The following is a 57523-nucleotide window of genomic DNA, read 5'->3' as shown; positions in this document are numbered from 1 at the left end:
CTTGAACGATAAACCAATCGGACTTTTAAGATATAATCTGTTCTGGGACAATACGCCGTTTTGTACGCTTCTTTTTATCGAAGAAGAGTATCAGAGAAAAGGATATGGAAAACAGCTGATGGAGTACTGGGAGCAGGACATGAAACGGCAGGGATATGGTATGCTGTTAACATCCACGCAGGTGGACGAAACGGCACAGCACTTTTACCGGAAACTTGGATACAAAGACTGTGGAGGGTTTGTGATTGATATTCCTGCCTATGCACAGCCGATGGAACTGTTTCTGATCAAGGAAATTTAGACAGGATAGGCCCCTAAAAAGGAGAGCAAAAGTGTATGGACAAAATACTGGATGTAAATGAAAAAACATATGAAGTGATCAAACTTCTGGGAAAAGGTAAAGGCGGATATTCCTACCTGGCATCAGACGGGAAACATGAAGTAGTGGTAAAACAGATTCATCATGAGCCGTGTTCCTATTATAGGTTTGGCGATAAACTGGAAGTGGAGATTAGGGACTATAAGCGGTTGAAGGAAATTGGAATAATGATTCCTGAAATGCTGGATGTTGACAGAGAGAAAGAGAGAATTGTAAAAGAATATATTGCCGGAGATACAGTATTTGAAATGGTGAGAAAGGGCTGTCTTCCTGACACTTGTCTGGAACAGGTGAATAAGATGTGCAGGCTTCTCTACAGGGAAGAAATCAATATTGATTATTTCCCGACTAATTTTATCCTGCAGGACGGGATTTTGTACTATGTAGATTACGAATGTAATGCCTATATGGAAGAGTGGAACTTTGAAAACTGGGGAATCAGGTACTGGTCAAAAACACCGGAATTTATCAGGTATGTAGAAGAACAGGAAAAAGTGACCGCTAAGCAGGCAAACTGAAAGGAGAAAGACCATGCTATTTAAGAGAAAAAGATTTGGGATTGTTTTTTTGATCCTGTTGCTTTTGCAGGGATGCAGTAACGGAGGGGATGTAAGTAAAGTACAGATTGATTATGGACAATCTTCGATATATTCGCGGGAAGATATGGATTCTGCAATTCAAAAAATAAAAGAAGAATTCAAAACCTGGAAAGGAGCAAAGCTTCTTTCGGTGTCATATACGGATGATAAACGGGCAGAAGAAGAACTTTCTTATTGTAATGAATTAAAAGATGGTGCGGATTTTAGTGAGTGTATTGTTTTTGAATCTGTTTTTCATTCCCCAAAGAAAGATAGTGGTGCATGGAATCCGGATCAGGATTATACAGGATGGCAATGGTATCTGGCAAGAAGTGGAAAGGAAGACTGGGAATTACTCACATGGGGATACTGATCAATTATATGGCACATGTGAATGGCGGAAAAAGTAAGTCAGATGAAATGAGCATAGATGGAGGCATTTTATGTGTTCAATTTGTGGTTTGGACTGTTGCAAGGAATGCAGCAGAAGAGAAGAATGTGGCGGATGCCAAAAAGTAGACGGACATCCTTTTGGCGGAACATGCATTGCTGCTGAATGTATTAAACGTGGTGGACAGGAAGAGTTTTTGAAGTTAAAAGATACACTGATCTCGGAATTCCATGCATTAGGAATAGAGGGGCTTGAAGTAAAAGAGCTTCATTTATTGAATGGCTTTTTTGTGAATTTGGAATACCCGCTCGCAAATGGTCAGTCTGTAAAATTGCTTGAAGATAAGAAAATCTATTTGGGAAATCAGATCGAAAGGCCTGGTTCGGACCGCTGCTATGGAATTGTCGCGGATGAATCTTATCTGCTTGTATGCGAATACGGCTGCAATGGTACAGATCCTGAAATTATCATATATAAAAGCGCAATACTGTGTGATGCTTTTGGAATGAATAGTGGGAAATAGGATGGAAAGAGAACATGGATGCAGGATGATATCTGTACCATGTTCTTTTTTGTTCTTAAGCCGGAATTTCTGGTAGGAAAAATAAAGAACAAGTATGAAATCTTTTCCTCCTGGAAATCTTATGAGTAAAAGGATTCAGGAGGCGAATGATGGAATCGATATGGACTCAGACCTGTAATCATCGAGAAAAAAGGCCGGCTTTGGACAGGCAGATAGAGGCGGATGTGGCTGTAATCGGCGGAGGAATGGCGGGGATTCTGACTGCATGGCAGCTGGAACAGGCCGGAGTCCGTACCGTTGTTCTGGAGGCGGATCAGATCGGTCAGGGACAGACGAAAAATACCACTGCTAAAATTACGGTTCAGCATGGATTGTTCTGTCATACATTTCTTGAGAAAAAAGGAGAAGAGCCGGAAGAAACTGCAAATGTGCTGAAGCGAGGGTACGGGGCCATAGTTGAGACATCTCAGGGGAAGATGGGAGTGTACAAATCAGAGGAAGGGGAAATGTTCAAAGTAGATATTGTCTGCCCGCACCTGGGATGTGAATTGACGTGGAATCCGGATGAACAGTCCTGGGACTGCCCGTGCCACGGTTCCAGGTTTGATGTCAGAGGAAATCTGTTAGACGGTCCGGCACAGGAGGGAATTCAATATGAATAATTATTTTTACGGATGGTATTTTAGGTGTCAGGGAGAAGACGGGAGCATGGCTGTTATTCCGGCTGTACATTTGTCAGAAACAGAAGTATCCTGTTCGATTCAGGTTATTACAAAAAACGAAAGCTATTACAGAACATTTCCGATTCAGGAGTTTCGAATCAACAGGGAAAAAGGAAGCATGAAGATTGGCGAAAACCTGTTTTCCAGAAAAGGAATCCGAATTGTGCGGCAATAGAATTTGAACGAAAAACAGGAGCTTGAGAAGAAAATTATTTTATAGTCATTAAGGAACGCTTCGTCGGGGCGTTCCTTTTGTGCTTTTGATTTGGCAAAAAGAAATGACAGTCCGAAGCCTGGATGATATAATATTAGAAACGTCAGTTGATAGTATGATGGATCGGAGGTTGTTTTTTGAAACAGGTAAAAGTATACAAAAAAGAATATGAAAAACTTCCAGTAAGGTTTCAAAAGAAACTGGAAAGCGACCTGAACTACCTGATAAAAGCGGAAATCCCAGGATTGAAAAAAATATATCTTTTTGGAAGCTGCGCCAGAGGGGAAGTTCGAAGCAGCAGTGATATCGACCTCCTGATTGTAACGAAAACTCAGCTCATGGACAGGTCATTAAAGGCAGATGTTCGATGGACATTAGACGAGGACTTGGATGGTGTAAGGACGGATGTGCTGTTTACTTATGAAGAAGGATGTCTGTCCAGTCAGGTTTTTCAAAGAGAAGTAGAGAAAGATAAAAAATTAATTTTGGAGGTGATAGAAAGATAAAAAATACCTATATAGATATTGCAGAAAATGATTTGCAATATCTGGAATCTGTACTGAAAACAGGGAGTACAGTGAATAAATTAAAAAATCTTGAACTTTAAATCCGGTAGGAAAGCAGGAGGAGAGATGAAGACCAAAAGAAGAAAAAATGTGGTAATTCTGAGCGGAGCGGACGGACCTACAAGTATCTTCCTTGCAGGAAAAAGAAAAAGGCTGTCGTTGATAGAATGGTTCAAAGACTGGCGAAATCAAAGAAAGCAGAAAAAGATCAAAAAAACAATTACGGTAAATCCGCATAGCATGGAAGAAGTGATACGATATGCCAAGGCAAAGTATCATGCAGTGGAGTTAACCTCTGATGCAAGGAATTTTATAGAGGTACGCAGGTCGCACAAAGAAGGACTTGTATTTCTGAAAAGACCCGATCCAGAGGATGAACTACCGATGGATTTTCATTTGTATGAAATACGGAAAGGAAATGAAGAAATTGAGATGGCGGTTGATTTTTATTGGAATATCCTGAACATTTCTCATCAGGGTAACCGGAAAACATGGAAACAGGGAGAGGAGATCGTCAAAGACCTTTACAGGTATTATAGTGTTACCAGAAAAGATGTGGAAGAGAACTCTGAGCGATATAAAAATCTGGTGAGAATATTAAGCGAATGAATTTCCGGGCTTAGCAGTAGAAACAGAAAACAGAGGAAAGAGAAGCAAAGGAGGGAAAAGTATGAACTATTATGACGAGGAACTTCAGCGTCTCCAGCAGGAGATGATGGAAAAAGAAAGAGCAGATGCAAAGCTGGCGGATCTTTATATCCAACAGAATGAGCTGGAGAAGAAGGCGGCAGATCTAAAGAAGATCATGGAAGATGAGCAGGAGGATGTGGACCGGCTGAACCGAAAAAGTCTTACTGCGTTTTTATACCGGGCATCCGGAAAGATGGGAGAAAAGCTTTCGAAGGAAGAAGAGGAGGCCTTTGCGGCTGCTGTAAAATACGATGCTGCTGCAAAGGAGCTACATGCTGTTGAAGACGATATTGCATACTATAAAAAGCAGGCATCGGGGCTTCCGGACTGCAAGATTCAATATGAGAGGATGCTTGAGGCGAAAAAGGAAGAGATCAAAGAATCGGGCAATATAGAAGCCGGGAAAATTCTGGAAATGGAAAGACAGATTGCCGCTATAGAAAATCGCAGAAAAGAAGTGAAGGAAGCGATCAGCGCCGGGGAAAGAGCACGTTCCATTGCAGAAGAGACGCTGGAAGGTCTGCAAAGTGCTAAAAACTGGGGGATGGTGGATCTCATCGGCGGCGGTATTATGTCGGATGTTATAAAATACGATAAGCTGAAAACGGTAAAGGACAGAACAAGTGCACTTCAAATGGCATTGCGTACGTTCCGGACAGAACTTTCAGATGTTTCAAGCCGGATTGAAGGGCCGCTTCAGGTAGAGGTTGGAGAGTTCCTTCATTTTGCAGACTACTTTTTTGACGGGATTTTTACAGACTGGATGGTCTATGACAAGATCAAAGTGTCAAAGGAACGGGCTGAGCAGACATACAGCCAGATACAGGGTATTTTGGAACAGCTAAGGAAGATGCAGGAACAGCTTCATACGGAAGAGGAACAGAAAAGAAGAGAACTTGAGCAGATTGTACTGAAAGGATAAGGACTGTGAAAACTGGTCAGAGTAGAGAAATTCAGAGGAGGTAAGAAGACAGCATGAACCAGAACACAGCGGTGTTTGAGTCGATGCCGGTTGCACAGGCAGTGAGAAAGCAGATTGTACCGGCAATCGCAAGCCAGATGATCGCGTTAATCTATAATCTTGCAGACACATATTTTGTAGGGATGCTGAATGATCCCAATGAGACAGCAGCCATCACGATTGTGTATTCATCTTTCGTGATGCTGACTGCCATTTCAAATCTGTTTGGAGTGGGAGGTGCAAGTGCCCTTTCAAGAGCGCTTGGCGGGAAAAAGACGGAGGATGCCAGAAGGATTGCGTCAATTTCCTTTTGGGGAGGACTAGGATGCGGTATCTTGTTTGTGATTGTATTTTTGATTTTGGCCCGTCCGGTCCTGTTTCTCTGCGGAGCAACCCGGGCAACATATGAGACTGCATTTGCCTATGCTAGATGGGTTGTTGTGATTGGAGGACCTTGGACGATTTTAAATACACTGCTGGCGAATCTGGTACGTGCGGAGGGAAGTGCAGCGCAGGCTGCTATCGGCGTATCCATGGGAGGAATTTTGAATATCATTCTGGATCCTTTTTTTGTACTTCCGGGATTCCTTTCCATGGGAGCAGCAGGAGCGGGGCTTGCCACGGCTGTCTCTAATGTGGCGGCATCGATTTATTTTCTCGTCTATATTGCAAGGAACAAAGGAAAATCTGTGATCAGCATTTCACCGACGGAACTTCGATACTGGCGACAGTTCCTTGGGCCGATACTGGCAACAGGATTCCCGTCGGCTGTGCAGTATGCCCTGACGGTGGTTGCCATTGCGGCGCAGTCCCGGTTTGTGGCACAGTACACCACGGAAGCGGTGGCAGGACTTGGAATAGTCAAGAAACTGGATCAGCTTCCTTTATATTTCTCGATCGGAGTGTCAAACGGGATTCTTCCGCTTCTGGCATACAATTATTCGGCAGGCAATCAGGAGCGAAGAAGGGGTGTATTTTGGCTGGGAAGTACAATTTCTCTTACCTTTTCGCTTCTGTGCCTGGTTGTTTACGAGATTTTTGCGCCGCAGCTTTCGGGTCTGTTTATCAAGGATCCGGTTACAATTCAGTACAGCGCAGGATTTTTACGCAGAATGGTGACAGCCATGCCGATGATGTCGGTCTGCTATCCAATGATTATCCAGTTTCAGGCGATGGGAAAATTCAAGGAGTCTATGGTCTGCTCCATTTTGAGAAAAGGAGTTCTGGATATTCCGCTTCTGTTTTTGATGAATGCGCTTCTGGGACTGAATGGATGTATGTGGGTTCAGCCGATTGTGGATACTATCTCCCTGATTGTCGCAGGCAGATTTTATAGAAAATTGAGAAAGACAGAAGGAATTTGATGGGCCAAATGAGTGAAAAAGATATGGAAAGGCGGGAAGGATAATGATCTATCTGGAGTGGTTTACATTTCCGGACAGTGAAAAGGAATTTGACTTTTTTCTGAAGCAGAAACGTACCTGTTATGATTCCTACTATCCGTTTCAGATTTTGTCCAGGCATCATTTCCAGAGAATTGATTTTGCACCGGTTACCATTCTCTATGGAGGAAACGGGAGCGGAAAAACGACAGCTATCAATGTCATTGCGGAAAAAATGAATCTGGAGAGGGATTCGGTCTTTAATAAATCCAGTTTTTTCGGAGACTATCTGGATTTCTGTGATTATGATACACAGATACCGGTTCCGAAGGGAAGCCGGATCATTACAAGTGACGATGTATTTGACTATATGCTCAATATCCGGAGTATGAACGAGGGAATTGACCGTAAGAAGGAAGAGTTGTTTGAAGATTATCTGGATGTGAAATATTCTCATTTCCGGATGAATTCACTGGATGATTATGAGCAGCTGAAACGGGTGAATAAAGCAAGAAGCAAAACCCAGTCCCGGTTTGTGAGATCGGAGTTGATGGATAATATCCGGGAGTATTCCAACGGAGAGAGTGCTTTTTTGTATTTTTCAGAGAAGATTACGGAAAATGCACTGTTTCTGCTGGATGAGCCGGAGAACAGTCTGTCACCGGTCAAACAGCAGGAACTGGTGCAGTTTCTTGAAAATGCGGTACGTTTTTTCGGATGTCAGTTTGTGATTTCTACGCACTCACCATTTTTACTGTCCATGAAGGGAGCCAGAATCTATGACCTGGATGAGGATCCCGTGGATGTGAAAAAATGGACGCAGCTGGAAAATGTGAGGGCGTATTATCAGTTTTTTAAAGAGCATGAAGATGAGTTTACAGCATGGTAAAAGGAGGAAGAAACATGGAACATGTAGTATTAGGGAAGACAGGCCTGAAAGTCAACAAAAATGGATTTGGCGCGCTGCCGATTCAGCGGATTTCCAAAGAGGACGCAGTTGCTTTACTGCAGAAGGCATTCCAGAATGGTATCAACTATTTTGACACAGCAAGGGCTTACTCCGACAGTGAGGAAAAAATGGGAGCAGCACTTCATGAGGTGCGGGATCAGATCATTATCAGCACCAAAACGGCGGCTCAGAATGGCGAAGACTTACGGAAGGATCTGGAAATGAGCCTGGAAAAGCTCCAGACCGACTATATTGATCTGTACCAGTTCCACAATCCGTCATTCTGCCCGAAGCCGGGGGATGGTTCCGGCCTTTATGAGGCGGCGCTGGAGGCAAAGGAACAGGGAAAGATCCGGCATATCGGAATTACCAACCACCGGATCGCTGTGGCAAAAGAAGCGGTCCTGTCCGGTCTTTATGAGACGCTGCAGTTTCCATTTTCTTATCTTGCATCTGAGGAAGAGGTGGAACTTGTAGAACTTTGCCGTCAGAAAGAAGTCGGATTTATCGCGATGAAAGGACTTGCCGGAGGGCTGATCCACAATTCTGCTTCTGCTTATGCATTTATGTGCCAGCCGCAGTTTGCCCATGTAGAACCGATCTGGGGGATCCAAAGAGAATGGGAACTGGATGAATTCCTTTCCTATCAGGAACAGGCTCCGGAATTGAATGAAGCACTTCTGGCGGAAATCCAGAAAGATAAAGAGCAACTGGCGGGAGAGTTCTGCCGCGGATGCGGTTACTGTATGCCGTGTCCGGCAGGAATCGAGATCAATAACTGCGCAAGAATGAGTCTGATGTTAAGACGTGCGCCACAGGAAGCGTGGCTGTCTGAGGAGTGGCAGGAAAAGATGAAAAAGATCGAGAACTGTCTCCACTGCGGCAGCTGTATGAAGAAGTGTCCGTACGGTCTGAATACACCGGAGCTTTTGAAACGGAACTATGAAGACTACAAAACATTTTTATAAAAATACATAGAATGACAAAACGCAGATATGGCAGGAAAATCAGATTTTCCTGCCATATGTCTGTCTTGATATGAATTTAATATGTCAGATCCTCGCATACGGATTTCAGATTCAGGAAGTTGGTGAGGTAATCTCTTGTTCCTGTTTTTGCGTCCGTACCGGACATATTGAAGCCGCCGAATGGATGCTGCAGAACAACAGCTCCGGTGGACTTTCTGTTGAAGTAGAGATTTCCAACATGGAATTCTACTTTTGCTTTCTGGATATGCTCTCTGTCCTCTGTATATACCGATCCGGTCAGACCATACTCGGTTCCGTTTGCAACTTCCAGTGCTTCATCAAAGGAATCCACGCGGATCACAGCAAGTACCGGTCCGAAGATTTCTTCTTTTGCGATGACAGCGTCTTTTGTAATGTCACGGACAACGGTTGGTTCGATGTAAAAGCCTTTGGAATCGTCATAATTTCCGCCAAAGACAATCGTGCCTTCCTTGCGTGCTGTTTCGATGTAGCCGGAGATCCGGTCAAATGCGTTCTGGTTGATGACCGGGCCCATCGGAAGATCATCACGTCCGCTTCCCTGATTTTCTTTGAGTTCTTTTGCGCAGGCAACGATTTCTTCTACAAATGCATCATATACATCGCTTAATACGACTGCTCTGGAGCATGCGGAGCATTTCTGTCCCTGGAAAGAGAACGCTGAATTTGCGATTCCGGCAGCGGCACGTTTCAGGTCTGCGGAAGAATCTACGATAATCGCATTCTTTCCACCCATTTCTGCTACGACACGTTTGATCCAGATCTGGCCTTCGGAAACTTCTGCTGCCTTCTGGCTGATGCGCAGTCCCACTTCTTTCGAACCGGTAAAGTTTACGAAGCGTGTCAGCGGATGCTGTACAATATAATCCCCGATGACGGAACCGGATCCAGGAATGAAATTGATAACGCCGTCCGGGAAACCTGCTTTTTCGCAGAGTTCTACGAATTTATAAGCTACGATCGGTGTGTCGGAAGACGGCTTGCAAACAATAGTGTTGCCTGTGATGACGGCAGAAACAACCATGCCTGCAAGAAGAGAAAGCGGGAAGTTCCACGGTGGAACAGCTACACCGACTCCGATCGGAATGTAGATGCATTTACATTCTTCTTCTGTGTCTACCAGTTCCAGGCCTTTATCAAGCTCACGCATATGCATGATGTAGGAGTTGAAAAAGTCCAGAGCTTCACAGAGCTCTCCGTCTGCTTCGCCCCAGTTTTTGCCGCTTTCTTCAATGCTCCAGGCATCGATGAGAAAACGGTTTTTCTTCATGAGGTCCACCAGTCTGCGAACACAGCAGATCCGTTCCTCGGCAGGAGTTCTGCTCCATGTCTGAAATGCTTTATGTGCTGTCTGAATCGCTTTATCTGCAAGCTCCTGATCACAGGAACTGACCTGTCCGAGGACTTCTTTCGTTGATGGCGCGATAGAAACAATCTTTTTGTCTGTCATAATGCGTTCGCCGCCGATAATCAAAGGATAATCCTGGCCTTTTTCTTTATCTACCTGTTCAAATGCTTTGAGCATTGCTTCTTTGTTTTCTGGAATCGAAAAATCCAATTCTGGTGAATTCTTAAATCCTTTTAACATGCATATACCTCCTGTTTTGTATATTTTTACACTACAACAAATATATTATCATTTTCGATTTCGCACGTCAATGCTTTAATTTGACGAAAACTGATAAAAAGGGGAAAAAAGACGATTGATGAAGAAAGACACATTTGAAAAAACGTAGAAAAAGAGCATAAATATGCAAATAAAAAAGGGAAACTCAAAAGTTGAAAAGAAACGTTGCGGATAGATAAGAAAACGAAAATGTGGTACAATCTAACCATAAAAGTAAGGAAACAAGGGAGGAAAGGAAAGGCAGGATTCTGGGAATTGCAGTGAGTGCCCCGGGAGCAGTTGATGTATCAACAGGAGTGATTGGAGGAAAAAGTGCGGTTTCAGGTATTCACGGGCCAGCCTGGATTGAGGAACTTCAGAAATGCTTCGGACTGCCGGCAAGTATTGAAAATGATGCAAATTGTGCCGCTATGGCCGAAGTAACTTTTGGAAACGGGAGAGGATGTAAAAATCTGGCTTTTGTAGTATGCGGTACGGGGATTGGCGGAGCAGTCGTGATAGATGGAAAAATCTGTCATGGTTCACATTTGTATGGCGGGGAATTTGGTTGTATGGTGATGAGAGATGACGAGGGAAAGCTTAGTACGTTTTCTTTGCAGGCTTCTACAATGTCACTTGTGCGAAGAGTCCGGAAGGTTTATCCAGATCAGGAATGGGATGGAAGACGAGTATTTGAGGAAGCGGAAAAGAATGATTCCGTCTGCCGGGCTGCCGTTTCCTGCTTTTACAGAAAGCTTGCCGAAGGAATTTATAATATTCAGCATGTTTATGATCCTGAGAGAATTTTGCTGGGCGGAGGAATCAGCAGCCGCGAAAACTTTTCGGATGAAGTGCAGAAATATCTTCAGGATCTTGCGAAGGAGGTGGAAAAAGCTACAGGGACAAAAGTTATTGTTCCGGATGTAAGAGTATGCAGTTATCGGAAAGATGCCAATCTGGCCGGAGCTGCAGCAGTATTTATGCAGAAGTACCCGGAAACTGCCGGGAGATAAGGAGGAAAAATGGATAAAAAGGCAATGTATCGATTAAGCTATGGACTCTTTGTTGTAACTGCAAAGGAGGGGGAAAAGGATAATGGATGTATTACCAATACGGTAATGCAGGTGACCTCATCACCAAATAGAATTTCTCTCGCAGTGAACAAGGAAAACTACACACATGATATGATTCTTCATACAGGAAAATTTAGTGTTTCCGTGATTTCTGAACAGGCTTCATTTGATCTGTTCCGGCATTTTGGGTTTCAAAGTGGGAAAGACAAGGATAAATTCGAAGATTTTCAAAATGTTCAACGGAAAGAAAATGGACTGTATGTGATTACCGAAGGAACGAATGCATGGCTTTCAGCTAAAGTAATTCAGTCGATAGATCTGGGATCGCATACGCTTTTTCTTGCAGAGGTGGAAGATGGCGAAGTAATATCGGAAAGCCCGTCTGCAACCTATGCATATTATCAAAATGTGATAAAACCAAAAACGGAAACAACAAAAAAGACCGGATGGAGATGCCGGATATGCGGATATATTTATGAAGGAGAGGAACTTCCGGCAGATTTTATCTGTCCGATTTGCAAGCATGGGGCGGAAGATTTTGAAAAAATCTGACAGAGTCTGTTGACAAATGAAATTACCGTACTATAATAGTTCACTGAGAAACGGTTTCTTAGTGAACTATTATTTTCGCTAAAAATGAACCGGGAGGTGAAATCATGTATAAATTCGGAGAACTATGGAACGGACTTCGAAGTATGTTGCGGCTATATGAAAAAATGATGAAAAATGTATGCAGAAAATATGGCTTATCGATGGTAGAGGTAGATATTATAGCTTTTCTGAAAAATCATCCCATGAAAGATACGGCGGCGGATATTGTAGAATTCAGGATGCTTTCTAAAGCAGCTGTTTCAAAAGGAGCAGAACTTTTGATTCAAAAAGGGCTTCTGGAACGAAATCCGGATCAAAAAGACAGGCGGAAAGTACATCTGATTTTAACAGAAGATGCGCAGCCGATTATGTATGATGTTCAACAAGTGCAGGAGTCCTATGCGGCTCAACTGTTGGATGGATTTTCAGAAGAAGAATATGAAACTTATATTCACCTGAAAGGGCGTATTCTTGAAAATGTGAAAATCAGAGAAGAAAGAGGGTATGACCATGAATGACGAGAAAGAATTTCTAGGCAGGGAACCGGTCGGGAAGCTTCTGTTAAGACTGGCACTTCCCACGGTTGCTGCCCAGCTGATCAATATGCTTTACAATATCGTAGACCGAATGTACATCGGACATATTCCGGAGATCGGAGCGACAGCTCTGACGGGAGTCGGGGTATGCATGCCGCTGATTCTGATTGTGTCTGCTTTTGCGGCACTTGTAGGTTACGGCGGTGCTCCCAGAGCATCTATCGCAATGGGAAGAAAAGATAATGAAGCAGCAGAAAAGATCCTGGGAAACTGCTTTACGCTTCAGATTATTATTTCCATTATCCTGACAGTGGTTCTTCTGATCTGGAACAGAGACTTCCTGATGGCATTCGGCGCAAGTGAGAATACGATTGACTATGGCGTAAGCTATATGAATATCTACGCACTTGGAACCCTGTTTGTAGAAGTAACACTGGGAATGAATTCCTTTATCACTGCTCAGGGATTTGCAAAGACGGGAATGCTTTCTGTACTGATCGGTGCAGTTACCAATATTACCCTGGATCCGGTCTTTATTTTCGGATTTAATATGGATGTCCGGGGAGCTGCCCTTGCGACAATTATTTCTCAGGCACTTTCCTGTATCTGGGTCGTACATTTCCTCTGCGGAAAGAAAACAACACTGAAAATCCGCCGGAAAAATATCGGCATACAGCCTAAAATTGTGCTTCCATGTCTTGCGCTTGGTACCTCGGTTTTCGTAATGCAGGCAAGTGAAAGTGTTATTTCTGTGTGCTTTAACTCTTCCCTCCAGAAATACGGAGGAGACATTGCAGTTGGAGCGATGACCATTCTGACCAGTGTTATGCAGTTTGCAATGCTTCCGCTTCAGGGTCTTGGACAGGGCGCGCAGCCGATTATCAGTTATAACTACGGATCCAAAAACGTGGACAGGGTACGGGCAACGTATAGGCTGCTTCTGAAAGTCAGTCTGGCATATTCTGCGCTTTTGTGGCTTCTGATTATGCTGTTCCCACAGGCATTTGCCGCAATGTTTACAACAGATCCGGAACTGATGGAATTTACAAAAACCGCACTTCGTATTTATATGGCGGCGACATTGATTTTCGGAATACAGATTGCATGTCAGATGACCTTTAATGCGCTGGGAAATGCAGTGGAATCTATCGTAGTTGCGGTAGTAAGAAAATTCATACTGCTGATTCCGCTGATCTATCTGATGCCGGTGCTTCTGTCATCCGATCCGGTAAAAGCAGTCTACATGGCAGAACCGATTGCCGATATCATTGCCGTTACATTTACAGCAATACTGTTTTATTTCCGATTTAAGAAGACACTCGCAAAATTACAATAAGCAACGAAAAGAATCCTGCAATGTCAGGGTTCTTTTGCTATACAGAAGTTTTACTTTCCAGTATAATAGATAGAAAAGCAGCAGAAGTGAAGCAAAAGGGAGGTCCAGTTATGAGAAGTACATTGCAGAAGTTTGACGGGCGGGCGCAGGATTATGTTGTGGGCAGACCGGTATATGCGCAGGAATTTGTGGAGGCTTTGTTCCCGGATTATGGATTTTCCAGTGCCTCGGTTATTGCAGACATCGGGTCCGGTACCGGAAAATTTGCAGGACAGTTGCTGGAACGCGGGTGTACTGTGTATGGTGTAGAGCCAAACGATGATATGAAGGAAAAGGCAGTGGAAGAACTTTCCGGATTTGTGCGGTTCTACCCGGTAAAAGGAACAGAAGCCGGAACCACTCTGGAAGATCATTCCGCTGATTTCGTCACAACCGCCCAGGCATTTCACTGGTTTGATGTGCCGGCTTTTGCAAAGGAGTGCCGGAGAATCCTGAAGCCCGGCGGAAAGGTCTTTCTGATCTGGAATGTGAGGGATATGAACGACCAACTGAATCAGGAGGCATACGAAATCTACCGGAACTACTGTCCGGATTTCAAAGGGTACAGCGGCGGAATTCAGAAAGACGATGAACGAATCCGGGCATTTTTTGATGACAGATATCAGTACATAGAGTTTGCAAATCCGCTTTATTACTCAGAAGAGACGTTTATCAGCAGAAGCCTGTCCGGCTCCTATTCGCTGAAAGAAGGAGATGCACGTTATCAGGAATAGCTGAAAGCACTGCGGGATCTGTTTGCGAAGTATCAGAAGGATGGGATATTGACAATGGGCAATCATACGGCTGCATATTTTGGGACATTGTAACACCAGGGGGGAGAGAAAAACATGAATGATGCAGAACTTTTGTTTTTTGAGAAATATCCGAATGCGCTTCCATTATATGAGAAACTCAAAGAGCGGATTCTGGATGAAATTCCGGGTGTGCAGATGAAAGTGCAAAAGACACAGATTTCCTTTATTAATAAGCGCTTTTTTGCTTGTGTTTCGTTTGTAAAAGTGCGAAAGGCAAAGGACAGGCCGGATCCATGGCTTGTTGTGACTTTTGGTCTGGAGTACAAAGTGGAGTCGTCAAGAATTGATGCAGCTACGGAACCATATCCGAACAGATGGACACATCATGTGCTGATTTCCAGTGTGGAGGAAGTGGATGACGAATTAATGGACTGGATAAAGGAAGCCAGCGATTTTGCATTACGAAAGTAAAGGGGGTGTATTCGCATGGTAAAACCGGAAAAAGGGAAGCCGGTGTCAATCCGGAAGATAATTCGATTCATAAGGCGAATCCATGCCCGCTGTGTGCCAGAAGTATCATTCAGGCAGGGATACGAAATGTCATTATGAGAACCGGAGAAGGACCGGAGCAGTATACGATTGTTCCGGCAAAGGAGTTAAAATGGTATCTGGACGACAGTAATGTTTAATTTGAAATTTAGAATATAATAAGTCAGGAAGTAAAAGGGAGGAGAAAAGAAATGGAAAGCAATCTTACAAGAGAAGAAGCGTGGAATCTTTTAAAAACTTATAATCAGGAGGAGTTTCATCTCCGTCATGCGGTTACCGTGGAGACTGTTATGCGCTGGTATGCAGAGGAACTCGGATATGGAGAGGAGAAAGAATACTGGGGAATCGTCGGTCTGCTTCACGATATTGATTTTGAACAGTTTCCGGAAGAACACTGTAAGAAAGCGCCGGAACTTCTGGAAAAGGGAGGAGCGAGTAAGGAGCTGATTCATTCGGTCTGCTCCCACGGATATGGTGTGTGCAGTGATGTGGAGCCGGTGCATGAGATGGAAAAAGTGCTTTTTGCAGCAGATGAATTGACCGGACTGATTTGGGCGGCAGCTCTGATGCGTCCATCGAAAAGTGTGTCAGATATGGAAGTATCCAGTGTGAAGAAGAAATTTAAAGACAAACGGTTTGCGGCCGGATGCTCCAGAGAAATTATCCGGACAGGAGTAGAGCAGCTTGGATGGGAATTAAACGATCTGTTCGATAAAACACTTCGTGCCATGCAGGCTGGTGAGAAAGAGATCGAAGAAAAAATGGCGGAGATTTCCGCTTCTTAGACAGGAAAGGGAAGGAGCGTAGAAAAATGAGAGTTCCAGAAATGACAATTCGCACAAAAGGGCAAGCGATTATTTTACGGACTGCCACGGAGCAGGATGCACAGATGCTGATTGACTATCTGAAAAAGACCTGTGCGGAAACCAGATTTCTTGCAAAAGAACCGGAGGAAATTCAGATGACAGTAGAGCAGGAAGAACAATTTATAAAAAGAACCAATGATTCCCAAACAGATCTGATGCTTCTTGCTTTTTTGAATGGAACCTATATAGGAAACTGCTCCTTTACCGGTGTATCGACATCCCGCTATCAGCACCGCGCAACGATGGGAATTGCGCTTTACCAGAAATACACAGGCATGGGAATCGGACGTGCCATGATCGAAAAACTTCTGGAGATTGCAAAGGAAAAAGGATACGAACAGATGGAACTGGAAGTAGTTGCTGACAATCAAAGAGCAATTCGTCTTTATGAAAGCATTGGCTTTCAGATGTACGGAAAGCTGCCTGATAATATGAAATATTTGGACGGCACCTATGCAGATGCATACTGGATGATGAAAAAATTGTAATGAAGGAAAATAGACAGGTATCAAACAGTATGCTATACTTAATAACTAGTAGAGGGGGAGAAAGGGGAGAGAAAAATGGCATTAACACAGGAAGATTTACAAAGTATTCAAAACTTGATGTTTGGTATGGAAGACCGGCTTGTGGCCCGAATGGATGAGCAGAACCAGAATCTGGAAGACCGGCTCATAACCAGAATGGACGAGCAGAATCAGAAACTCAGAGACGAACTTGTAGTAAGAATGGATGAACAGAATCAAAAGCTTCGGGATGACCTGACAATCAGAATGGATGAACAGAATCAAAAGCTTCGGGATGACCTGACAATCAGAATGGATGAACAGAACCAAAAGCTTCGGGATGACCTGATAGCCAGAATGGATATAAAGGGACGGGAGTTAGAAAATAGTATCCTGGAAGAGGTGGATCGTGTCCAGGAAATCAGTACGAAGCATTACAACCGTCTGGATATGAAGATCGACAATCTAACAAAAGTAGTAAATGGGATTCAGATGGAGACAGGAACGATTCAGCTCCTTGTAGAAAATGTATCCGATCTGCAGGAGAGGGTCGGAAAGCTTGAAAAGATCGTGTACCATACAGCATAAGGAACAAAGAGAAGAAGGGCATCAGCCTTTCTTCTCTTTTCGGTATTGGGTCGGAGTGCGGCCCTTTTTCTGTTTGAAGAGGCGGGAAAAGTAGAGCGCATCATCATATCCGACAGATCTGGCAATATCGTTGATTGTAAGGTCGGTATCTTTTAACAGTGTGCAGGCTCGCCGGATCCGGTAGTCAAGCAGATATTCCTGAGGAGAACTGCCGGTGATATCTTTGAACAGGCGGTAAAGATAAGTGCGTTCAATATTCAGATGGTCGGCGATGACCTGAATATTGACAGGATGGGCGTAATTATTCTCAATATAGCGCAGTGCCTCCTCCACATAAGAGATCTTTTTTTCTTTCGGCGGGATGTATGCCCGTGGGAATTTACTCGCCAGGAGGTAAAGATATTCATAAAGGATGCTGTTCATCATGAGGTCGCGGTTTTCCGGAAGCTGGTACGCTTCAAACATTTTTTCATGGCACAGTCTGACACGGTCGTCCTTCCCGTAGTGGAAATAAGGCGTTTCCAGAAGAGAGGTTCGTTTCAGATACTCTTCGATCTTGATACCCTGGAAACCAATCCAGGTATAGGTCCATGGATCGTACTTATCCGCTTCATAGTAAATCAGCGTATTGGGACGGATCAGAAAGGCATCTCCCTCGGAAAGATGGTAAAGATGTCCGTCTGTTTTATAAATGCCTTTTCCTTTTAAAATATAATGAATCAGATAGCCGCTGCGCACAACAGGGCCATAACTGTGGGACGGCACACAGGTTTCAAAACCGCAGGTATAGATCATGGCGTCGAGATTGCGGGAAAAATCATTTGAAAAAATATAATCCTTCATAAATCCTCCAAGAACCAACAAAACTATATAGTTAAACAACATTTGTCTATATTATATTCAGTATAAACCGTTATAATTAGAATTACAAGAACAAAGAATACAGCATTTGTTCATACCGCGGTGAAACAGCAGGAGTGTACATAACTGCATCATGAGGATTGAATTTTTATGGGAGGTATCAAGCATGGATGCGGAAAAAAGACAACGATACGAAAATATATCATCCGAACTTGTCAGGCTTTCGGGCGGAAGAAACAATATTTTAGGAATCGCCCACTGTGCGACACGTCTGAGACTTGTTCTGGAAGATAATGATAAGGCAGATATCAAGGCGATTGAAGATGTGGATCTGGTAAAAGGTGTGTTTGTGGCAGGGGATCAGCTTCAGATCATTTTTGGAGCAGGGCTGGTAAATGATGTATGCCAGGTGCTTGCAGAATCTATCCATATGGACAGTATGAGCCTTGGAGATCTGAAAACAAAAGCAAATAAGAGGATGAATCCACTGCAGAGAGCAGTCAAGGCTCTTTCTGATGTATTTATTGAAATCATGCCGGGAATCCTGGCAGCAGCTCTTTTAACCGGACTTTCCAGTGTACTTGGAAATCTGCAGATTGTGGAAGACAACGCAACACTTTATGGAATTGCACGGCTGATTAATATTTCCTCCGGTGCGATCTTCGGATTCCTGCCTCTGTGTGTTGCGTACAGTACGGTCAAACGGTTTGGCGGAAGGCCGATCATGGGTATTGTAATCGGCTGTATCATGCTGACGAACAGTCTGGCAGATGCCAGTGCGGCAGCACAGGGAACGGTGGAAGTAACTACACTCCATATTTTTGGACTTCCGGTTGACCTTATCGGTTTCCAGGGCGGTATTATTGTCGCGCTGCTGATTGGTATTGTTACTGCAAAACTTGATATTTTCTTTGAGAAGAAAGTACCGGAAGTGATCCGTCTGCTTGTATCACCACTTTTGACAACACTTGTCAGCTCCTTCCTTTTGTTTATGATTATCGGACCGGTAGGAAGAGGACTTGCAAATGGAATTACGAGCGTACTTGTATGGATGACTCAGAACCTTGGAGTGATTGGATACGCGGCATTCTCCGGGGTACAGCAGCTAATCGTTATTACCGGTCTTCATCACGTATTTGGCGCAATTGAATCACAGCTTCTTGTCGATACCGGAAGAAACTTTTTAAATCTGCTGATGTCTGTAGCAATCATTGCACAGGGCGGGGCAGTACTTGGATATCTTGCAAGAAATTTAAAAGATGCAAAGGCAAAAGAATTATGTATTCCAAGTTTTATTTCCGTACTGTTTGGAATTACGGAGCCGGCACTGTTTGGTGTGAACTTAAGATATCGTTATCCACTGATCGGCGGATGTATCGGCGGAGCAATTGGAGGTGCAGTTGTTTATTTCACAGATCTTGCGGCACTTGGATTTGGAACCACAGTAGTACCGGGAATCGCACTTGCAGACCCGGCACACAATGGATATATCAATTATATCATTGCTCATGTGATTGCGCTTGCGGCAGGCTTCCTCTTTGCATTCCTGATCGGAATCGGATTTGATAAAAAGAGCGCTGTACAGGCAGTACCTGTATCGACAGTAGAACAGAAAGAAACAGTAAAAACAGTCGAAGCCAGGGAAGAGGCTCAGGAAGAAACAGCAGCACTTCCGGAAGAAATCGGTGCATTTACGAAAGGCGATCTGATCGGAATTGAGGAAGTCAACGACCAGACCTTTGCCCGGAAAGTACTCGGCGATGGAATTGCGATTGTACCAAAAGAGGGAGCGATTTACGCCCCGGCAGATGCAGATGTTGAGATTGTCATGGATACGAAACATGCTCTGGGACTTCGCACAAAAGCAGGAAATGGAATTCTGATTCATGTAGGAATTGATACGGTTAATCTCGGAGGAAGGTATTTCACTCTTCATACCGGGCAGGGAAGAAGTGTGAAAAAAGGAGAGCTGCTTCTGGAATTTGATCAGGAAAAGATCAAGGCAGAAGGATATGATACAACGACCAGTCTGATCATTACAGAACCAGTGGCAGACAGCCGTCTTGAGAAAGAAGCAGACAAACCGGTTCAGGTTGGTGACCGGATTTTGGAAATCGTGAAGTAGAGGAACCGATATGGGAAAAGAAATAGAAAATGAAAACTGGGTGAATAAAGTCAGAGCAGAAGAAAACCGGCAAAAGGACAGACTGAACAGCTGTCCTTTCCGGATGAAGTATCATATCATGCCGCCGGTCGGCTGGCTGAATGACCCGAACGGACTGTGTCAGTTTCAGGGTACTTATCAGGCTTACTTTCAATATTCACCGCTCAGTGTGAATGGTGGAGGAGGTTTCTGGGGGCATTGTACCAGTCAGGATCTGCTGCACTGGCAGTATCAGGATCCGGTTCTTACGACAGACCGGCTGGAAGACCGAAGCGGAGTGTATTCCGGATCTGCACTGATAGAAGATGGAACGATGTATCTTTTTTATACCGGAAATGTCAAACTGCCGGGTGACTATGACTATATTGATGAAGGAAGAATTTCCAGCCAGCTGCTGGTAAGTTCAAAAGATGGACAGCATATGTCAGAAAAAACGGTTCTTCTTGGAATGAAAGATTATCCGGAAGACATGACAGCACATATCCGGGATCCGAAAGTATGGAAAGATCAGGGGCATTACTACATGATTCTTGGCGCAAGAAAACGGGATTTCGATGGTGACAGACGCCGTGATACCGGCTGTGCGCTGGTCTATGTTTCGTATAATAAGAAACAATGGAAGCTGGATCATGAGATTCTACCGGAAGAAAATTTTGGCTACATGTGGGAATGTCCGGATCTGTTTGAACTGGATGGAGAGAAAATTCTTTCCTACTGTCCACAGGGACTCCCTGCGGAACCGGAACGCTGCCAGAATCTGTATCAGTCCGGCTATTCGATTCTGACAAACGGTGAAACTCCGGAAAAAACCTTTCAGGAATGGGATCTGGGATTTGACTTTTATGCACCTCAGTCATTCGAGGATGAGAACGGACGGAGAATTCTGATCGGATGGGCCGGAGTGCCGGATACCATTGAGACGCACCGGAATCTGTCTGTACAGAATGGATGGCAGCACTGCCTGACGATTCCAAGAGAGCTTCATATAGAAAACGGAGCAGTATACCAGAGACCGGTATGTGAGATCGATACACTATCCTGGAAAAGAGAAGAAGGGACCCTTTGCCGTTTTGGAAGAGAGATGGTAAAAATCGAAACTGCATTGCAGGAAGGAATCCCGGCAGAAATCCGGATTGGAACGGAAGAGAATGGTTTGACGATTCATATGGAAGCAGACCGCATCCAAATGACATTCTTAAATAAAAAGGGAGAGCCATCTGCCTGCGGCGGAGGAAGAGCCATACGGATCGGGCGGACGGCATCGGAAATCAGACATGCACTTGTGCTGATTGATAATTCGATTGCAGAGATTTTTGTAAATGATGGAGAAGTGGTAATGACAACCAGAATCTATCTGGAAAAACCGGAGCGGATGATTACGGTAAACGGATGCCGGACATGTGAAATCTGGAAGACAGAAGAATAAAAAAGAAGAGAAGCAGGACTTTCAAAAGAAGTCGAAGCTTCTCTTTTTTTGGTGAAGATCCGACATTTACATCAGGGGAAATTTCAGATAAAATATACTGTAGCAAAAGAAGAACTATGGAAAAGGAAAGAAGGGAAAAAGCTTGAAGGTAGCGGTTATCGGACACAGCGGCTGCGGAAAATCTACCATCGCGGCATGGATTGCCAAAAAGAGAAGGCTTCCGCTTCTTCATCTGGATAAGGTTCACTGGCTGCCCGGATGGATAGAACGTCCGAAAGAAGAGGAACAGAAAATAGTCAGGGAATTTCTTGACAGTCATGATTCCTGGATGATTGACGGGAACTATCACAGTATGGAATACGAGCGCAGGATGCAGGAAGCAGACCGCATTCTTTTCCTTGATTTTCCAAGACTTGTCTGTCTTTACCGGGCATGGAAACGGGCAAGAAGGTATCATGGAAAAACGAGATCCTCCATCACAGAAGGATGTACAGAGAAACTGGATCTGGAATTTGTTTTCTGGATTCTTTATCAGGGAAGAAGCGGGAAGGCAAAAATGGAGTATCAACGTGTGATGCGAAAGTATGGATCCAAAGTGGTGCGGATCACAAATCAGAGAGAACTGGACAGGGAGAAGCGAAGATGGATAAAGCATTAGATCAGCTGTTTGATTTTATCAGAGAGATTGACAAAGAAAAGTTTATCGGACGCCAGACTTATCTGACGGACGGTGAGAGAAAAGAAAATGATGCAGAACATGCATGGCACATGGCGATTATGGTACTGCTCTTAAGCGGATATTCCAATGAAAAAATCGATGTTCTCCGAACGATTTCGATGCTTCTGATTCATGATATTGTAGAAATTGATGCAGGAGACACCTACGCCTACGATGAAGAAGCCAGGAAGACGCAGAAAGAAAGAGAAGAAAAAGCGGCTGAGCGGATCTTCGGGCTGCTTCCGGAGGAACAGGGTAATTACCTGATGGAATTGTGGAAGGAATTTGAGGCAAGAGAAACACCGGAAGCAAAATTTGCGCGGACCATGGACAATCTTCAGCCGATGATGCTCAATGCGGCTACAGATGGGAAGGCATGGGTAGAGCACGAAGTGTCAATAGACCAGATTATGAAAAGAAATGCGCGGACGGGTGAGGGCGCTTCTGTGCTCTGGGAATACGCTCAGAGGAACTGGCTGGAACCAAATCTGAAAAAAGGCCGGATAAAGCCACAGAAAGATTTGTAGTTCCGGTAGAAGTACGTTATAATAAGTTAGCAGGAATTTTGCTTAGGAATGGAGAGATGAGGGAATGATTAGAACGAAGTTAAAGAGAATGCTTGCAGCATCTTTATGCGCAGCACTGTGTTTGTCATCTGTCCCGGTTTATGCCGGGGAAACTCCGAATGGGCAGACTGAAGTTCAGACAGATACCATGCAGGAAGACGTGCAGCAGGACGGCACAGAAGAAGGAAGCAGTCTGAACAGTGAAACTTCGGAAGAGCCGGAAGAATCACAGGATATGACTTCCGAAGAGGAAACACTGCCGGCAGAGCCTGAAGATGATGTTCAGGAAGAAACGATTCCGGAGACTCAGCCTTCAGAGGAGACCAGGCCGGCTGCAGAGGAAAGTCAGGAGCAGGAGAACAGTAATCCGGAAACATCAGAAGAGGCTGCAAAAGCAGCAGCTCCGGAAGAGCAGCAGACTAAAACGGCGGAGACTGAAAGAGCAGCGGGAGCACATGTAGTATACAGAACGCATGTACAGGATAAAGGCTGGCTGAAAGAAGCAGCAGACGGAGCTCTGGGCGGAACGGTCGGAGAGTACAAGCGTATGGAAGCGATCGAAATTAAGCTGGAAGGTGTATCGGGCGGCATTCAGTATCGTTCTCATATTCAGAAGTATGGATGGGAGAATGGATGGAAGGCAGACGGCGCTTTGAGCGGAACAGAAGGTGAGGCAAAGCGTCTGGAGGCAATTCAGATCCGGCTGACCGGGGAGGCTGCCGAACAGTATGATGTTTACTACCGTGTTCATGCGCAGGACTATGGCTGGCTTGGATGGACAAAGAACGGTGAAAATGCAGGAACATCCGGAAAGTCAAAACGTCTGGAAGCAATTCAGATCCAGCTTGTCGATAAAGGAGGAAAGGCACCAGGCACTACAGAAAATGCCTATGTACATCCGCTTGTCAACTACAGTACCCATGTTCAGACGGCAGGATGGCAGAGTTCAGCAGCAGATGGGGCAGTCAGTGGAACAGTTGGAAAATACAGACGCCTGGAAGGAATCAAGATTCGCCTGGACAGTGAAGCTCCTTCTGGAAATATAGAGTACCGGACTCATATTCAGAATATCGGATGGGAAAAAGAATGGAAGTCTAATGGAACACTGAGCGGGACAACAGGGAAAGCACTTCGCCTGGAAGCTATACAGATCCGCTTAAGTGGAGAAATAGCCGAACAGTATGATGTGTATTACAGAGTCCATGCACAGAATTACGGCTGGCTTGACTGGGCGAAAAACGGAGAAAGCGCAGGAACTTCCGGTTTGAATCTCAGGCTGGAAGCAATTCAGATTCAGCTTGTGAAAAAGGGAGAAAAGGCTCCTGGAAAAACGGATACACCGTATGTGAAAATGATGATCCGCTATATGTCTCATGTACAGGATCTCGGCTGGGAGAATTATGTCAACGACGGGGCGATGAGCGGAACAAAGGGAAAAGCAAAACGCCTGGAAGCAATTAAAGTTCAGATCAATAATGCGGATGTTGCCGGAGAAGTAGAATACCGTACACATGTGCAGAATCTTGGCTGGGAAAATAAATGGACGAAAAATGGAGCTGTCAGTGGAAGTGTTGGGAAATCACTCCGTCTGGAAGCGCTTCAGATCCGGCTGACGGGAACCGTGTCAGATCAATATGATCTGTATTACAGAGTTCACGTGCAGGATTATGGCTGGCTTGACTGGGCAAAAAATGGAGAGATTGCCGGAACAACAGGATTATCCAAACGGATGGAAGCCATTGAAATTCAGATGATAGAAAAAGGCGCGAAAGCACCCGGCTCGACAGACCATCCATACATTACAACCGGATGGGGAACGAAGATTGGACAGATTGGAGATTCCACATCAATTAATATAAGACCGAATAAGCTTGACCAGCTCAAAAAGTCCGGAAAGGCTACAAGTATAGAAGTAACCGCAGCAATGAAATATCGGGGGAATACTGTCCGTCAGGTAAAGAAAGAAGTGGATCTGAACAGTATATCATCCGCCGGATTCAACATGAATGTGGGCTACTACGGAAAGTATTATGTTTCAATTTCTTATAAAAAGAATGGGAAAATTATAGAAGCCGAAGAGCAGATCGCAGGCGTAAAGGCAGGCGAATATAACCTGGCACCGGTTTCCGCATCCTTCCCGGTTGTATACTTTTCACTGTCCCTGTGGGATATTACCACTTCTCCGGAGACAGGAAAAACAATTCCAACGATTGTAATGCTGGACAGACCTTCAGCGTATAACTGGGATCAGCTTCCGGAAGGTGTTTATGGAATGCCTTATCTTACAGATGAACAGATGCAGAAGACATATAATTACAGCATGTATGCACAGTATGTCAAGGATTTGTATGAGGTAAGTCCGGATTCCAGGTTTAACCTGTATATTAATGATATTACCTGTACCCTGATTCATTCACTGATTTATGCAAACCGGATTCCGGATAAGCAATATACAATTACAATGATGTCGGATGGTTCCGGAACATTCAACATTATGAATAAGACTTATAATGTGGCAGATCCTTCCGCAAAACATCAGCAGCTGATTAATGAATGGAAGAGTGCAAAACAGGATGCCTACGAGACTGGAAAGGTTGCAACGGAATGGGGATGGCATAAGCGTTGGGACTGTATGTACGCAGTGCTTGCGTGCGAACCTGGAACCGAATGGTGGGTAGCACGAAACAATCTGTTCACCAGCGGGGATAATAATGCTTTTGCCGAGAAGATCAAAGCAGATGTGACAGTGAAAAATGTTAACACAATGCTCCAGGATCTTCAGGCAAAAGGCGAGGGAACCGTAAATGCCTTTAAAGCCTTGTATGATTTTAATGATGGATATTTTGCGGAATCCGAAATTCAGAATAAGAAATCCATGATGCTTTTAGGTACTTATGCATACAACGAAGAGACATTTGAAAACTATGCAAGACTGACAATGCTTTATTACGGGGATGAGTATGTTTATTATTACAAAGGTCATCCAAATACCCCGACCGGAATGTATCCGGCAAAACAGGAGCAGTTAGAGCGACTGGGAATGATTGACGTAGATTCCTCAGTGGCGGCAGAGCTGATTTTATTCTTCAATCCGGAAATCAGTATGTCCGGTTACAGTTCCAGTACATTTAACTCTGCATCCAGAGAAATGGCATGCGGGCTGTTCAGTTCGACGAAGTCAGAGGCGCTGGGTCAGGCAGGCAGCATCGACTATTCCGGAATTGACTGGTTTGCTTCCGTAATTGATCCGGATAATGTGGACAGCAGGATTGCAGCATTATGTCCGGATGGAGCAGACTGCTATCTGCTTGAGTTCTCGGATGAAATTTTAAGCAGGAGCAAATACGACATTGGAATTTTCAATGCAGATACTGGAGAGCTTACATACTACGGGCAGGATGCACAGGGAAACTACATAAAAGTTGCATCCGTAACAGAATAGGGAGGAAATGAACTATGAATGTAAAAAAGGTCATGAAAAGAATGACCGGAGTTATTTTAAGCCTGACAATGATAATGGGATCTTTTTCAGTACAGGCAGCTGATTCGTCCGTAAATACAACAGATACAGCTGTTTTATCAGAGCAGGAAGCTGAAAATCCGGCAGAAAGCGGGCAGGAGATTCTGATTGAATCCGAAGACAGTCAGGCAGAAGAGACGGTGGAACCTGCAGGGGAGACAGGTGACCAGTCCGTAGCGGATAAACAGGAAGAAACCGGAGAGACTGATTCGGACATCGATGTGCAGGAACCGGTGAAAAATATAGAAAACCAGACAGATACTGCTTCGGAATCAGAAGCAGTATCTGAAGAATCAGAAGCAGCGGAAGTGCCGCAGGTGCAGGCGGAGGAAACAGAAGAAGTCAGCACGCCGCATATCTTTTATCAGTCCCAGATTCAGACAGACGGCTGGCAGGATGAAGTACAGGACGGTGCTACAAGCGGAACGGTCGGAGAATACAAGCGAATGGAAACGCTCAAAATCCGTCTGGAGGATCAGTCTTACAAAGGCAGCGTAGAATACCGTTCCCATGTGCAGAATCTTGGATGGGAATCCGCATGGGCAAAAGACGGTGCTGCAAGCGGTACAGTTGGAAAAGGACTGCGGCTGGAGGCGGTTCAGATCCGTCTGACCGGAGAGATGGCACAGCATTATGATATTTACTACCGTGTTCATGCACAGGAGTTTGGCTGGCTCGGCTGGGCAAAGAATGGAGAAAGTGCCGGAACAGCAGCATTCAGTTACCGTTTGGAAGGCATTCAGATTGTCCTTGTGGAAAAGGGAGGTCAGGCGCCGGGAAGTACGGCCGATGCATTCTGGCAACGCCCGTCGGTTTATTACCAGTCTCATGTTCAGTCAATCGGCTGGCAGAAAGAAGTAAAGAACGGTGGCATCAGCGGAACCGTTGGACAGTACAAACGAATGGAGTCTGTAAAGCTTCGTCTGACAGATCAGGCATACAGCGGGAATATTGAATACCGTTCCCACATTCAGAATCTTGGATGGGAATCATCCTGGAAAGCAAACGGAGCTATGAGCGGAACGACTGCAAAGGCTCTCCGTCTGGAGGCAATTCAGATCCGTCTGACCGGAGAAATGGCACAGCGTTTTGATGTGTATTACCGGGTTCATGCGGAGCAGTTTGGATGGCTTGGCTGGGCGAAAAATGGCGAGAGTGCAGGGACAGCCGGATTTGGCTATCGGCTGGAGGGACTCCAGGTGGTACTGGTCGTAAAAGGAAAAGCGGCGCCGGGAAGTACAGCATCTGCATTCCATCAGCTTCCATCTGTATATTATCAGACACATGTACAGAATGACGGCTGGAAAAGCGAAGTGAAAGATGGGGGCACAGGTGGAACCGTCGGACAGTATAAACGCATGGAATCCATCAAAATCCGTCTGGCAAATCAGGATATCAGCGGAAATATTGAGTATCGTTCCCATATTCAGAATCTTGGGTGGGAGTCATCCTGGAAAAAGAATGGCGCTTTAAGCGGAACAACGGGAAAAAGTCTTCGTCTGGAAGCGATTCAGATTCGCTTGACAGGAAATATGGCAAAGTACTTTGACATTTATTACCGCGTTCATGCGCAGCAGTATGGCTGGCTCGGATGGGCAAAGAACGGTGCAAGCGCCGGTACCGAAGGATGCAGCTACCGCCTGGAGGCAGTACAGATCCGTCTGGTAAAGAAAGGAGCGACAGCACCGGGTTCCACGTCGCGTCCATTTGTGAAGAGTAAGAATGGATGGTACTACGAAAACGGATATAAGTATTATTATAAGTCCGGTGTCAGACAGACAGATATCCGTAATATCATCGGAAAGCAGTCCTCTTATCTGATCAAGATTAACAAACAGATGAGCTGCGTGACAGTTTATGCAAAAGATGGAAGCAGAGGATATATCATCCCGGTTGTGGCATTTGCTTGTTCACCGGGAGCAGGAACGCCGACCGGTACGTTCCATACCTCTGACAAATATCGCTGGCATGCACTGTATGGGGCTCAGGGCCAATGGTGTACGAGAATTACAGGCCACATCCTGTTCCATTCTCTTCCATACACACATTTCAACAACCGGACAATGATGCCGAATCAGTACAACAGACTTGGAACATGGGCATCTTCCGGATGTATCCGGCTGAGAGCCATTGACGCGAAATGGATTTATGACAACTGTGCTTCCGGCACAACAGTCACCATTTACAACAGTTCTGCAGCAGGACCGCTTGGAAAACCGGTATATGCGAAGATTCCGGCTTATCAGAACTGGGATCCGACCGACCCGACGATCTGATGATCCGTTGGTTGGGCAGAATGGAAAAGTAATATGAATAAGAAAGAGGGATACGGTTCAAAGACCATATCCCTCTTCTGCTAAAGCTGATTTTCTACAAGCTGTGAGAGCGGAGCAAAGTGATAGCCCATTTCTTCCCATTTGGTCAGCAGTTCATCCAGAATCTGCGCGTTGGTGGAAGACGTGTTGTGGAGAAGAACGACTGCGCCGGGATGAATACGTCCGAGCAGCTTTTCAAATGCTTCTTCTCTGGTGGGCTGGTCGTCTTCGTACCAGTCTACGTAGGCGAGACTCCAGAAAAAGGTAGAGTATCCCAGCTCTTTTGCCATCTGTAGATTTGCGGTACTGAATTTCCCCTGCGGAGGTCGATAATACGGGCTCATTTTCTGTCCGGTTGTCTCTTCAAAAAGAGATTCTACGCTTTCCAGTTCTTCGCGGAAAGCGCTTTCTGTAGAGATGGCGGACATATCCGGATGATGCCACGTATGATTTCCGACTGTATGCCCTTCTTTGACCATCCGTTTTACGATGTCCGGATTGTCACGAAGAAAGGTGCCTACAATAAAAAAAGCCGCGGGAGCGTCATGCTTTTTCAGGGCATCAAGGATTGCTTCCGTATTTCCGTTTTCATATCCGCAGTCAAAAGTCAGGTAGATGACTTTTTCATCCGTATCTTCACAGTACGCGGCATTCAGAGCGGAGAGCTCGGAAATATCAGCATTGCCGACGGGACGTTCTCCTTCGTTTGGAAAGCTTAATCCCCAGTTCCCGGAGGCTTCGGCAGACGTCTCCCGGGCCGGGGCTTCCCGGAAGGAGGAAATAAGAAATCCGATGCCGGTTCCGGCGCAGTAGGCGGCTACAAAAAGCAGGAGAAGAAGCAATGCTTTTTTTAATTCAGGAGCATGTTTCATAGTTTTGATTCCCGAAAATATTGTTGGTTTCAGTGTATGATGAATTAAAAGAAAATAGAAGCAGGCTCAGAAAAGGAAAAGAGAAAGGAATACACGAACATGAAATATTATCTTGCTCCCCTGGAAGGGATCACAGATCATATCTATAGAAGAACATATCATAAGCTGTTTGAACCGATGGATAAATATTTTATCCCTTTTCTTACGCCAAATGAGAATGGAAAACTGTCCAAACGGCAGCGACAGGACGTACTTCCGGAAAATAATGAAGGAATGTATGCGGTTCCACAGATCCTGACAAATAAAACAGAAGAATTCCTGAGCGCAGAGGCGTATCTTGGCAGCCTTGGATATGAGGAGATCAATCTGAATCTGGGTTGCCCTTCCCGCTGTGTGGTGTCGAAAGGAAGGGGAGCAGGATTTCTGGCGGATCCGGACGGTCTGCGCAGATTTCTGGATGAAATTTTTGAAAAATCCAATATCCGGATTTCCATTAAAAGCAGAATCGGAGTGAGGGATGTGGAGGAGTTCGGAGCACTGCTGGATTTGTATAATCAGTATCCGCTCGAGGAGCTGATTCTCCATCCACGTACCGGGAAAGAATTTTATAAAGGCAGCCCGCACCGGGAAGTTTACCGGTATGCAATGAAGGAAAGCAGACATCCATTATGTTATAATGGCGATCTTTTTACGAAAGAACAGTACGAAGACTGGGAGAAGAAATTTCCACAAAGCGATGCGGTGATGCTTGGGAGAGGAATACTTGGCGATCCGCTTTTGTTATCTAAAATTAAACAAAACCACAGGCCGGCCCATACCTGGATGGAGCTTCAGTATGAGCTTTATCTCGCATATCAGAAAGAAATCCAGGAGGAGCGGCATGTGCTGTCGAGACTGAAAGAATTCTGGACATACCGTGCATTGGTACACCGGGAAGAACGGGAAATGATTCAGAAGATTTACAGAACAAATACGTTGAAAGAATATGCGGAGCTTCTGCATTTTGAATAGAAGATGATCAGAAAAAAAGGAGGAAGACAGGATGCGGACTATGAGATTAAAGAAAAGAGAGATTCGGGACAAAGAGGTTTTAAGAGACCTGATTGACGGATGCAGTGTTGTACGAATCGGCGCGGCGGATGAAGAAGGAATGTTTATTGTGCCGGTGAATTATGGATATGAATTACTGGAGAAAGAAGACGGGACACTTGACTGGAAACTGTATTTTCATTCCGCGGCTCAGGGGAGGAAAGCAGAGGCTTTTGCAAAAGAGCCGGTAGCAGCGCTGGAACTTGACCGGGAAGGCGGGGTGATCCGTGGAGATTATACCTGTTCCTATTCATATGCCTACCAGAGTATTATGGGGACAGGAAAGATCAGAAAGCTGGAGTCGGAGAGCGAAAAGCGTTACGGCTTCGAAAAGATTATGGAGCATCTGGCGCCGGAGGCAGAATTAAAATTTGATGAAAATCTGCTGAAAGCGGCGGATGTGTACTGCATTGAGGTCCTTTCTTTTACCGGGAAGGAGAGAAAGGCACAGTAGCTTTTGGAAACAGATGGTGTATAGGATTGGAGACTGCCGCATATATTGCTAGAAAAGCAAGGTGTGCGGCAGCATGATGGGAAGCAGACGAAGAGACCAGACCAGGCAGGAAGAGACACGAGGGGACGTGATCCGCAAAAAGATCGCGGAGACTGCAGATGCACCAAAAGACGTGATCATGGGGCTTCCGCTGATCCATCTGACCGGACAGTGTGAAATCTGTATAGAAAATTATAGAGGGATTCTGGAATATACGGAGGAACTGATCCGTGTGAAAACAAAATCCGGAACGATCCGGATTATCGGAAAAAGAATGTGCATAGAATACTATATGAACGATGAAATGAAAATTACCGGGAAGATCTGGAAAGTAGAGTTTGAAAAGAAGGAGGATGCACATTGCTGACACGGATCCTGCGGTATGTGAAAGGGTATGTCCGGATACGGATCACCGGATATTCTCCTGAACGATTTCTGAATCTGTGCAAATACAAGAAGATTCCGGTCTGGGGACTGTTGCCGGGCCGCAATTTTTATGACATGAATATTACGATAGCCGGCATGAAGAAACTAAAACCGATTCTCAGAAAAACCGGCACGAATTTACGAATCATAGAGAAAATCGGACTTCCTTTTTTCCTTTTCCGGCACCGCAAAAGGAAGATTTTTTTTGCCGGAGCAGCGGGCTGCGTTCTGCTCGTATATATCCTTTCCCTTTTTATATGGAATATTGAGATCAGCGGAAATCATGTCCGGACGGATGAGACCATTCTGGCTTTTTTAAGAAAACAGGATGTGCACTGCGGAATGCCGGCTTCTTCTGTGGACTGTGCCGGGATTGCACGGATGATCCGGAAAGAGTACGATGATGTCATCTGGGTGTCGGCATCTCTGAAGGGCAGTAAAATCCAGATTGACGTTAAGGAAAACAGTGATTCCAGAGAGATTGAGGAAGAGGAAATGACAGAGGAAGGAACCGATCTCATCGCTGAAAAGGACGGCGTGATCAAAGAGATTGTCACCAGGTCCGGTGTTCCGAAGGTTCATGCCGGAGATGAAGTAAAAACCGGAGATATTCTTGTGTCGGGACGTGTGGAGATCAAAAATGACAGTCAGGAAGTCGTAGGATATCAGTACCAGAATGCGGATGCGGATATCCGGATGGAGACAAAAGAAGCATATGAAGATACGCTGGATTTATCCTATACGGTAAAGAGATATGAAAAACGGAAGAAACGTCAGGTGTTCTTACGTTTCTCGAATAAAGAATACGTTCTGGGACAGAAAGTTGAAGCAGGGGAGAAAAAAGAAATCTTTTCGTTTGAGGTCCTCCCTCAGTTTTCAAAAAGCTTTCCTCTCCCGTTTTCATTTGGCGTCCGGGAGGAGAAACAGTATCGGGAAGTGAAGAAAACCTATACAAAAAAGGAATGTCAGGAGATTCTAAGCAGAGAATTTGAACGCTTCTGCAAGGATTTAAGAAAAAAAGGGGTTCAAATTCTGGAGAATGATGTTAAAATATACAAGGACACGCAAAGTGCAAAAGCAAAAGGAACACTGATTCTTCTGGAATCATGCGGAAAGGAAAGAAAGACAGAACATGGGAATCTTGGAGAGAACAATGCAGATACCAGCTGAGCATGAGGCAAATGTGTTCGGTCAGCTGGATGCCTACGCAAAGAAAATTGAACGCACGTTCCATGTGACTTTGATCGAGAGAAACGGCGAGATCAAAATCATGGGTGAAGAGGGAAGGACCAGAAAAGCAGAAGAGATTCTGGAAAAGCTGCTGGAGCTGTCCCGGCGGGGAAATGTGATCACAGAACAAAATGTAGACTATCTCATTTCATTGGCTATGGAAGATGATGAAAAGGGCGATGTTCTGGAAATAGATAAAGAGGTTGTCGCATATACAGTTCAGGGGAAGCCTGTCAAGGCGAAGACTCTGGGGCAGAAAAACTACGTGGATGCAATAAAAAAGGATATGATTGTCTTTGGACTTGGACCGGCCGGTACGGGGAAGACCTACCTCGCAATGGCAATGGCAATCTCAGCATTCAAAAATAATGAAGTGGGAAGGATCATTCTGACCCGTCCGGCAATCGAGGCGGGAGAGAAACTTGGATTTCTTCCGGGAGATCTGCAGAGCAAAATCGATCCGTACCTGCGGCCGCTCTATGATGCGCTTTATCAGATCATGGGGGCAGAGAGCTTTGTAAAGAATTCAGAGAAAGGACTCATTGAAGTGGCTCCGCTTGCCTATATGAGAGGACGTACACTTGACAATGCGTTTATCATTCTGGATGAGGCGCAGAATACAACGCCGGCCCAGATGAAAATGTTCCTGACACGGATCGGGTTCGGATCAAAGGTTGTTATTACCGGTGACGAGACACAAAAGGATCTGCCGTCCGGACAGACTTCCGGCCTTGATGTGGCAGTCAAAGTTGTAAACGGACTGGAAGGGATCAGCGTCTGCCGCCTGACCAGCAGGGATGTTGTAAGACATCCGCTTGTTCAGAAAATTGTAAAGGCATATGAGAATTACGAGAAAAAAGAAGAGAGCGGAAAGCGTGGAAACAGAAGAAAAAGTATAAGACACAGAGGTTGATATGACGATATATTTAGAAGAAGAATCAGAAATCAGACTTCCGGTGGACTGCCGGAAAACAGCAGAGCAGGTGGTGGAGGAAACTCTTGATTATGAGGGGTTCCCATATGAAGCGGAAGTAGAAATCCTGCTCACCGATAATGAATCAATCCGGGAAATGAACCGGGAACAGAGAGGAATTGACCGACCGACAGACGTACTGTCTTTCCCGATGATTGATTATGAAACAGCGGGAGAATTCGATTTTCTGGAAGAGCGCCCGGACTGCTTTCATCCGGAAACCGGGGAAGCACTTCTTGGAGATATTGTGATTTCAAAGGAAAAAGTACTCTCACAGGCAGAGGAATACGGACATTCTCCTTTGAGGGAGTACGCCTTTTTGATTGCGCACAGCATGCTTCACCTGCTCGGATATGACCATATGGAAGAGCAGGAGAGGGTTATTATGGAAAAGAAGCAAAATGAAATTCTGGAGCGCCTCGGCATCTCCAGATCAGGAACTGCAAAAGACGAAACGAAATAGCGGGGTGTTTTATGGGTAAAAAGAAGAACGGAAATGAATTTCTGGTACAAGGCGGAATCCTTGCGGCGGCTGGAATGATTTCCAGAATCATAGGGATGATCTACCGGATTCCACTGCTCAATATTATGGGGACGACCGGTCAGGGATTCTACGAGGTTGCTTATCAGATTTACAGTATTGCACTGATTCTTACATCCTACAGTATGCCGCTTGCGGTTTCCAAACTTGTTTCCGCAAGGCTTTCCAAAAATCAGGAAAAAAATGCGTTCCGGATTTTTAAATCGGCATTATTGTTGACATTAGTGGTAAGTGGAGTTGTCAGTCTGATTATTTTCTTTGGAGCAGATGTTCTTGCAGGCGGGGTTATGAAGATGAGCATGAGTGCCTACGCGCTCCGGGTTCTGGCACCTGGACTTGTCATTGTCTCCGTGATGGGAGTTTTAAGAGGATTTTTCCAGGGGCGCGGATCCATGGTGCCGACAGCGGTATCACAGATTCTGGAGCAGGTTGTCCATGCGATTGTCAGTATCATCGGGGCATATATTCTGCTTCAGTACGGGAAAACCGTAGGCTCTGAGCAAAGAGATGATCTTTACGGGCCGGCTTTTTCAGCTGCAGGTGCTACACTTGGCGTTATTGCCGGAGGATTGATCGCACTGATTTTCCTTGTGCTGATTTTCTATGCGTATCGCGGAAAACTGCGGAATAAAATCAGACGGGACAAAACCGTGGAGTTGGAGAGCTTCGGATTTATTTTCAAAGTGCTGATTCTTACGATCGCACCGGTTATTTTAAGCTCTACCGTATACAATATTCAGAATGTGATTGACAGCGCCATGTTCAGCAGCATTATGTCCGCACAGGGATTTTCAGAGGAGCATTGCGCGGATCTGCTTGGAAGTCTGGGACAGTACTATACGCTGTTTAACGTGCCGCTTTTCATGGCTAATGCGCTCGGTTCATCGATTGTACCGCCGCTTGTACGTGCATACGAGAACGGAAACCGGGAGCAGGTGCATCAGAAGATTGAGATGGCAATGCGCGTAACCATGCTGATTGCAGTGCCAAGTGCAGTTGCGTTTATCGTAATACCAAAGCCGATGCTGGATCTGATCTGGGGATCTATTGATAATACAGTGGCAGCAAATCTGTTCCGGATCGGTGCAATTTCGATCATTTTCTATGCGGCATCTACTCTGACCAATGCAGTGCTGCAGGGAGTCAACAAGATGATGTCACCGGTGAAAAATGCGGCGACTTCCCTTGTGATTCATGTTGTTTCCCTGTTTATCATGCTTGTATTTTTCCACTGGAGCATTTATGCAGTTGTTGCAAGTAAGGTGATCTTTGGTCTTGCCATGTGCATCTTAAATTCACATGATCTTCGGGAAGCGGTCGGATACGTACAGGAAAAGAAACGGACCTTTGTATACCCGGCAGTAGCTGCTGTCATTATGGGGGTCGTTGTTTTCGTACTTCAGTTTGTACTGGCTCTTGTGATCAGTGATGCTGTTGCAACGGTCATTTCGATTGTGGCTGGAGTCTGCATCTATGCGGTCAGCCTCCTTGCAATCGGCGGACTGACAGAAGCGGAGATTCTTGCACTTCCGAAGGGCGCGAAAATTGCGGCAGTTCTGCAGAAAGCACATTTGTTAAAATAGAGGTGCACGAGATGAAACGAGTGTTATTGATCCATGATCTGTGCTCGGTCGGGAAAGCGGCCATGATGAATATGATTCCGGTTTTAAGTGTTATGGGAATGGAGGTATGTCCGCTTCCGACCATGCTGCTGTCAACCCATACCGGAGGATTCGGCAGGCCGGAAATGCTTCCGGTACCGGGGACGTATCTGGAAGAAAGCCTTAAACATTTTCAGAGAGAACAGATCCGGTTTGACTGTATTTTTGTCGGGTATCTGGGAAATACGGAAATGGCACAGACCGTTTCCGGACTTCTGGAGATGGATTGCAGGCCGTTGGTGATTCTGGATCCGATTATGGGGGATCACGGAAAATATTATTCTAATTTTGATGAAACATATAAGGAAGCCCTGCTTCCCCTTCTTGGGAAAGCGGATCTTCTGCTTCCGAATCTGACGGAAGCGGCCTTTTTGAGCGGAATTCCCTATTCCGAATGTCAGTCGGAAGAAGGACTGGGAAAAGTTGTGGAGAAACTTCGGAAAATGGGCATGAAAGACGGTGTCATTACCGGAACAAAAGCAAGAGAAGATGAGATCGGCATGGCGGTTCTGGAAGGAAATAACATGAAAATCTGCAAAGAGCCGGAGATTCCGTATCATTCTCATGGTACCGGGGATCTGTTTGACGCGGTACTATGCGGAACTCTCCTTGGCGGCGTTTCGCTTGAGGCTTCTGCGCGGAAGGCCCATGCATTTGTTGCGGACTGCTTAAGGGCGAAAGCAGTGGAAGCGGGCGAAGAACGCGCAGGACTTCCGTTTGAACGTCTTCTGGGAAAACTTGTATAAATTTCAGCGAGAAGGCAGATACTGTATAAAAAAAGGAGTGTGCTTCTATGAAAAAATACAGTATCGGACTTTTCGTCCTTTTTCTCGGCTGCGTTGCGCTGATCGGCGCGGCCTATCAGTTCAGCTTTCAGTATTCAAAAAGACAGGCAGAAGAGGAAGCAAGACTGAAACAGGAAATCATGAAATCTGTAAAAGAAGAAGAGGAGGACGCCGTGGCGGCGGAAGGTGATGTCAGTAAAGGGGAAGTTTTTTACCTTATGGATCTGAACGGATTTGTCGCCGTATATAGATCAGATAAAGAAACGATTTATGAATATACCAATATTGTTGTAGAAGATCTGCCTGAAGATATCAGGCAGGAAATTCAGGAGGGAAAGGAAATCCGGACAGTGGAAAAACTGTACGGATTTCTGGAAAATTACTCCAGTTGACGGGAAAGGTACAAAAAGATGAAAGAAGAAAAAATCAGAAGAATCAATGAGCTATACCATAAGTCAAAAGCAGAGGGGCTGACTGAGGAGGAGAAGAAAGAGCAGAAAATTCTGCGTCAGGAATACATCGAATCATTTCGTGAAAATCTCAGAGGACAGCTGAACAATATTTCAATCAAAGAAAAAGACGGTACGATTGTTAATCTTGGTGAAAAATATGGAAAAAAAAGAAATCAGAAAAAAGGTTCTTGATAGGAGAGACAGGATACCGGAAGAACAGCGAAGAGAAAAAAGTATCCGGATTGCAAAAAGGCTTTGCGGGATGCCCTGTTTTGCAGGGGCGTCCTCTATTTTAATTTACCGCCATTTCCGGTCTGAAGCAGAGACTACTCTTTTGATGGAACAGGCCTGGAAGACGGGAAAGAGAGTCTATTGTCCCCGTGTGGAAGGAAAGACAATGGAGTTTTTTCTGGTCCGGACATGGGAAGATTTTGAACAGGGATGTTTTGGAATCGAGGAACCGGGATCGGAGTGCCCTGCCTTTGAAGAAGACCCACAGGAGCAGACGCTTGTAATTCTTCCGGGAGCGGCTTTTGACAGGAACAGAAACCGGATCGGTTATGGAGGCGGGTTTTACGACCGGTATCTGGCAAACCATCCGGGCCTTGAGACTGCGGCAGTCTGCTTTGAAGAGCAGATTGTGGAACAGATACCCGCCGGACCGTATGATATCCGGCCACGGATCATAGTTACCGATCAGCATTGTTACGAATAAGAAAAGGATGTGAGAGATGATGGCAGACCTGCCAAAAGATCCAGTGATGCTTCTTGGAACCATAAATATGAAACTGCGGGATTTTTATCCGACTCTGGATGCGCTGTGCGAAGATCTTCAAGTTGGAAAAGACTGGATTTGCAGCACGCTTTCCGGAATCGACTATGAGTACGATCCGAAGCGGAATCAATTTGTATAAGAAAGCAAAAGGAAGACTGCAAAATAGGCAGTCTTTTTTCTTGCTTTTTTGCGGAGGGCATGCTATACTTTAGACATTTCTAACAGGGGCAGATCATTGCCCTGATCTATTTTTCTATATTTATCTATTTGAGACCGAGACGAATTCTGTTTCGGAATCCCGAAGAAAAGAAAACTTCATGTTCAGAGGGGGTGAGGCCGTTGATTGTCTGATCATATTTTGTGCAGCCAGTAGATATGACATGGAGGAAATACTATGAGAAAAAAAAGAATATGGAAACACATCACGGTCATTGCATTGGCAGTGGCTGCAGCAACTGCTGCGATTGGCGGGATTTCCGCGTATTTTACGGATACTCAGGAGAAAACCAATACATTGACTGTAGGAAGTGTAAAAACAGATCTGGAGGAGCCGGAGTGGGAAGATGTTCCATCGGACGAAAAAACAGATATTACACCGAACCAGACGATCAAAAAGGATCCGAGGATCACCAATACCGGAGCGAATGATGCGTACGCATTTCTGGAAATTCAGGTTCCGGTGAAAAAGATTATTACGGTAGGTCCAGACGGGAAAAAGCTGCCGACAGCAGATACAGAGCTCTTTACTTATAAAGTAAATGACGGATGGGTACAAGTCCGGAGCTCCGATATTACCACATCGGGGAAGGTGACGGCAAGAAGCTATGTTTACGCCTATGGAACAAAAACCCAGTGTACGGTTCTGAAGAAAGGAGAGACGACGACTCCACTTTTTGACAGTGTTACTCTGGTCAATGCCATTGAGGGGCAGATTGACGAAGAAACACTGAATATTCCGGTGAAAAGCTACGCAATTCAGACGGAACACATTGGAGAGTCCAAAGTACCTTCAGACGTATTCCAGATTTACATGAAACAGAACCAGTAAACAGAAGGGGAGATTACAATGAGAAAAAGAAAACGAACTCCCTGTGACCGGGCTCTGGCGGTTTTGGTGCTGACCGGAATAGTGGTACAGTTGATTCATATGCCGGAAGTGTCAGCTTATTTCGCGGACCGCAATGAAAAGAACAATGTACTTCAGGTCGGTGATAATACATCTACGATTGAAGAGAAATTCGATCCGCCGGATACGGTCACCCCGGATACAACTTACAACAAAACCGTTTCTGTCAGAAATCAGACCGACACGCCATGTTACGTCCGGGTTTTTGTAGAGAAAGATCAGTCGGAGATCCCGCTGTCCATTGCGTTTGACACGAAACACTGGACGGAAAAACAGGCGGACGGCTATTATTACTACCGGACAGTTCTGGAAGGAAAGAAAAAGACAGAACCGCTCTTTACCAGCGTAACAACCGGAAAGACTGAAGAGACATTTCGGATTCTGATTTATGAGGAGACAGTACAGGCGCAGGGATTTCAGACGCCCCAGGAAGCATTTGCTTCCATCCGGGGAGAACAGGAGAGTGGTGTATGAAAAAGAGCAGATGGAAAAAGGGGCTGGTTCTGGCATTGTTGCTGGCCTGTACAGGAACAGTCAATGTAAGGAGTGCAGGTCATGTCAGTGCGCTGGAGGCGGCAGAACAGGCCGGTTCACCGATTACAGTGAAACAGTACGGGGAGGAGGAAGATTCCAGCTTTTCCTTCCGACTGAAAAGGACTGAACATACAACCTGTACCTGGAAAGATACGAGTGGAATCGCCGATCCGCAGCTGATTCATCAGACAGGAAACGGAATTGAACGGTGGGGACAGATGGTGACCAGCGATGCCCAGAAGGGAAAGATTTCCTGCTATCTGACGAATATGGGAAGTTACAAAGGGAAAAATACGAATCTCAGGATCACCTTTACGGACTGGCCGTCTTACCGGACAGAGTCAGGGGAACGGTATTATCCGGTTCTCGGGGTCTCACTTTCTCTTACGACAGATTTTTACGGCCTGATCTTCAGCGATATCTGGTATGAGGCAAAAATGGAGATTCTGGATGATCAGGGACGTCCCCTTGCCGTCAATATGACTTACCGGGCGGATGATCTGGATTTCGGACAGATCTTCGGCGTGAAAAAAAGTGATGCCATATCCGGACTTGCGGTTCCGGAAGACAGCCGGGTATATTATATCGACCGGGATGGATTTTACTATTTTTATGCGGACAATATTGCTTCCAATGAATACGAAAAAGACAGTGTACAGGTACAGTACAAAAATGCTTCTGCATTTACCCTTCGTGTTGGCGGCGGTGTCGCATTTCCGGACAGCTTTACCTATAGCAGGTATGTGTCGGAAAAAGTAAAGAAAGATTACGAACGCTTTCGGGATCATCTGGTCGGAGAATCAAGTGTAGAAGAATCAACGAATGCGGGAGCAATACTTGGATGGATTGCAGGTTCCGCAAGAGGATATGGTCCGTTTACTCCGCCGGTTCCGGTAAAGAGCGTAGACCGGACAGAAGTCCATGGAGAGGACTCGTTTACATACCGGATTAATTTTAAAGTGCCGGAATGTCAGCCGGCTGACTACTATCAGAGTCTGGTTCTGACAGATCCGATGCCGGAGGCTTTGATGGTGGAGAAAGTCGTTGTATATGATGCGGACAATCAGCAGGATGTCAGCACAAAATTTCATATCCAGATAACAAAAGGGACATCGGATCAGGTGAAAGTATCTGCAAGAGATACGTCCTCCGCATGGATCTATGGTCGAAGTTTTGAAATACGCATTCAGGTTCATAAGCGGCCGGAGTACATCTTCGGAAAATCCAATGTGGTATCCAATAAAGCCGGGCTGAGCGTAGATCAGAAAACACCGAAAGAAACAGAGCAGGTCAAGACATCCTTCTATTATCAAATCACAACGGAAGCGAAGAATGGTTCGATTACCGCCTCCAATCTGAAAGTTCCCGCGGGAGGAACGATGCAGGTCACCTATTCTCCTCTTCCGGGATACTATCTGAAGTCGGTTACCGTCGATCAGAGAGAAACCGATAAAAATCAGCACATTTCGGGTTATTCTTTTACAAAAGTCAATGCAGATCATCATATCCGGGTCGTATACGAAAAAAATCCCATTCTTACAATCACAAAAGAAGTAAAAGGAAAATGGGACGAATTTGGAACTCCTGTCTTTTTATTCCAGATCACGGGAACAGATTATAACGGAATCAGCCGGACGTATTATGAGGCGCTGGAAATTCCGGAACAGTTTAAAGAAGACGGTGTTTACAGGAAGTCCTTTATCATGCAGATCCCTGCCGGGATCTGGACGGTCCGGGAAATTCCGGTTTCCAGATACCGGATGACAGGAATCAAAGAGGTGGAAAATGGAAGCATCGAGGGCAGTACAGTCAGGCTGGACACAAAGGATCACGATACGGCAAAGGCAACATTCTGCAACGAACTGGTGAATTATGGAGATTTCAGCCACAATGATCTTGAGATCAATGTATTTGGAAAGCAGGTGGGAAGGTGAAAAAAAGAAGGCAACTTGCAGTGATGGCTGCCATCTGGATGCTTGGCGGTATTCATGCGGCGGCAGCGGAACAAGAGGCTTCTGTGACAACGGATATCCAGTCCGGCGGGGTCAGCATCCGGATGAACCGGTACGGTGACGCTGAAAAAAAGCAGGAATGGGAAGATGTCGAAGACATTCTGCCGGGGCAGGAGATTCCCATGATTACAGAGATTGAGAACCTGGGGGAAGACTGTTTTATCCGTTACCGTATAAGGGCGGAAGCAGAAAGTAAGCGGGAAATACCTTCCGCTTCTTTTCGGGGCCTGCCGGATGACTGTGTGCAAAAGGGAGAGTATTTTTATGATACGAAAATTTTAGAACACGGTGAAAAGGAGGAGCTGTTTACTGCGTTTATGCTTCCGGAAACATGGGAGCAGGAAGAGGAGGATGAAATCCGTATTTATGTGACAGCCGATGCGATTCAAAGCCGAAATTTCACACCGGATTTTGAATCGGAAAATCCATGGGGAGATACGAGAGTCCAGAAAGTTTCGGAAGAGGAAAAAGAAAATCAGCTTCGTGTAGCGGTACCTCAAAAAGGGCTCTGTCGTGTTGTAGTGGAAGGGGACCGGATTATCACCGTACCGGACAGCTTCTTTTCGGAACTGGGAACGGTCGTTCCCGGAGATACGGTTCAGGGAGAAATTCAGATTGAAAACGGGTGTGAGCAGACAGAAGCGGTATACTGGAAACTGGATTCGGAGGAGCAAACCCTGTTAAATCCGGTGGAACTCAAAATCGAAAAGAGCAGCGGTGCAATTTTGTATCAGGGAACCATTCAGGAATACCAGACAGATCAGTTTGCCCTGCTTGGGCGTTATTCACCGGAGGAGAAAGACAGTCTGATGTTCACGCTTCATTTCCCGGAAGAGATGGATAATCTCTATCGGCTTCTGAATGGTCAGATGACATGGACATTCCGGGCAGTTTCCGAGACACAGGAGGCAGACTTCCTGCAGGAGGAGCGGCGGGAAACCGTGAAAACCGGAGAAGAAAGCCATTTGTTTCTACTGTTGCTGCTGATGGGATCAGCCTGTCTGGTTCTCCTCCTGATCAGAAAGAGGAGAGCTGATGAATAAGTGGTTCCGAAGGCTGGATACCATTCTGATTCTGTGTTCGGCATGCTATGTTCTTCTGTTCGCCTGCCCGACCACATTTGGAATCCTGCCTGTCCGGGTATTATCCGGCTCCATGGCACCTGAGATTCTGGAAGGGGATATGGCCTATATCCGACAATGTAAGGAGAATGCTGTCGTGCCTGGTGATGTGATTGCCTTTCGGACGGAGAATGATCAGCTGGTGCTGCACCGCCTGATTGAAAAGACATCCGAAGGGCTCGTTACAAAGGGAGATGCCAATGAACACGAGGATTTCAGCACGGCAGATCCCGCAAACGTAGTCGGAACACTTTTATTCTGTCTCCCTAAAGGAGCGGTCTGGTATGAAAAGATCACTTCGTGGAAAACACTTGGAATCCTGCTTTTTTACAGCGGAATCCGCATGATAACAATAGTTCACCAGAAATTTTGACGGCAGATTTTCGGTTCCTGCTGTTGTTCTCCTTCAAACTGCGGTATAATAACCGAAAAGTGTAAAATGAAATGATTGAAACAAAAATAGAATGATGTGCCTGATGGTCATGAGAAAGAGGGAAGAATATGCAGGACTACATACTGGAAATCTGTGTAGACTCGGCAGAGTCTGCGATAGCGGCCGAAAAAGGCGGGGCCACAAGGCTGGAACTTTGCCAGAATCTGATTATCGGAGGGACAACGCCGGGCCCGAAACTCTTTGAGATAGTACGACACGCAGTGGAGATCCCGGTTCATGTGCTGATCCGACCAAGATTCGGTGACTTTTGTTACTCGGACTATGAGATGGAGCAAATAAAAGAGGAAATCAAAATGTTCCGGGAACTGGGAGCGGATGGAGTTGTCATCGGTGTGCTGAGCCCGGACGGAAGCATTGACCGGGAAAGGATGGAAAGACTTCTGGAAGAGCGGGGAGACATGTCGGTGACACTTCATCGGGCTTTTGATGTCTGCCGGGATCCGTTGAAATCACTTCAGACGGCAAAAGATCTTGGAATCCAGACGATTCTGACGTCCGGACAAAAGGACAGCTGCATGGAAGGAGCAGATCTTTTACGGGAACTTCAAAAAGAGAGTCGGGGTGAGATCCAGATTCAGGCAGGCGGAGGAGTGACACCGGAGAACCTGGAAGCACTTTTCTATCAGACCGGAATCCGGACATGGCATATGTCGGCGAAAACCGGAATTGAGAGCCGGATGGAATACCGGAATCCGGACGTTCATATGGGGATTGCGGATATCAGTGAATATAAGCTGTTCCAGACATCCGAAGAAAAGGTACGTCAGGCTATAGATATTCTAAAGCGGCTGTAGGAAAGAGTGTCTAAAACAGGAGAAAGAGAAAAGCAGATAAAAATCGAGCAGGAGACAAAGGAGAGAAAGCAGATGTTTTCAGAACAGAGCCGAAAGAAAATCGAGGAAGCATACCGTAAGGTCAAAGAGGATCTGGGGGATTTTATGGAACCGGTGGATCAGTATATACGGTCTCTTCCTGAAGCAGAAGCGGCTGCGATGCACTATCTTTACGCATCCATGCCGTACAGTGATATAGGGAATTATCCGGTGGAAACGTTTCTGGACTTTGCACGCCATGGAGTGTGGCTGTATAAACATAATACGTATGTACGGGAACTTCCGGAAGAATTGTTTTTGCAGTATGTTCTTTACCACCGGGTTAATGAGGAAGAAATCCGTCCGTGCAGGAGTCTGTTCTATCAGGAACTGAAAGATCAGATAGAAGGTAAAGATGCAGAAAAGACAGCGTTGGAAGTGAATTACTGGTGTGCGGGGGAAGTCTCCTATGAAGCGGGAGATGACCGGACTCTTTCGGCTCTTTCTGTCTGGCAAAGAGGATATGGACGATGCGGGGAAGAATCTGTCTTTAGCGTCAATGCCCTTAGAAGTGCGGGGATTCCTGCCAGACAGGTGTATGCGCCGTACTGGTCCCATTGCGATGACAATCATGCCTGGGTAGAAGTGTGGATTGATGGAACGTGGCATTTTCTGGGAGCCTGTGAGCCGGAACCGCTTCTGGATCTGGGCTGGTTTGAATATGCGGCTTCCCGGGCGATGCTGGTTCATTCCAGACGTTTCGATGGCAGAATCGAATCTGCAGGACAGGAGGATGCGGACCGGAAAAGCGAAATGGAAGAAGTGATTGGAAAAGACGGAATGGTCGTGATGGAAAACGTGCTTTCCAGATATGCCGATGATGTGAAGAAGATAGAAGTGACAGTAGTAGATGAGAAAGGACGTCCGGCCGCAGGAATTTCTGTGTGGTTTGAAGTGTTTAATTATGCCGCATTTCGCCCAATCGCACAGTGCCGGACGGATGAGCATGGCAAAGTTTCTCTCAGCACAGGGGCGGGAAGCCTTCATTTGTTCGCAGCAGGACAGGGACGGTATGCGGACGAAATTCTGGATACACGAGAGAGCAGAAGCTGTACATTGACACTTGCAAAACGGCTGGATTGCTGTCCGGAAACAGAAGGATGGAGAGATCTGGACCTGATCCCGCCACACGACCGTGCGCCGTTAAGCAAAAGGCCGAGTCCGGAGCAGAAGAAAAAAGGAAAAGAGCGCCTTGCTTTACTGAGAAACAAACAGGAGAACAAGCGAAAAGAATGGGTCAATCCGGAGCGGGAAGCATTTCTGAGCCGTCTGGAAACAAAAACTTCGCAGGAGCGGAAGCTGGGAGAGCAGTTACTCGAGACATTGACTGCAAAAGATCAGACAGATATCCGGTGCACCGTCCTTCTGGATCATCTGGAAGGAGTTCTTCCATATTGGAATACAGTACCGGAGGATATTTTTGTGACAGCGCTTTTGAATCCGAGAGTGGATGATGAAGTACTGACGGAATACCGTGGATGGTTTCAGAGGGAAATCAGCACCGAAGAACAGGAGAGGTATCGAAAAGATCCCGGCAGACTTTGGGAAAAGATTCAGAAGGAAGTCCGGGAATGTCTGGAACAGGAGCGAAGTACCGTACTCACGACACCAACAGCCTGTTACCGGATGAGGTGCGGCAGTGGTCGCTCGAAACGGATTCTTTTTGTTGCCATGGCAAGGAGTTTTGGAATCCCGGCAAGGCTTTGTCCGGAGGACGGAACAGTTCAGTACTGGAAAGACGGAAGATTTTTGTCAGCTGATCCGGACCGGACAAAATCAGCAGTTCTCATACTACACGCGGAAAATCCAAAAATGTGGCGGTATGGTTTGAACTGGAGCATTACAAAATTAACGGAAGAGCAGGGAGATCCTCTCTGGCTTACAGACACGGGATGGGATAATGGAAAGAGAGAAATCCATCTGGAGAATGGAATCTACCGGATTCTGACATCTGTCCGTCTGCCAAACGGAACGGTTCACGCCCGGGAGTGTCAGATACTGCTTTCTTCCGGCTGCAGAAAAGAGATTGCACTGCAGCTCCGGGAAGAAAAACTTTCCGAAATGCTGGAGTCCCTCTCGCTTCCGGAATTTCCGGTGAGGGATCTGAATGGACAGGAAATTTCCTCCGGAATTCTGACAGAAGAGGGAAGTCATGTGCTGATCTGGGCAGGGGAAGGAGAGGAGCCGACGGAACATATTTTCAATGAAATGCTGGAAGAACAGGAACGGTTTACTCCATGGGCTTCCCGGATCCTTCTGTTCGTCCGGTCAAAACAGGCATGGGAACATCCTTTATTTGCCAAAGTAATGGAGACGTTCCCGCAGATCCGGGTGTATGAAGATGACTTTGAGGATCATGTTCCGGCAGTGGGAAGAAGACTGTATGTGGATCATGAAAAACTTCCAATTATCGCCGTGACAAAAGGCAGACTCAATGTGATTTATGGAACAAGCGGCTATCAGGTTGGTCTAGGAGATCTGCTGTTGCGGATTTTGGAAGAGGAGACATGCTATAACAGGTAGAGGAGAGATAATGAATCAGGAAGCACAGGAATATTACAATATTGCCGGATGGGGAAAAGATAAATTAAACTACCATAGAATTTCAAAGTTTCATACAAACAGACGAAGGCAGAGTGATACCGGATTTTATGCATGTCTATGATTTTTTGGAGAAAGATAGTATGGTACAGTATATAATAAAAATGAAGAAGAAACTATGATTAAGTCCCACATCTGTTTTCAGAATACAGTGGGTATTTTATAAATGTTTCAACGAAGCCGTATGACCGAAAGGTATAGCTTCTGAAGGCTCCCCAGTCTGTCTGGGGAGTTTTTCTTTTCATAGAGTTGGTATTTTATCTAAAGGGGTATATATTTACTTTTTTGTGTTGGATTACATGGAGAGGGGAATTATCAGGGAGTCTGCATAATGCCTTTCTTCAATCTGCTGTAGGGCCTCATCACATTTACATTCCAGATCCTGATAGCTGTCGGCTGTCTTGATTTCAAAGATAACAGCCTTTCCCCGGACACTTGGATATTTCAGAATCAGATCCGGTCTGCCACTGCCGGATTCCCGGTTCGATACGACGATATAATCGCCAAAATGCTTTAAAAGACCGGCAAGAAAACCGTGATAATAATTTTCCTGATAATCATAAAAACTAATTGTCTCCATGAGCATTTCAGTAAGGAACTCGGAGAGCTTTTTACGGTCACCGTCCAAAATACTGCGGTACAGTTCAGATAAATCTTTCATTTTTATTTTTTCTTCAAACCAGAGCAGGACAGTATGCTTATAGATATGCCGGACTTCCATGTTTGGAATTGCAAGCTCCATATAGATTTCGCCGTTTTCCTGATACTGTTTTCTTTTCTTGAGATAACCTGTAAAAAAGAGAAAATTCCACAAATAATCCTGTGAGGTGTCGATGTCGGCATAGGTGATGTCTTCATGGACTGGTTTGATAATTGTACCTCCTGCAATCAAGGATTCGATTGTGTTCCCGAAGCAGTAGCCATCGTACCACTTCCGGATATCTTCCCGGCGGTCTTCCAGCTGATAATCCCGAAGCATCTGGTCCACCTCTTCTTGAGTAAATCCAAAGTGTTCCGCATAGGACTGATCCATGATGGAAATCATTGACAAATTGTTTAAGCCGGTAAAGATAGATTCTTTACTGATCCTTAAGCAGCCGGTGACGACAGCGAATTCCAGAGTGTCGTTCGTTTTGAGTGCAGATTCAAAGACAGACCGGATCAACGAGAGCATTTCCGGATAAAATCCGTGAAAAAATGCATTCTCCAGAGGAACATCGCATTCATCAATCAGGATAATGCAGCGGGTCTGAGAGGAGGCATAGAGACAGTCAGACAGAAATCTTAGCGATGTCAGGTATTCCTCTGGCGCCGCTTTTTGCTTCACAAATCGATTGTATTTTTCCTGCTTGTCTCTGGACTCCAGAGAAGAGACAAGCGAAGCGTGACGGTCAAATTCCCTTGCAATTTCTTCGCGCAGACAGTAAAAAGCTGATTTAAAATCAGTCTGTTTTAATGATTTCAAAGAAAGTGTGATAACCGGATACTGTCCCATCTGGTCTGTATAAGGATGTCCGGCATCCCAAATTTTAGTACCTTCAAAAAGAGGGGCTGGATTCACATCAGACTTTTCAAAAAAATACCGCAGCATGCTGAGATTTAAAGTTTTACCAAAACGGCGCGGGCGTGTGAACAGATTGACTTTCCCTTTCAGATCGATCAGATCTTTGATCAGTAATGTCTTATCTATATAGTAATATCCTTTTTCAATGAGTTCTGCATAATTTTCAATGCCGACAGGCAGCGGGATCCAGCTCATGAAATATCCCTCCTAATTTTTGATATGAGTTTATTTTACTACTTAGTAGAAAATGGTGCAAACAAAGGAAATGTGAAAAAATCATCAAAACCTGTTGCATTTTGTCAGCGAGGATGTATAATTAGATTCGGTTCGCATATTTTGAACAAAAAGTATAGTATTAGAAAACCGGAGGTGCGGTAAGTGGACATTGGAAAGAAACTGAAAGAACTGAGGCTCCAGAATGATCTGACGCTTGGAGATCTTGCGTCCCGCAGCGAGCTGACAAAGGGATTTCTCTCACAGGTGGAGCGTGGGCTGACGACGCCGAGTATTGCGACGCTTGAGGATATTCTGGAGGCGCTGGGAAGTAATCTGTCCGATTTCTTTCATGAAGAGGAAGAGAAACAGATCGTGTTTCCTGTACAGGATTTCTTTGTGGATGAGCAGGAAGATTATACGATTGAGTGGATTGTCCCTAACGCGCAGAAAAATGAGATGGAGCCGATCATTCTGACACTGCATCCGAGAAAAAAGAGTCATGTGCTCTCTGCTTATCAGGGCCAGGAGTTCGGTTATGTGCTGAAAGGAAGCGTGACCATCGTACAAGGGGGAAAAAAGTATAAGGTAAAGGCTCATGAGACGTTCTACATGGACGGTTCCAAGAGTCATTATCTGTACAATCACGGTACCGGCGATGCGAAGATCCTCTGGATCACAACGCCGCCGATGTTCTAGGAAGGAGAAATGAGATGGAAGAGAAAAAACTGATCGAGTTTCGCAATATTGTGAAAAATTTTGACGGCCAGATTGTCTTAAAAGGAATCAATCTGGATATTTATGAGAATGAATTTGTCACTCTTTTAGGTCCAAGCGGCTGTGGTAAGACAACACTTTTGCGTATTCTTGGGGGCTTTCTGGATGCGGACGAAGGTTCTGTGATCTTTGACGGGGAGGAAATCAGTAAAAAGCCTCCTTATGAGAGAGAGTTAAATACGGTTTTTCAGAAATATGCCTTGTTTCCGCATCTGAGTGTATATGAAAATATCGCTTTTGGACTGAAAATCAAGAAGATGAGTAAGGACGTCATCGACCAGAAGGTCATGAAGATGCTGAAGCTGATTGGACTTGAGGGATACGAAGATAAAAATACGACACTTCTTTCTGGCGGGCAGCAGCAGCGTGTTGCCATCGCAAGAGCGCTGGTAAATGAGCCGAAGGTGCTTCTGCTGGACGAGCCTCTGGCGGCGCTGGATTTGAAACTCCGCAAGGAGATGCAGTACGAGCTGAAACGGATTCAGCAGGAGGTCGGAATTACCTTCATCTTTGTTACCCATGACCAGGAAGAAGCGCTGACCATGTCTGATAAAATCGTGGTCATGAAAAACGGGGAAATCCAGCAGGTAGGATCTCCGGAGGACATCTACAATGAACCGGCAAACCGTTTTGTAGCGAATTTTATCGGGGAGAGTAATATTATTCCGGGAACCATGGTGGAAGATTACAAGGTGCGTTTTGATGACATTACCTTTGACTGCGTGGACTTTGGATTTAAAGAGAACGAACCGGTAGATGTGGTCATCCGTCCAGAGGATATTGATATTGTGGATGTCAAAGACGGAAAGATGACAGGAGAAGTATTAAGTGTCCTGTTCAAAGGTGTCCATTATGAGATCATGGTGGAGACAGTTCCGGGAACAAGCGTCACCGTCAATATGCGTGTGATCCGGAATCAGGATGTAAAGAGTGAGGACGGCAAAGAGATGATCAGTGCCAATGATTTCTACGTGGATATCGATGACGTGGAAGAACTGGACGACAAGGAGATCATCGCCCTTTCCAATGCCCAGGCGTGGGATCCGGCGGCAGATGAACTGATTTCTATCGCCAAGGTAGAGTACAGTCTGGAAAAAGAAGAAGGAAAATATCCGGTTACTTTCTCCACATCCAACGGAACAAGTATTGAGAGAAATATCTATGTAGTGGATCAGCCGTTTGTTAAGAATGAAAAGGCAAATGAGGGTGTCATGGCATTCAACTTCTTTAAAACAGTGGACGAGATCACAGAGTCACAGGCTCTTGATACAGATCTGAAGACCTGGGCCGGAGCACAGGGCTGGAAGCTCAGTAATGAAGATGAATCCGTAGATCTCAGCGTTGACTACGATTTTGAGCCGGAGGATGTCAAAGAGGGCGTATACCAGATCACCTTCTCCACGACAGGCCGGGAATTCAAAATCCATACAACGGATTATACCGAAGAGGGACAGGAGGTAGGGCTTACCTTTTTCCCGGAGGATATCCACGTTATGTCCAAGGAGGTATTCTAAATGAAACGATTTTCAAAGCTGGCAGTCCCGTATATTATCTGGGCTGCGTTGATGCTGGTACTTCCTATGGCGCTGATTGCCATGTATTCGGTTATGGAGCCGGGAAATAGTATTATTTCCTTCTCCCTGACACTGGATCATTACATCAAGTTCTTTACAGACCCGGATTTCCTTCTGATTTTGTGGAGATCTTTGTTAATTGCGATTAAAACAACGATTATCTGTCTGATCCTCGGTTACCCGGCAGCGTACTTTATTGCCAGGAGCAGTGAAAAGGTGCAGAATATTCTGATTCTCTGCATTACGATTCCGATGTGGATCAACATGCTGGTAAGAACCTACGCATGGATCGGCCTTCTCAGCGAGGGCGGAATCATTCAGCGGATCCTTGGAATTTTCGGGCTGGGAGATGTCGAGCTTTTGTATACAGAAGGATCAGTGCTCCTTGGTATGGTGTACAATTTCCTTCCATTTATGATTCTGCAGATTCAGACGTCTTTAAGCAAGATGGATCATTCCCTTTTGGAGGCAAGCGCGGATCTTGGAGCAAGTCCGGCGCAGACTTTCCGGAGGGTAACGCTTCCGCTTTCCCTTCCGGGAGTCATCAACGGAATTACGCTGGTATTCCTTCCGGCAGTCAGTTCCTTCTTTATCCCGAAACTTTTGGGAGGCGGACAGTATTTCCTCATCGGAAATATGATTGAAAACCAGTTTATTACAGTCGGAGAGTGGAACTTCGGAAGTGCCATCTCCATGATTATGGCAGTGATCATGATGCTCCTGATGATGCTCGTGCGTAAAATTGAAACAAGAAATCAGGGTGGAAAGGGGGCGAAAGCATGAAAAAGAAGAGACGTACTTTAGGGAAGGCTTTGATGATTCTGATGATCGCATTTTTCTATCTGCCGATCCTCTATATGATCATCTTTTCCTTCAATGACGGAAAATCGCTGACCAGCTTTACCGGATTTTCCCTTCGCTGGTATCAGCACATGCTGGAGTCCCAGGACATGATGACCGCGCTCTATACCACCTTTAGTATCGCGATTCTTGCGACGATTGTGGCAACTGTCGTAGGTACGGTGGCGGCAATCGGATTGTCCAGTTCCAGAAAGGTAATCCGCAATATCATGGAACAGGTAAACAACCTTCCGATGATGAATCCGGAGATCGTGACAGCCATCGGTTTCATGCTTCTGTTCATCACCTTCAAGGTGGAAAAAGGGTATGTTACCATGCTTCTGGCACATATTGCCTTTTGTATTCCTTATGTCATGCTTTCTGTCATGCCGAAGATCCGGTCTCTGGATCCGAACCTGGCGGATGCGGCCATGGATCTGGGGGCAACACCGTTCAAGGCACTGACCAAAGTCATTGTGCCGCAGATTACACCGGGAATTGTCTCCGGTGCGCTGATTGCATTTACCATGTCGGTGGATGACTTTATTATTTCCTACTTTGTCACAGGAAGCGGCGTGAAGAACTTAAGTATCGTGGTATACACGATGAGTAAGCGTGTCAACCCGAGTATCAATGCAGTATCTACCCTTGTGGTAGTTATCATCACCATCGTGCTCCTTGTGATCAATCTGGCTCCGGTTATAGCGGAGAAGAGAGTGAAAAAGGGCGGTGCCGTGAAACGGAAAAGATGGGTACCGGCTGTTGCGGTATGCTGTGTTCTTGTGGTTGCCGTTGCCGCGCTGCAAAGAGGAGGCATCACAGGCAAGGATCGTCCTTTCGAAGGACAGACACTCCATATTTACAACTGGGGTGAGTACACCGGGGAAAATATTATCGGTGATTTCGAAGAAGAGACAGGTGCTACAGTCGTGATGGAAAACTTCGATTCCAATGAGCAGATGTACATTAAGGTGGCAAACGGAGAAGCCTACGACATTCTCGTCCCAAGTGATTATATGATTCAGCGTCTGATTGAGGAAGATTATCTGCAGAAGCTGGATAAATCAAAGCTGGACTGCTTTGACAAGCTGTCCGATGCGGTACTTGGCCTTCCGTACGATCCGAACAATGACTATTCCGTTCCGTACTTCTGGGGTACCGTGGGAATCGTGTATGACAAGACGAAGGTAGACATCGAAGATCTGGAGAGAGAAGGATACAATATTTTCCTCGATCAGAAGTACAGAGGAGATGTTTATCTGTACGATTCCGAGCGAGATTCCTTTATGATGGCGTTAAAAGCACTTGGATATTCCATGAATACCGAGAACGAGGCAGAGTTAAATGAAGCATACGAATGGCTCGTACAATGTGTGGAAACGATGGATACGGAAATCGTAACAGATGAGATCATTGACAACATGGCTCAGGGAAGAAAAGCGCTCGGACTGATCTATTCCGGTGACGCAAGTTATGTCATGGCCGAAAATGAAGACATGGGCTACTTCATGCCGGAGACCGGAACCAACCTCTGGTCTGATGCCATGGTGATTCCGAAAAACGCCAAGAATCCGGATCTTGCTCATGCATTTATCAATTATGCAAGCGATTATGACGGCGCATATGATAACTCCAGCTATGTAGGATATACCTCGGCCAACCAGGAGGTTATGGATGACCTTTCCGGGGAAGGCGGAGACTATGAAGGAATCAATGCCTACATCCCGCGGACGGGCAATGAAAACGATGAAGTGTTTGAGTACAATGCGGATACGAAAAAGATTATCAGTGATCTCTGGAGCCGCGTCAAGATTGCGGCAAGTAACGCAGGCTAAAAGAGAATAAAAAAAGGGAAGACTTTCTTCTGCAGAAAAGCGGGAGCAGGTCTTCTTTTTTGTGTGCAGAAAATAAAAATTGACATTTCTTAGGAAACGAACTAAAATACTTAGGAACCGAAACAATTACAGAGGAGTGTGAACCTGCATGGAAACAGGAAAAATGATAAACCGGATTTCCAACCGGCTCCGGAGACGTTCCAGAAAGGTGCAGGAGACCCTGGGTATTACCGGAGCAAAAGGGAATGTGCTGGATTATATTCTGGTGGAAAGTGAAAAACACAACGTGTATCAGAAAGAGATTGAAAAGGAATTTGACCTTCGTCCTTCTACAGCGACAGAAGTATTAAAGCATCTGGAGGAGGAAGAACTGATTGTCCGTGTACCGGACGAAGAGGACGGACGGCTGAAAAAAATTGTCTTTACGGAAAAAGCAAAGGCGATCCGAAGTGCCCTCCGGTCGGAAATCGAGCAGTCGGAAGAAGTTCTGCTGCGTGGCATTTCCAGAGAAGAGCAGGCTGTATTTATGAAGATTACGGCTAAAATGCTGGAAAATCTGGAAGAGGAGGAGAAGAGAAATGAATGAGAATGAACTGATGGGACAGATGAAAATCTCAAAGGCCGTGGCAAAGATGGCTGTTCCCAGTGTCATCAGCAGTCTTGTGACAGTCGTCTACAACATGGCGGATACCTTTTTCGTGGGACAGACCGGGGATCCGCTTCAGGTGGCGGCTGTTAGCCTGACCAATCCGATTTTTATTCTGATGATGGCGTTTGCCAACATGTTCGGGATGGGAGGAAGCGCAGTCCTTTCCATGGCCCTCGGCGCGAAAAATGAGAAACGGGCAAGGAAGACTTCGTCCTTTGTCACCTATGCCTCTCTGATTGTCGGAATACTGTTTGCAGTAATCCTGATCGTCTTTATGGATCCGATTCTGGCAGTGTTTGGCGCCAATGCAGAGACATATGAGTTCGCAAAAGGGTATACCTTCCACATTTCCTATGGCGCGCCGTTCATCATCTGGTCAGCGGCTGCCAGCTTTATTGTCCGGGCGGAAGGATCCAGTAAGGAGGCGATGATCGGAAGCATGATCGGAACGGTCGCTAATATTATTCTGGATCCGATCTTTATTTCCGTACTCAATCAGGGAACAGCCGGCGCGGCAATCGCGACGACCATTGGAAATATCCTGGCAAGTGGTTATTATCTCTGGTATTTCCTGAAGAAAAGCAAAGTGCTTTCGCTGAAATGGAGTGACTTTACCGTCCGGGAGTCAATCCTGACGAAGGTCTGCGGTTCCGGTCTCCCGACGGCAATTTTCTCTGCTCTCATGAGTGTTTCCACCATTGTGCTCAACCAGCTTCTGGTGGTCTATGGCAATGACCCGGTGGCGGCCATCGGAATTGTATTCAAGGCCAATATGTTTATCACCTTTTTGCAGATGGGAATTGCAAATGGAGTGCAGCCGCTGCTTGGTTACAATTATGGCGCCGGAAATATGAAGCGGTTCCGCGGTGTGGAATCCTACACAAAGAAATGCTGTCTTGTGGCAGGAATTGCGGCAACGGCATTGTATTTCCTGTTCCGGGAACAGATCATCCGTCTCTTTATCAGCGATAATGAGGTCGTTTCCTACGGTGTGGATATGCTTGTTGCCTATATGCTCTCCGGACCCGTGATCGGATTTCTTTTCGTGAATATGAACTGTATGCAGTCCGTAGGAAGGGCGCTCCCGGCCACGATTCTTTCAGTGCTTCGACAGGGAATTCTCCTGATTCCATTATTATATCTGATTCGTGCGCTGTTTGGGCTGAACGGCGTGATTCTTGGACAGTCCGTGACAGACTATATTGCGGTCATTTTGTCCTTCTTCCTGTGGAGGAAAATCCGGAAATTACTGGAAAAACAGGCGGCACATTAAGGCCGTCTGTTTCCCGGTTCTCATCCACCATCAGGAAGTCAGCTCTTTTTTCTCATCTTATATTCCAGGGGCAAATGTCTGGATCGCTTCCAATGTGACGATTCTGCCGGGTGTGACAATTGGAGATCATTCCATTATCGGAGCCGGTTCTGTCGTGACAAAAGACATTCCGCCCAATGTCATTGCCTTTGGCCATCCGGCGGAAGTGCACCGGGAAATCACAGAGGAAGATGAGATTTTTTACGATCACGGGAAACGGATCTCGGAGCATATTGTACTTGACATTCATGGATAATTTCGTTAGTCTTTTCCTTATAATACTATTGAGGAAAGAGAGCGCTATATGATGCAGACAAATGAAAATGCAATTGAACATATACCGGTAACAGAACCGGAACGGCAGTATTACTTTATTGAAAAGTGCAAAGACTATGTCAGGAAGATTTCAGAGGAGCTGGGACGTCCGCTGACAGCGGCGGTCATCACATTTGGCTGTCAGATGAATGCCAGAGACTCCGAAAAGCTGACCGGAATTCTTGAGAAGATCGGTTACACGATGATTGATCAGGAGGAAAAGGCGGATTTCGTTATCTACAATACCTGTACGGTCAGAGAAAATGCGAATCAGAGAGTCTATGGAAGACTTGGCCAGCTGAATCGTGTAAAAAGGAAAAATCCACACATGCTGATCGGACTCTGCGGCTGTATGATGCAGGAGCCGCATGTGGTGGAAAAGCTGAAAAAGAGCTACCGATTTGTAGATCTGATTTTCGGAACCCACAATATTTATAAATTTGCGGAAGTGCTTGCCACCCGGTTTGAATCCGAACGGATGGTCATTGATATCTGGAAGGATACGGACCGGATCGTGGAGGATCTTCCGAGCGAGCGGAAATATTCGTTTAAATCAGGAGTCAATATCATGTTTGGCTGCAATAACTTCTGCAGCTACTGTATTGTGCCGTATGTCAGAGGACGGGAACGGAGCCGGAATCCGCGGGATATCATCCGGGAAATCGAAAATCTGGCAGCGGACGGCGTGAAAGAAGTCATGCTTCTGGGACAGAATGTCAATTCTTATGGAAAGACGCTGGAGGAACCGATGACGTTTGCGGAGCTTTTACGGGAAGTGGAAAAGATCGACGGCCTGGAACGAATCCGCTTTATGACGTCCCATCCGAAGGATCTGTCCGATGAACTCATTGAAGTCATGCGGACTTCCAAAAAGATCTGCCATCATCTGCATCTTCCGGTACAGTCCGGAAGCACGGAGATTTTAAAAAAGATGAACCGCAGATATACAAAGGAACAGTATCTGGAGCTTGTACACAAAATCCGGGAAGCAGTGCCGGACATCTCCCTTACAACCGACATTATTGTAGGATTTCCGCAGGAGACAGAAGAAGATTTTGAGGAGACGCTGGATGTGGTGAGAAAGGTACGCTACGACAGTGCGTTTACCTTTATCTATTCCAAACGGACCGGAACACCGGCAGCAGTTATGGAAGGGCAGGTGCCGGAGGATGTGGTGAAAGACCGCTTTGACCGCCTGTTAAAAGAAGTTCAGACGATCGCTTCCGAAGAGTGTGCAAAGCATGAAGGAACCATTCAGACCGCACTGGTAGAGCAGGTCAACGAACACGATCCATCTCTTGTGACAGGAAGACTTGGCAACAACCTGCTTGTTCATTTTCCGGGAACAAAAGAGCAGATCGGAAAACTCATCGATGTGAAGCTTCTGGAGTGTAAAGGATTTTATTACATTGGAGAAGCAGTGGAAAAATAATCCGTCAGCCTGACAGATGTATAATGCCGGAAATAACGCCCACACTATGTATGGAAATGTACAAAAGTGAGGGCGTTTTTTATGAAAAAATTAAGTGAATACTTATTTCTGTGGGCAGTCGGAGGCTGCCTTTATTATACATTTGAAATTGTTTTCCGGGGATTTTCCCACTGGACCATGTTCGTACTTGGCGGCCTGTGTCTTGTATTCTGCACGGCCCAGGGGCGGGCGGGAAGATGGAGGGATCCGCTGGGAATCCAGATTTTACGGTGCATGATCTTTGTGACTTCCTGCGAATTTATTACAGGAATCATTGTCAACAAATGGCTGAATCTCGGCATCTGGGACTACAGCAACGTACCGTTTCAGCTATTTGGCCAGATCTGCCTGCCCTTTATGGCGCTGTTTGGTCTTCTATGTACAATCGGAATCTATCTGGGCGGCTATCTGCTGCATGTGCTTTACGGGGAAGAAAAGCCGAAAATCCCCATTTGGTAACAAAAACGACAGCACTGAAGAATAAAAACTTTTCGCAATAAAAATCCCAGAGATTTCCTGCTTTTCTTCTGTTTAATGTAAAATAAAAGAAAAAAATTTTACACACAGGAGAAAAGTATG

61 protein-coding genes and 1 pseudogene (1 of these 62 cut by a window edge) are annotated in these 57523 nt (G+C 45.6%); 58 read left to right on the top strand and 4 right to left on the bottom strand.

Features of this window, described 5'->3' with window-relative positions:
• The 13 genes from H6A32_RS11340 to H6A32_RS11280 form a co-directional block, all read left to right on the top strand.
• Window positions 1-301, top strand: the 3' portion of a protein-coding gene (locus tag H6A32_RS11340) for a GNAT family N-acetyltransferase (RefSeq protein WP_087252002.1). The gene continues 119 nt to the left of window position 1, outside the view; the window shows 301 of its 420 coding nt (coding positions 120-420); its start codon lies off the left edge, out of view; its stop codon occupies window positions 299-301.
• 35 nt (window positions 302-336) lie between these two features.
• Window positions 337-897: a serine/threonine protein kinase gene (locus H6A32_RS11335; RefSeq protein WP_087252001.1), complete on the top strand. Its 561-nt coding sequence runs from the start codon at window positions 337-339 to the stop codon at window positions 895-897.
• A 64-nt stretch (window positions 898-961) separates the two neighbouring features.
• Complete coding sequence (locus H6A32_RS11330; RefSeq protein ID WP_204864388.1) at window positions 962-1330, top strand: hypothetical protein; 369 nt, start codon at window positions 962-964, stop codon at window positions 1328-1330.
• Window positions 1318-1476: a hypothetical protein gene (locus H6A32_RS11325; protein WP_162610160.1), complete on the top strand. Its 159-nt coding sequence runs from the start codon at window positions 1318-1320 to the stop codon at window positions 1474-1476. Before H6A32_RS11330 ends, H6A32_RS11325 begins: the two co-directional genes overlap by 13 nt.
• A 68-nt stretch (window positions 1477-1544) precedes the next feature.
• Window positions 1545-1871, top strand: coding sequence for a hypothetical protein (locus tag H6A32_RS11320; RefSeq protein ID WP_243424909.1), 327 nt, complete (start codon window positions 1545-1547; stop codon window positions 1869-1871).
• Window positions 1872-2020: 149 nt separating this feature from the next.
• Window positions 2021-2533: an FAD-dependent oxidoreductase gene (locus H6A32_RS16915; protein WP_346342279.1), complete on the top strand. Its 513-nt coding sequence runs from the start codon at window positions 2021-2023 to the stop codon at window positions 2531-2533.
• Window positions 2526-2768, top strand: a complete 243-nt coding sequence (locus tag H6A32_RS11310; RefSeq protein WP_204864385.1) for a hypothetical protein — start codon at window positions 2526-2528, stop codon at window positions 2766-2768. The genes H6A32_RS16915 and H6A32_RS11310 overlap by 8 nt, the downstream gene beginning before the upstream one ends.
• 176 nt (window positions 2769-2944) lie before the next feature.
• The gene (locus H6A32_RS11305) at window positions 2945-3313 is read left to right on the top strand and encodes a nucleotidyltransferase domain-containing protein (protein ID WP_204864384.1); all 369 of its coding nucleotides are present in this window, start codon (window positions 2945-2947) and stop codon (window positions 3311-3313) included.
• 300 nt (window positions 3314-3613) lie between these two features.
• Window positions 3614-3982 carry a hypothetical protein gene (locus tag H6A32_RS11300; protein ID WP_158099182.1) on the top strand — a complete coding sequence of 123 codons (369 nt, stop codon included), beginning with the start codon at window positions 3614-3616 and terminating at the stop codon, window positions 3980-3982.
• Window positions 3983-4043: 61 nt separating this feature from the next.
• Window positions 4044-4985, top strand: coding sequence for a hypothetical protein (locus tag H6A32_RS11295; RefSeq protein ID WP_204864383.1), 942 nt, complete (start codon window positions 4044-4046; stop codon window positions 4983-4985).
• 53 nt (window positions 4986-5038) lie between these two features.
• Entirely contained in the window at window positions 5039-6388 is a 1350-nt protein-coding gene (locus H6A32_RS11290) for an MATE family efflux transporter (RefSeq protein ID WP_204864382.1), read from the top strand.
• Between the two features lie 43 nt (window positions 6389-6431).
• On the top strand, window positions 6432-7295 hold the full coding sequence (locus tag H6A32_RS11285) for an AAA family ATPase (RefSeq protein ID WP_204864381.1): 864 nt from the start codon (window positions 6432-6434) through the stop codon (window positions 7293-7295).
• Between the two features lie 14 nt (window positions 7296-7309).
• A complete protein-coding gene (locus H6A32_RS11280; RefSeq protein WP_204864380.1) occupies window positions 7310-8323 on the top strand; it encodes an aldo/keto reductase in 1014 nt (337 codons plus the stop codon).
• A gap of 76 nt (window positions 8324-8399) precedes the next feature.
• Here H6A32_RS11280 and H6A32_RS11275 read toward each other — a convergent pair whose 3' ends face one another.
• A complete protein-coding gene (locus H6A32_RS11275) occupies window positions 8400-9950 on the bottom strand; it encodes an L-glutamate gamma-semialdehyde dehydrogenase (protein ID WP_087167953.1) in 1551 nt (516 codons plus the stop codon).
• Window positions 9951-10180: 230 nt separating this feature from the next.
• Between H6A32_RS11275 and H6A32_RS11270 the strand changes: the two genes are divergently transcribed.
• From H6A32_RS11270 to H6A32_RS11225, 10 genes are all read left to right on the top strand, one after another.
• Window positions 10181-10981, top strand: coding sequence for an ROK family protein (locus H6A32_RS11270; protein ID WP_204864379.1), 801 nt, complete (start codon window positions 10181-10183; stop codon window positions 10979-10981).
• 9 nt (window positions 10982-10990) lie between these two features.
• Window positions 10991-11593 carry a flavin reductase gene (locus H6A32_RS11265; protein ID WP_087167951.1) on the top strand — a complete coding sequence of 201 codons (603 nt, stop codon included), beginning with the start codon at window positions 10991-10993 and terminating at the stop codon, window positions 11591-11593.
• 104 nt (window positions 11594-11697) lie between these two features.
• A complete protein-coding gene (locus H6A32_RS11260; RefSeq protein ID WP_204864378.1) occupies window positions 11698-12150 on the top strand; it encodes a MarR family winged helix-turn-helix transcriptional regulator in 453 nt (150 codons plus the stop codon).
• Window positions 12143-13504, top strand: coding sequence for an MATE family efflux transporter (locus tag H6A32_RS11255; RefSeq protein WP_204864377.1), 1362 nt, complete (start codon window positions 12143-12145; stop codon window positions 13502-13504). The genes H6A32_RS11260 and H6A32_RS11255 overlap by 8 nt, the downstream gene beginning before the upstream one ends.
• A gap of 110 nt (window positions 13505-13614) precedes the next feature.
• Window positions 13615-14277, top strand: coding sequence for a class I SAM-dependent methyltransferase (locus H6A32_RS11250; RefSeq protein WP_204864376.1), 663 nt, complete (start codon window positions 13615-13617; stop codon window positions 14275-14277).
• Window positions 14278-14391: 114 nt separating this feature from the next.
• Window positions 14392-14769: a DUF5655 domain-containing protein gene (locus H6A32_RS11245; protein WP_138372698.1), complete on the top strand. Its 378-nt coding sequence runs from the start codon at window positions 14392-14394 to the stop codon at window positions 14767-14769.
• 5 nt (window positions 14770-14774) lie between these two features.
• Entirely contained in the window at window positions 14775-14987 is a 213-nt protein-coding gene (locus tag H6A32_RS11240) for a hypothetical protein (protein WP_204864375.1), read from the top strand.
• 51 nt (window positions 14988-15038) lie between these two features.
• Window positions 15039-15632, top strand: coding sequence for an HD domain-containing protein (locus tag H6A32_RS11235; protein WP_204864374.1), 594 nt, complete (start codon window positions 15039-15041; stop codon window positions 15630-15632).
• A gap of 26 nt (window positions 15633-15658) precedes the next feature.
• Window positions 15659-16201: a GNAT family N-acetyltransferase gene (locus H6A32_RS11230; RefSeq protein WP_204864373.1), complete on the top strand. Its 543-nt coding sequence runs from the start codon at window positions 15659-15661 to the stop codon at window positions 16199-16201.
• Between the two features lie 75 nt (window positions 16202-16276).
• Complete coding sequence (locus tag H6A32_RS11225) at window positions 16277-16807, top strand: hypothetical protein (RefSeq protein WP_204864372.1); 531 nt, start codon at window positions 16277-16279, stop codon at window positions 16805-16807.
• A 21-nt stretch (window positions 16808-16828) separates the two neighbouring features.
• On the opposite strand, the gene H6A32_RS11220 is transcribed toward H6A32_RS11225, so the two are convergent.
• Complete coding sequence (locus H6A32_RS11220) at window positions 16829-17650, bottom strand: AraC family transcriptional regulator (RefSeq protein ID WP_118636014.1); 822 nt, start codon at window positions 17648-17650, stop codon at window positions 16829-16831.
• 184 nt (window positions 17651-17834) lie between these two features.
• Here H6A32_RS11220 and H6A32_RS11215 point away from each other — a divergent pair, with 184 nt between their 5' ends.
• From H6A32_RS11215 to H6A32_RS11190, 6 genes are all read left to right on the top strand, one after another.
• The gene (locus H6A32_RS11215) at window positions 17835-19793 is read left to right on the top strand and encodes a PTS beta-glucoside transporter subunit IIBCA (RefSeq protein ID WP_204864371.1); all 1959 of its coding nucleotides are present in this window, start codon (window positions 17835-17837) and stop codon (window positions 19791-19793) included.
• 10 nt (window positions 19794-19803) lie between these two features.
• On the top strand, window positions 19804-21258 hold the full coding sequence (locus tag H6A32_RS11210; protein WP_204864370.1) for a glycoside hydrolase family 32 protein: 1455 nt from the start codon (window positions 19804-19806) through the stop codon (window positions 21256-21258).
• A gap of 142 nt (window positions 21259-21400) precedes the next feature.
• On the top strand, window positions 21401-21916 hold the full coding sequence (locus tag H6A32_RS11205) for a DNA topology modulation protein FlaR (RefSeq protein WP_204864369.1): 516 nt from the start codon (window positions 21401-21403) through the stop codon (window positions 21914-21916).
• Window positions 21901-22503, top strand: a complete 603-nt coding sequence (locus H6A32_RS11200) for an HD domain-containing protein (RefSeq protein ID WP_204864368.1) — start codon at window positions 21901-21903, stop codon at window positions 22501-22503. The genes H6A32_RS11205 and H6A32_RS11200 overlap by 16 nt, the downstream gene beginning before the upstream one ends.
• Before the next feature lie 64 nt (window positions 22504-22567).
• Entirely contained in the window at window positions 22568-25984 is a 3417-nt protein-coding gene (locus tag H6A32_RS11195) for a hypothetical protein (RefSeq protein ID WP_204864367.1), read from the top strand.
• A 14-nt stretch (window positions 25985-25998) separates the two neighbouring features.
• Entirely contained in the window at window positions 25999-28338 is a 2340-nt protein-coding gene (locus H6A32_RS11190) for a L,D-transpeptidase family protein (RefSeq protein ID WP_204864366.1), read from the top strand.
• Between the two features lie 80 nt (window positions 28339-28418).
• On the opposite strand, the gene H6A32_RS11185 is transcribed toward H6A32_RS11190, so the two are convergent.
• Window positions 28419-29249, bottom strand: coding sequence for a polysaccharide deacetylase family protein (locus H6A32_RS11185; protein WP_204864365.1), 831 nt, complete (start codon window positions 29247-29249; stop codon window positions 28419-28421).
• 99 nt (window positions 29250-29348) lie between these two features.
• On the opposite strand from H6A32_RS11185, the gene H6A32_RS11180 reads away from it, so the two are divergent.
• From H6A32_RS11180 to H6A32_RS16710, 20 genes are all read left to right on the top strand, one after another.
• Window positions 29349-30260 carry a tRNA dihydrouridine synthase gene (locus H6A32_RS11180; RefSeq protein ID WP_138372686.1) on the top strand — a complete coding sequence of 304 codons (912 nt, stop codon included), beginning with the start codon at window positions 29349-29351 and terminating at the stop codon, window positions 30258-30260.
• 40 nt (window positions 30261-30300) lie between these two features.
• Window positions 30301-30792: a pyridoxamine 5'-phosphate oxidase family protein gene (locus H6A32_RS11175; protein WP_242958869.1), complete on the top strand. Its 492-nt coding sequence runs from the start codon at window positions 30301-30303 to the stop codon at window positions 30790-30792.
• Between the two features lie 73 nt (window positions 30793-30865).
• Window positions 30866-31198 (top strand): sporulation protein YqfC, encoded by a 333-nt coding sequence (gene yqfC, locus H6A32_RS11170; RefSeq protein ID WP_242960197.1) that lies wholly within the window; start codon window positions 30866-30868, stop codon window positions 31196-31198.
• Window positions 31192-32427, top strand: coding sequence for a sporulation protein YqfD (locus tag H6A32_RS11165; protein ID WP_204864364.1), 1236 nt, complete (start codon window positions 31192-31194; stop codon window positions 32425-32427). The genes yqfC and H6A32_RS11165 overlap by 7 nt, the downstream gene beginning before the upstream one ends.
• Window positions 32390-33400, top strand: a complete 1011-nt coding sequence (locus H6A32_RS11160) for a PhoH family protein (RefSeq protein WP_087168929.1) — start codon at window positions 32390-32392, stop codon at window positions 33398-33400. The genes H6A32_RS11165 and H6A32_RS11160 overlap by 38 nt, the downstream gene beginning before the upstream one ends.
• A gap of 1 nt (window position 33401) precedes the next feature.
• Window positions 33402-33923: an rRNA maturation RNase YbeY gene (gene ybeY / locus H6A32_RS11155; protein WP_204864363.1), complete on the top strand. Its 522-nt coding sequence runs from the start codon at window positions 33402-33404 to the stop codon at window positions 33921-33923.
• An 11-nt stretch (window positions 33924-33934) separates the two neighbouring features.
• Complete coding sequence (locus H6A32_RS11150; RefSeq protein WP_204864362.1) at window positions 33935-35584, top strand: putative polysaccharide biosynthesis protein; 1650 nt, start codon at window positions 33935-33937, stop codon at window positions 35582-35584.
• A gap of 11 nt (window positions 35585-35595) precedes the next feature.
• Window positions 35596-36408: a pyridoxamine kinase gene (locus H6A32_RS11145; protein ID WP_138372684.1), complete on the top strand. Its 813-nt coding sequence runs from the start codon at window positions 35596-35598 to the stop codon at window positions 36406-36408.
• A 47-nt stretch (window positions 36409-36455) separates the two neighbouring features.
• Entirely contained in the window at window positions 36456-36839 is a 384-nt protein-coding gene (locus H6A32_RS11140) for a hypothetical protein (RefSeq protein ID WP_087251974.1), read from the top strand.
• A gap of 18 nt (window positions 36840-36857) precedes the next feature.
• On the top strand, window positions 36858-37091 hold the full coding sequence (locus tag H6A32_RS11135; protein WP_087168924.1) for a DUF896 domain-containing protein: 234 nt from the start codon (window positions 36858-36860) through the stop codon (window positions 37089-37091).
• Entirely contained in the window at window positions 37057-37614 is a 558-nt protein-coding gene (locus H6A32_RS11130) for a 5-formyltetrahydrofolate cyclo-ligase (protein ID WP_204864361.1), read from the top strand. Before H6A32_RS11135 ends, H6A32_RS11130 begins: the two co-directional genes overlap by 35 nt.
• A gap of 16 nt (window positions 37615-37630) precedes the next feature.
• The gene (locus H6A32_RS11125; RefSeq protein ID WP_330616926.1) at window positions 37631-37813 is read left to right on the top strand and encodes a DUF4250 domain-containing protein; all 183 of its coding nucleotides are present in this window, start codon (window positions 37631-37633) and stop codon (window positions 37811-37813) included.
• A gap of 255 nt (window positions 37814-38068) precedes the next feature.
• Window positions 38069-38722 (top strand): TasA family protein, encoded by a 654-nt coding sequence (locus tag H6A32_RS11120; protein WP_204864360.1) that lies wholly within the window; start codon window positions 38069-38071, stop codon window positions 38720-38722.
• Between the two features lie 18 nt (window positions 38723-38740).
• Window positions 38741-39274 carry a hypothetical protein gene (locus H6A32_RS11115; protein WP_204864359.1) on the top strand — a complete coding sequence of 178 codons (534 nt, stop codon included), beginning with the start codon at window positions 38741-38743 and terminating at the stop codon, window positions 39272-39274.
• Window positions 39271-41268, top strand: a complete 1998-nt coding sequence (locus H6A32_RS11110; RefSeq protein ID WP_204864358.1) for an isopeptide-forming domain-containing fimbrial protein — start codon at window positions 39271-39273, stop codon at window positions 41266-41268. The genes H6A32_RS11115 and H6A32_RS11110 overlap by 4 nt, the downstream gene beginning before the upstream one ends.
• A complete protein-coding gene (locus H6A32_RS11105) occupies window positions 41265-42389 on the top strand; it encodes a hypothetical protein (protein WP_087168919.1) in 1125 nt (374 codons plus the stop codon). Before H6A32_RS11110 ends, H6A32_RS11105 begins: the two co-directional genes overlap by 4 nt.
• A complete protein-coding gene (locus H6A32_RS11100) occupies window positions 42382-42840 on the top strand; it encodes a signal peptidase I (protein WP_204864357.1) in 459 nt (152 codons plus the stop codon). Before H6A32_RS11105 ends, H6A32_RS11100 begins: the two co-directional genes overlap by 8 nt.
• Window positions 42841-42968: 128 nt before the next feature.
• Window positions 42969-43715 (top strand): copper homeostasis protein CutC, encoded by a 747-nt coding sequence (locus H6A32_RS11095; protein WP_204864356.1) that lies wholly within the window; start codon window positions 42969-42971, stop codon window positions 43713-43715.
• Between the two features lie 6 nt (window positions 43716-43721).
• Window positions 43722-46316: a transglutaminase domain-containing protein gene (locus H6A32_RS11090; RefSeq protein ID WP_204864355.1), complete on the top strand. Its 2595-nt coding sequence runs from the start codon at window positions 43722-43724 to the stop codon at window positions 46314-46316.
• Between the two features lie 10 nt (window positions 46317-46326).
• Window positions 46327-46458: a hypothetical protein gene (locus tag H6A32_RS16710; RefSeq protein WP_275532814.1), complete on the top strand. Its 132-nt coding sequence runs from the start codon at window positions 46327-46329 to the stop codon at window positions 46456-46458.
• 231 nt (window positions 46459-46689) lie between these two features.
• On the opposite strand, the gene H6A32_RS11080 is transcribed toward H6A32_RS16710, so the two are convergent.
• Window positions 46690-48153 carry an AAA family ATPase gene (locus H6A32_RS11080; protein ID WP_204864354.1) on the bottom strand — a complete coding sequence of 488 codons (1464 nt, stop codon included), beginning with the start codon at window positions 48151-48153 and terminating at the stop codon, window positions 46690-46692.
• Window positions 48154-48336: 183 nt separating this feature from the next.
• On the opposite strand from H6A32_RS11080, the gene H6A32_RS11075 reads away from it, so the two are divergent.
• From H6A32_RS11075 to H6A32_RS11035, 9 genes and pseudogenes are all read left to right on the top strand, one after another.
• Window positions 48337-48870 carry a cupin domain-containing protein gene (locus H6A32_RS11075; protein ID WP_204864353.1) on the top strand — a complete coding sequence of 178 codons (534 nt, stop codon included), beginning with the start codon at window positions 48337-48339 and terminating at the stop codon, window positions 48868-48870.
• A 14-nt stretch (window positions 48871-48884) separates the two neighbouring features.
• Window positions 48885-49871: pseudogene (locus H6A32_RS17040) on the top strand (ABC transporter ATP-binding protein); the annotation flags it as partial.
• Window positions 49872-50462: 591 nt separating this feature from the next.
• A complete protein-coding gene (locus tag H6A32_RS11065; RefSeq protein ID WP_087168912.1) occupies window positions 50463-51305 on the top strand; it encodes an ABC transporter permease in 843 nt (280 codons plus the stop codon).
• Entirely contained in the window at window positions 51302-53197 is a 1896-nt protein-coding gene (locus tag H6A32_RS11060; RefSeq protein WP_204864352.1) for an extracellular solute-binding protein, read from the top strand. Before H6A32_RS11065 ends, H6A32_RS11060 begins: the two co-directional genes overlap by 4 nt.
• Before the next feature lie 148 nt (window positions 53198-53345).
• A complete protein-coding gene (locus H6A32_RS11055; protein WP_118636036.1) occupies window positions 53346-53783 on the top strand; it encodes a MarR family winged helix-turn-helix transcriptional regulator in 438 nt (145 codons plus the stop codon).
• Window positions 53776-55119, top strand: coding sequence for an MATE family efflux transporter (locus H6A32_RS11050; protein ID WP_204864351.1), 1344 nt, complete (start codon window positions 53776-53778; stop codon window positions 55117-55119). Before H6A32_RS11055 ends, H6A32_RS11050 begins: the two co-directional genes overlap by 8 nt.
• Window positions 55049-55414, top strand: a complete 366-nt coding sequence (locus H6A32_RS17035; protein ID WP_207753151.1) for a hypothetical protein — start codon at window positions 55049-55051, stop codon at window positions 55412-55414. The genes H6A32_RS11050 and H6A32_RS17035 overlap by 71 nt, the downstream gene beginning before the upstream one ends.
• A gap of 51 nt (window positions 55415-55465) precedes the next feature.
• On the top strand, window positions 55466-56905 hold the full coding sequence (gene miaB, locus H6A32_RS11040; RefSeq protein WP_430749587.1) for a tRNA (N6-isopentenyl adenosine(37)-C2)-methylthiotransferase MiaB: 1440 nt from the start codon (window positions 55466-55468) through the stop codon (window positions 56903-56905).
• Window positions 56906-56986: 81 nt separating this feature from the next.
• Window positions 56987-57403 carry a putative ABC transporter permease gene (locus tag H6A32_RS11035; protein ID WP_087168906.1) on the top strand — a complete coding sequence of 139 codons (417 nt, stop codon included), beginning with the start codon at window positions 56987-56989 and terminating at the stop codon, window positions 57401-57403.
• Window positions 57404-57523 lie beyond the last annotated feature (120 nt).

Source organism: Drancourtella massiliensis (assembly GCF_016900655.1).
GTDB lineage: Bacteria > Bacillota > Clostridia > Lachnospirales > Lachnospiraceae > Sellimonas > Sellimonas catena.
This window is presented reverse-complemented; position numbering and strand designations above follow the sequence as displayed.

What these genes read in the sequence shown, in the direction of transcription:
- H6A32_RS11335 (WP_087252001.1), top strand. Translation starts at nt 337, where the DNA reads ATGGACAAAATACTGGATGTAAATGAAAAAACATATGAAGTGATCAAA.
- H6A32_RS11325 (WP_162610160.1), top strand. Translation starts at nt 1,318, where the DNA reads ATGGGGATACTGATCAATTATATGGCACATGTGAATGGCGGAAAAAGT.
- H6A32_RS16915 (WP_346342279.1), top strand. Translation starts at nt 2,021, where the DNA reads ATGGAATCGATATGGACTCAGACCTGTAATCATCGAGAAAAAAGGCCG.
- H6A32_RS11310 (WP_204864385.1), top strand. Translation starts at nt 2,526, where the DNA reads ATGAATAATTATTTTTACGGATGGTATTTTAGGTGTCAGGGAGAAGAC.
- H6A32_RS11300 (WP_158099182.1), top strand. Translation starts at nt 3,614, where the DNA reads ATGGAAGAAGTGATACGATATGCCAAGGCAAAGTATCATGCAGTGGAG.
- H6A32_RS11295 (WP_204864383.1), top strand. Translation starts at nt 4,044, where the DNA reads ATGAACTATTATGACGAGGAACTTCAGCGTCTCCAGCAGGAGATGATG.
- H6A32_RS11290 (WP_204864382.1), top strand. Translation starts at nt 5,039, where the DNA reads ATGAACCAGAACACAGCGGTGTTTGAGTCGATGCCGGTTGCACAGGCA.
- H6A32_RS11285 (WP_204864381.1), top strand. Translation starts at nt 6,432, where the DNA reads ATGATCTATCTGGAGTGGTTTACATTTCCGGACAGTGAAAAGGAATTT.
- H6A32_RS11280 (WP_204864380.1), top strand. Translation starts at nt 7,310, where the DNA reads ATGGAACATGTAGTATTAGGGAAGACAGGCCTGAAAGTCAACAAAAAT.
- H6A32_RS11275 (WP_087167953.1), bottom strand. Translation starts at nt 9,950, where the DNA reads ATGTTAAAAGGATTTAAGAATTCACCAGAATTGGATTTTTCGATTCCA.
- H6A32_RS11265 (WP_087167951.1), top strand. Translation starts at nt 10,991, where the DNA reads ATGGATAAAAAGGCAATGTATCGATTAAGCTATGGACTCTTTGTTGTA.
- H6A32_RS11260 (WP_204864378.1), top strand. Translation starts at nt 11,698, where the DNA reads ATGTATAAATTCGGAGAACTATGGAACGGACTTCGAAGTATGTTGCGG.
- H6A32_RS11255 (WP_204864377.1), top strand. Translation starts at nt 12,143, where the DNA reads ATGAATGACGAGAAAGAATTTCTAGGCAGGGAACCGGTCGGGAAGCTT.
- H6A32_RS11250 (WP_204864376.1), top strand. Translation starts at nt 13,615, where the DNA reads ATGAGAAGTACATTGCAGAAGTTTGACGGGCGGGCGCAGGATTATGTT.
- H6A32_RS11245 (WP_138372698.1), top strand. Translation starts at nt 14,392, where the DNA reads ATGAATGATGCAGAACTTTTGTTTTTTGAGAAATATCCGAATGCGCTT.
- H6A32_RS11235 (WP_204864374.1), top strand. Translation starts at nt 15,039, where the DNA reads ATGGAAAGCAATCTTACAAGAGAAGAAGCGTGGAATCTTTTAAAAACT.
- H6A32_RS11230 (WP_204864373.1), top strand. Translation starts at nt 15,659, where the DNA reads ATGAGAGTTCCAGAAATGACAATTCGCACAAAAGGGCAAGCGATTATT.
- H6A32_RS11225 (WP_204864372.1), top strand. Translation starts at nt 16,277, where the DNA reads ATGGCATTAACACAGGAAGATTTACAAAGTATTCAAAACTTGATGTTT.
- H6A32_RS11220 (WP_118636014.1), bottom strand. Translation starts at nt 17,650, where the DNA reads ATGAAGGATTATATTTTTTCAAATGATTTTTCCCGCAATCTCGACGCC.
- H6A32_RS11215 (WP_204864371.1), top strand. Translation starts at nt 17,835, where the DNA reads ATGGATGCGGAAAAAAGACAACGATACGAAAATATATCATCCGAACTT.
- H6A32_RS11210 (WP_204864370.1), top strand. Translation starts at nt 19,804, where the DNA reads ATGGGAAAAGAAATAGAAAATGAAAACTGGGTGAATAAAGTCAGAGCA.
- H6A32_RS11200 (WP_204864368.1), top strand. Translation starts at nt 21,901, where the DNA reads ATGGATAAAGCATTAGATCAGCTGTTTGATTTTATCAGAGAGATTGAC.
- H6A32_RS11195 (WP_204864367.1), top strand. Translation starts at nt 22,568, where the DNA reads ATGATTAGAACGAAGTTAAAGAGAATGCTTGCAGCATCTTTATGCGCA.
- H6A32_RS11190 (WP_204864366.1), top strand. Translation starts at nt 25,999, where the DNA reads ATGAATGTAAAAAAGGTCATGAAAAGAATGACCGGAGTTATTTTAAGC.
- H6A32_RS11185 (WP_204864365.1), bottom strand. Translation starts at nt 29,249, where the DNA reads ATGAAACATGCTCCTGAATTAAAAAAAGCATTGCTTCTTCTCCTGCTT.
- H6A32_RS11180 (WP_138372686.1), top strand. Translation starts at nt 29,349, where the DNA reads ATGAAATATTATCTTGCTCCCCTGGAAGGGATCACAGATCATATCTAT.
- H6A32_RS11175 (WP_242958869.1), top strand. Translation starts at nt 30,301, where the DNA reads ATGAGATTAAAGAAAAGAGAGATTCGGGACAAAGAGGTTTTAAGAGAC.
- yqfC (WP_242960197.1), top strand. Translation starts at nt 30,866, where the DNA reads ATGATGGGAAGCAGACGAAGAGACCAGACCAGGCAGGAAGAGACACGA.
- H6A32_RS11160 (WP_087168929.1), top strand. Translation starts at nt 32,390, where the DNA reads ATGGGAATCTTGGAGAGAACAATGCAGATACCAGCTGAGCATGAGGCA.
- ybeY (WP_204864363.1), top strand. Translation starts at nt 33,402, where the DNA reads ATGACGATATATTTAGAAGAAGAATCAGAAATCAGACTTCCGGTGGAC.
- H6A32_RS11150 (WP_204864362.1), top strand. Translation starts at nt 33,935, where the DNA reads ATGGGTAAAAAGAAGAACGGAAATGAATTTCTGGTACAAGGCGGAATC.
- H6A32_RS11145 (WP_138372684.1), top strand. Translation starts at nt 35,596, where the DNA reads ATGAAACGAGTGTTATTGATCCATGATCTGTGCTCGGTCGGGAAAGCG.
- H6A32_RS11140 (WP_087251974.1), top strand. Translation starts at nt 36,456, where the DNA reads ATGAAAAAATACAGTATCGGACTTTTCGTCCTTTTTCTCGGCTGCGTT.
- H6A32_RS11135 (WP_087168924.1), top strand. Translation starts at nt 36,858, where the DNA reads ATGAAAGAAGAAAAAATCAGAAGAATCAATGAGCTATACCATAAGTCA.
- H6A32_RS11130 (WP_204864361.1), top strand. Translation starts at nt 37,057, where the DNA reads ATGGAAAAAAAAGAAATCAGAAAAAAGGTTCTTGATAGGAGAGACAGG.
- H6A32_RS11125 (WP_330616926.1), top strand. Translation starts at nt 37,631, where the DNA reads ATGATGGCAGACCTGCCAAAAGATCCAGTGATGCTTCTTGGAACCATA.
- H6A32_RS11120 (WP_204864360.1), top strand. Translation starts at nt 38,069, where the DNA reads ATGAGAAAAAAAAGAATATGGAAACACATCACGGTCATTGCATTGGCA.
- H6A32_RS11115 (WP_204864359.1), top strand. Translation starts at nt 38,741, where the DNA reads ATGAGAAAAAGAAAACGAACTCCCTGTGACCGGGCTCTGGCGGTTTTG.
- H6A32_RS11110 (WP_204864358.1), top strand. Translation starts at nt 39,271, where the DNA reads ATGAAAAAGAGCAGATGGAAAAAGGGGCTGGTTCTGGCATTGTTGCTG.
- H6A32_RS11100 (WP_204864357.1), top strand. Translation starts at nt 42,382, where the DNA reads ATGAATAAGTGGTTCCGAAGGCTGGATACCATTCTGATTCTGTGTTCG.
- H6A32_RS11095 (WP_204864356.1), top strand. Translation starts at nt 42,969, where the DNA reads ATGCAGGACTACATACTGGAAATCTGTGTAGACTCGGCAGAGTCTGCG.
- H6A32_RS16710 (WP_275532814.1), top strand. Translation starts at nt 46,327, where the DNA reads ATGAATCAGGAAGCACAGGAATATTACAATATTGCCGGATGGGGAAAA.
- H6A32_RS11080 (WP_204864354.1), bottom strand. Translation starts at nt 48,153, where the DNA reads ATGAGCTGGATCCCGCTGCCTGTCGGCATTGAAAATTATGCAGAACTC.
- H6A32_RS11065 (WP_087168912.1), top strand. Translation starts at nt 50,463, where the DNA reads ATGAAACGATTTTCAAAGCTGGCAGTCCCGTATATTATCTGGGCTGCG.
- H6A32_RS11060 (WP_204864352.1), top strand. Translation starts at nt 51,302, where the DNA reads ATGAAAAAGAAGAGACGTACTTTAGGGAAGGCTTTGATGATTCTGATG.
- H6A32_RS11055 (WP_118636036.1), top strand. Translation starts at nt 53,346, where the DNA reads ATGGAAACAGGAAAAATGATAAACCGGATTTCCAACCGGCTCCGGAGA.
- H6A32_RS11050 (WP_204864351.1), top strand. Translation starts at nt 53,776, where the DNA reads ATGAATGAGAATGAACTGATGGGACAGATGAAAATCTCAAAGGCCGTG.
- miaB (WP_430749587.1), top strand. Translation starts at nt 55,466, where the DNA reads ATGCAGACAAATGAAAATGCAATTGAACATATACCGGTAACAGAACCG.
- H6A32_RS11035 (WP_087168906.1), top strand. Translation starts at nt 56,987, where the DNA reads ATGAAAAAATTAAGTGAATACTTATTTCTGTGGGCAGTCGGAGGCTGC.